Genomic DNA, 46,782 nt, shown 5'->3' with positions numbered 1-46,782 from the left:
TCCGCCGCGCCAGCGCATGGGTTCTGATCTACAGCGTAAAGGCGGGAGTCTGGCCGCCACCGGGGCATGCCGGCCGGCCCGCTCATCTCGCCCACCGCGCAGCATCTCAACGACCTGCCGAACGACGATCACGGCGCAGGCAGAGGGCAAGCCGAAGTGTGGCTCTCGGTTGCCTCCGAGGGTCAGTGCGTTGCGGGCAGGTAGGCGAGGACGATCTGGCCGTTGGAGGCGTAGGCGGCGATTCTGGGGGAGAGGGCGGCGTCGACGATCACGTTCACGAGGCGGGACGCGCCGCGTGTGCCTGGTTCGCTGACGGAATCGACCAGTGCGCTTCTGGCCAGCACGGTGCTGTTGTGGTCGCCGGTGTCCTGGCCGGGGAGGGAGATGACCTGCACGCGCTGGCCGCGTTGCAGTTCGGCAGGGGACTGGCCGGGTTTGAGGGCCAGGCCGACGCGGGCCTTGCCCGGGATGAGTTCTTCGCTTGCCATGGCGGTCATCTGCGTGGTGAGCAGGGTGCCGGGGAGCAGGGTGACGCGGGCCAGGCGCTGCGCGTAGGAGACGTGCTGTGCCCAGGGCAGGTAGTCGATGCCGGTGTCGGCTATCCGGACTTCTTCCATGCCGGCGCGGCTGAGCTGTTGTCCAGCGGTGACGTGCTGGGTGATGCGGATCGCTGAGACGCGCGCGCTGCCGTTCAGTATGAGTGTGATGGTGGCCGCTGTGCCTCCGAGGATGAGTAGCGCCGCCAATGCGGCCAGGTCGGGTCGGCGTCGGCGGGGTGATGCCGGCAGTCGGCGTGCGTCCAGTCCGGACAGAGTGGCCGGCGATTCTGCGGAGGTGGCTGCCGGAGACTGACCGCCGCGGGTGGAGGTCGGACGGATCCGCATGATCGAAGCTCCCGGGGAATCAGACGTGCCCTGCGGTGCTCGGCGGCGTTGAGCGCGAGCGTGGACGGCGGAATTCACGCCATTGTCGCCAGTTTGGCGAAGAACTGTCACTCGAACGCCGAAAGTGTTGCCGATTCAAAGCGTACTTGCGTTGCTGGGTGATGCATATTTTCTGGCAAGGGTGAGAATGTGTGGGTATTCTCTTTGGATCCAGCTAGATTTCGGAAACTTGGGTATGGAGTTGTCGGCCTCATGTGGCTGCAAACTTCCGAGCATTCTGTTAATATCCAACGGTTTGGCTTCGGTGGGCTCGCCGTGTCCATCGGCGTTTATCAGTGATGTCGTGTGGGATCAGTGCAATCCATCCGTCTGGCTTAGTCGTTCGTCATGACATGGTGACGTTTATCGACGGAATTCGCCCTTCCCTCTTGGGGTAAGCTGCCCCTCGCGGTGGTCTGTCATCTCCAGCCCGGCTGTGAGGGACACGAGGGGCGTGCATGTGATTCCCGTGCCGTTGACGGTGGAGCGCCTCGTCGCCGAAGAACGTGTGGGCCGTGACCGACGGTGTCGCTGAACTCGCAGTCATGTTCTGGACCGCAGTCCGCACGGGATGGGCACCGCCTCCGCCCAGTGCCGGCCGTCCTTTCGCGCACTTCGACAGTCGACCAGCCGGAGCCGGTAAGTGTTCTCGTCGAACACCCAGATATCCGTCTCGCTCAGAACAGCTCTGGTCGTCTCAAGTGCCGCCGCACGGTGGGCCGCTGACATCTTGGCGATTGGCTGGAGGGGAAGTGGCACCAACCGGCCGTGCCTTCATGCGGACCGGCGGGGGACCTTCGTGCCCATCCCGGATGGGCACGTCGGGCGCCGGTCCCTGGCTCGGTCGACGTCGACGGTGACAACTCGGAGAGCTCTACGCAAGCAGGCATTCGGAGGTGAAGATCTGGCACTCAAGGTGTCCACACATCGGGGGAAGGCCCTCTCGCTGTTCAGAGTCGTGCCGCTACGTGCCGGGCCGTTCGAGGCTCGCCGGTACGGCTACCGCCTCGTTCCCGCCGCTGGGAGTCAGCGGAAATTTCACTGCGAGATCAGCTCAACCTCGGCACCCGGCTGACGCAGAGCTGTTCTTGCATGAACCAACTCGCCTCTAGCCGCACCCCGGTCATCGCCTCCACAGTGGCGAGGGCAGTGGGCCAGTCGGGGTAGCTCACGCCATAGTCGCCTGCTTCGTCGTCCTCGCATTTCTCCTCAGCCAAGGCCCGTAAACCGTCCAGATATGAGTCCAAGGCCTGTGGGTTCTCGCCGCCGCAGGGGAGATGCCCGTCAAAGTCCGGGATCTGTACCGTGGTGACCAGATGTCCGTCCGCCGCGTAAAACAGCTTGTGCGCGTTGTTGACCAGCCACCAAAAGCCCCACGCCTGCGCATCTTTCGTCAGCGCGGCTAGTACCTCCGGTCGGCTGAACCCGTACGTATTGGAAGCGACGATCAGCACATTGTCGCCGCGCTGCTCGAAAGCCGCAGCGGTTGGATCCGCTGAGGGCGGCAAAGGCAGACGCCGACTGATGGTGCCGGAGTCGCCGCCTAGTCGGCTCACCACATCGTCGACCGTCAATCGAACGTCGCGCCCCCGCACCACGACCCAAGCCATTGCTTCCGTGATGTAGGGATCCAGCTGACGGAGTTCGTCCAACAGTTCGTCGTAGTGGGCGACCATTACACCGGTGACCGAACTCATCCGACATCCCTTCGACGGAGGCGACAGCCTCGTTGAAATTGAATCAGGGCAGGAAAGACCGTACCTTCCTGCAGATCAAGCTGCGATCACCAGCAAGGTGAGGAGGAGCATGAGTAATCGCCGCCCCCAGTTGGGAGGCGGGGACGGCTCGGCAACTACTGGCGCGGGTGGGACCTCGAACGGCGTGTCAGCACGAAACAGGGCAAACCAAAGCTGCTACGGCACTAGCCCACGGCGACCTGCATCCGGCGAACCTGAAGGCCGCCGGGCATGCACGCCGTGCATGCCCGGCTTGCTCCCGTGGTACACGCACACGTGGAGTTCCTGCTCATGACGGCCGCCAACGGCGGGACGGGCACCGTATCGCTCCACGGCCTCACCGTCGCCGCGAGCTGAACCGGCGGCGCTCGGCAGGTCCAGGTCGGTGACCCCGGGAGGAACTGCCGGGCGTACGGCTGCTGTCCAGCGACGACCTGGGCGTACCGTCCCCTCCGAAGGAGGTCCTCGCCTTCGCGGTGCTCGGTTTCCTGACCGTGCACGACCCCCCTCCTGCGCCGGGGCGCGCCATGCCACGCCCCTGGGCTGCGTCACGCCGGGCCGCCGGCCGCTGCGCCTGCCGAAGTCGACGGCCGTCCCATCGCGGCTGCCACGCGTCGCCGGCCCTCCGGTATAGACCGGTTGCCGGGCTCCCGCTTCCCTCTCGTCGAAGATCCGCTACTCGGCGGTATAGACCATTGCCAAGCTCGCTCCTCCCCGTCGTTGCGAATCCGATGTCCGGCGGTATAGACCAAACCTTGCCTTCTGCCTAAACTGACCCAAGATCCTCCATAAAGGATCTAACCGCCGTCCTGACCATCAATCGGACAGACCGGTCATCGCTCCAAGAACAAGGAGGCGGGATTCGAGACGAGCGAGAGGATCGCCAGGACGGCCACCCCCCTCGCCGCGTGACACCCCCCAGCACCGATCGGACACCTGCACGGACGCTCCCCATGTCGAGCGGGTGTATCGGACATGTCAACCATGCCCGAACGCGAGCTGCGCTGGAGGTGTGCGGCACCCCGATGCAAGGAGTGACGTGAACTTCTCATTCCTATCCCCGAAACGCGAGCGGAGGCATGGCGGAGGCCATCGGTCTCGGCCCCGCGCAGTCTCCACTTTGACAGTCGGTGCGCTTCTGGCCACATCTCTCACCGGCCTCCTGGCGAACAGCACCGCCTACGCCGTCACGCCCACGACGTCCGCCGATCCCTCAGCTTCCGAGAGCGTCAATCTCGCGCTCCTGCCGGGTGCGGTCGCCTCCGCCAAGTCTCAACGGATGACCGCGCCCGAGGCGACGTACGCGCCCGCCAACGCCATCGATGTCTTCGTCCACAACGGTTGGACCTCGAACTATGCGACGGTCGGGAATGGCTATGACTCGACTCAGGACTGGTTCCAGGTCAAGCTGGCCAAGCCCGCCCCGGTCTACGAGGTGTTCAGCCTCTGGACGTCGCCGTCCAAGCCGACGGAGTACGACCTGCAGGTCGCCACGGACCCCGGCTGTCAGACATGGTCGACGGTCGCCCATGTGGTGAATCCGAGCGACAAGGATTCCCAGGTGATCGACCGCAAGGACCCGATCTCCTGCATCCGGATCCAGGCCCTGGCCACGAATTCCAAGACCGGATACACGATCAACGAGTTCGAGGTATGGTCCGGCCCCAAGCCGGCGCCTGTCGTGGGTCAGATCATTCCCGTGCCGGTGCAGCAGACGCCCGGCACCGGTCAGCCGTGGGAGCTCACGGCTGAATCCCGGATCGTGGTCTCCGCCGGTGACCTCGCTGCCACGGCTGAAATTCTCGCGGGCTACCTGCGGCCGGCTACCGGGTACAAACTCCCCGTGGTGACAGGTTCTGCCACCGCCGCGGACATCGCCCTCACCCTCGCGCCAGTGCCCGGCCTTCCCCAGGGCAACGAGGTCGCCGCGGCCGAAGGCTACTCCCTCACGATGTCAAGTGCGGGCGTAAAGGTCGTGGCCCCGAAGACGCACGGCCTGTTCAACGGCTTCCAGACCCTTCGGCAGTTGTTGCCGGCGGCGATCTACTCGCCTACTGCCGGCGTGGGGCCATGGAAGGCGCAGCCCATAACGGTCGTGGACTACCCCCGATATGCGCATCGAGGTCTCCAACTCGACCCTGCCCGTAACTTCCTGACTGTGGCCGAAACAAAGTCCATGATCGACCAAATGGCGGCGTTGAAGGGTGACCGACTGCACTGGCACCTGAGCGACTCCCAGTCCTGGCGCCTTGAGATCAAGGGCTACCCGGCACTGGACGGCACCGGGTGCAACGGAGCGGACTGCATCGCGGGTTTCTACACGCAAGAAGACTTCAAGGACGTGGTCAAGTACGCGGCCGATCGGTTCATCGAGATCGTCCCCGAGCTGGAGTCCCCGGCCCATGCCACGGCGGCAGTCACAGCCCTGGGCGGCCGCGCGGTCATGGGCTGCCAAGGCCAGACCCAGAACGACCGGTTCTGCACCGATCCGAATGACCCGGCCAGCGCGCGGGCCCTCGCGTTCTGGAAGGACGCCATCGCGCAGCTTGCCGCGATCTCTCCCGGACCCATCGTCCACATCGGCGGGGACGAGGCCATCGGGATGCGCCACGACGACTACAAGTGGTGGATCCGGCAGATGGAGATCATCGTCAACGACAACGGCAAGCGGATGATGGGCTGGAACCCAGCGCTGGAAGGATACGCACCGGGTTCCACCTCCATCAACCATTACTGGTCCGACTACACCGGCGGTGGGCCCGCTCTCATCAAACCTGAGTGGTTCAACCAAGGCCGGGACGTCATCGTGACCCCGGAATACAACGCCTATCTCGACTTCGGGTATGACGGGTCCCCCGGCAGGACGCCGCGGACGGAACTCCTCCAGTCCTACGCATGGGACCCGGAATGGGTGTACGAAAAGTACCGGTCGGTCTGGGCTCAACCCGCCTACGGCGGGCCGAAGGCGGAGGACATCCTCGGTCTCGAGGCGCCCATCTGGGGCGAGCAGATGCGTGGGCTGGCCACGAACGAGTTCATGGTCTTCCCGCGGCTGGCCGGAATCCTCGAAATCGCCTGGTCCCCCAAAGCACTCACCCAGGACTACGACGCGTATCGGCAGCGGCTCAGCGTGGCCGGGCCCCGGTGGGCGTTCGCGAACGTGAACTTCGGCACCATAGCCCAGGTCGCCTGGAGCACGGCGGCGATGGGGACGGTCGCTCGGTTCGGCGCGGACAAGGCCCTGAGCAATGCGCCCCTGGCGCGTCTGACCGCCGGCTCGCTTCCGCCCGGTAACTTCACGGCCGTGATCGATTGGGGCGACGGATCCCCGAAGGAGCCGGCCGGCATCGCAGGACGCGACTACGTGACGAGCCAACGGCAGGGTAGAAGCCTGATGTCGGTCAGCGGGAGCCACTCCTATCCGGCGGACCAGGTGTACCACGGAACCGTCACCTACAGTCATCAGGACCAGACCTGGGTCGTGCCGTTCATCGCCGGACCGGATTCCATCTACGGTGCGGTCACCGGTCCAGATGGTGGGGCCCTGTCCGGGGTGCGCGTGACGGCGCACGATCCGGAAACAGGAGCGACCGTTGGCACACCGGTAACGACGAACGAGCACGGGCGCTACCTGCTCAGCGTTCCGGAGGGCACGTATGACGTGTGCTTCGACGCGGAGCAGGCCGATGGTGCCGGGGCTCAGTTCGGCTTCGTTTCGGTATGTGCGCGTGGAATCGCGGTCGGCGGCGTGAATGTCGGGGCTTTTGATCGACAGCTTGCCTCCGCCTGCACGACGAAGGTGACGGGCCGAGTGAGCGGGCCTCTGCCCGTTTCCTCCGGATTGACCTGCCTCGACGGCGCGGTGGTCTCCGGGCCGGTGACGGTCGCGGCCGGCGCTGGACTGGTCGCGGTGAAGGCCAAGGTGTCCGGGCCGCTGTCGGTGAACCACGCAGCTCAGATACGAGTGATCGATTCGGAGGTCGGCGGGCCCGTCTCGGTGTCCGGGGTTACGGATCGGATCGCGATAAGCGGCACGAAGGTGAGCGGTCCGCTCAGCGTGACGAGCAACTCGGTGAAGTCGGCGCCGGTGATCGCCGCAAACCGTGTTGATGGTCCGCTGTCCTGCTCTGGCAACACCCCGCCGCCCACGAACACCGGGAAGCCCAATTCGGTGTCCGGGCCGAAGAAGGGACAGTGCGCCGGGCTATAACGCCGATCCCTACGACGGGACGTGATGGTGGGACGAAGCCTCCGCGGACGCGGAGCACTTCGTCCCACCAATCAAGGAGGATCCGTCCAGCGCGAGTGTCTCTTCGCAGGCTCGTGAGCCAGGGCACCAGCTGACGCTGCCCTTGCCGAATACCTCATCCATGCCGGACAGGCCGCATGTGCGTACCCGTTTAGGGTGCCGCCGAGCCGCACGTGCCGTCGTATGTCGAGGCGCTCGATCCGCTCCGGATCCTCGATCGTATTTCGCAGACAGCTTTCGAAAAGTCTCTACATAGCCATGGCGTTCTCGCCTCCCCTCGGAGGCGGCCACCGAATGACCCCTTCCCGCGAACTGGAAAGACCCGCACCCCCATACCAGGGCTATGGCGACCACGCCTGTGGCGGTCGCCGTCCCTGCTGATGCTCGGCACCCCGTTCGTCTCCTGGACCAGGGCGGCGACCGGCACGCCAGGCAATCGGTCGCAGCCGGTTCGATGTCCGGCTGTTCGCACCACGAGGCACTCGGTGTACTTCACAGTCACCGGGTGCAGGAGCTCGACCAACAGGAAGGTATAGATGAAAATCAGGCGGATGTTTGTCGGTGCAAGCATCGTCGGAATGGCAGTGCTCGGGGCCGTCGGTCCTGCGGCAGCCGCGAACCAATCCACTCAAACCGGCGAGACCGTACCTCCGCTGTCGACCCCGATGGTGGGCGGCTACCTGCTCTCGGATCCGCCGAGGTTCTCGCGGGTCAACATGGACCTGGTCACGCACTTCTTCTGGGCGTTCTCCACGATTCGCAACGGCGCCTGCACGACCGCGAGCGCCAACGGCATCAACGAGGTGCTCCAGACGCGTCAGGCCCGGCCGAACCTGAAGGTCATCCGTTCGGTCGGCGGCTGGGGCGCCGCCAACTTCTCGGACGTCTCCTCAACCGACGCCAAGCGGAAGGCGTTCGTCGCCTCCTGCATCAACGCCTTCGTCGCGAACGGGGCCACCGACGGCTTCGACCTCGACTGGGAGTTCCCCGTCTCCGGTGGCCTGCCGAACATCGGCTACCTGCCCAACGACCGGGAGAACTTCAACCTGCTCGTCGACGAGTTCCGCGCCCAGCTGAACGCCTACGCGGACGCCCACGGCAGGAGCCGCCGTGACTTCCTGGTCACCGCCGCCCTGCCGGCGGGACGCTGGCAGGACTCCGGCAACGGTGTCACCGGCGCGCCGTACGACACGAACACCAGCTTCGACCTGGAGACCCTCGGCCGCACGCTGGACAACATCAACGTGATGACCTACGACATGGGTACCGGGTACTCTCCCGTGTCCATGTTCAACCAGCCGCTGTACCGGCACGCCGATGACAACACCGGCGACCAGTACAACAGCACGGACGACGCCATCCGCTACTACCTCGAGCACGGTGTCCCGCGCAACAAGATGACGCTGGGCACGGAGTTCACCCTGTCGCGCGGATTCGTGATGACCAACACCAACAACAACGGCCTGTTCCAGCCGTGGACGGGGACCGGCTGCGGCCAGACCTCGCCGACCAACGCGCTCAACCCGACCAACACCTCCGTCCTGATCAACTGGGACGCTCAGGTTCAGTCGCAGTACCTGTGGAACCCCACCACGCGGACCCTCTGCAGCTACGAGACCGCGCACTCGCTCGGCATCCGTTCCCAGTACGCCAAGGACCAGGGCCTCAACGGCGTCTTCACCTGGGAGCTCACCGGTGACGCGAGCGGCAGCCAGCTGCGCGCCATCTCGCTGCCCTGGCAGCCGGAGAAGGTGACCGGCGCGCCGGCTCCGACCGTGAACGGTACGACCTTCCTCCCGAAGGCCGGCCAGTCCTTCAGCGGAACCGTGGCAACGGTGTCCGGCAGCTCCGCGAGCTCGCTGACCGCGATCATCAACTGGGGCGACCTAACCCGCAGCCAGGGCACCGTGACGCCCGCCGGTAACGGCGAGTTCACCATCTCCGGGACGCACACCTACGCCACGGCCGGCGCGTACCCGCTGACGGTGACCATCATCGACCCGGACCCGCTGAACAGCCGGATGGTCAACGGCTACGCGTTCGTCGACTCCTCGCCGTACGCCTACCTCGAGGGGCTCGTCAGCAAGTTCGCCAAGGACAGTGGTGCCGCCAACGGCCTCATCGCGAAGGTCAAGTCGGCGAGCCAGGCGCCGAACGGCAACGCGCGCGCCGGCAAGCTCCACGCGTTCACCAACCAGGTCAGCGCGCAGACCGGCAAGGCGTTCACGCCCGGCCAGGCCGAGATCCTCACCCAGATCGCCGACTCGCTGCGCTAGTTCTCCGGCAGGACGCAGCAGCGGTGCCACGGCATCGATCAGCGTCCTGCCTCTCCAAGAACCAAAGAGTTCGTGATCGTCACCTAGCCGGGTGCGCGTCCGCGGCACGGGCCGCGCACCCGGCGATCGTTGACGACGGTGCGGGTGCGGCCATCGCTTGCCGGTGCCCTCGCTGCGGTCAGTGGAACAGTCGGTACTTGGTCGATGGGACGCCGGAGGTATCCGGGACGGGGTGGCCGGTGGCCCGGCGAGCTACGGGCCGCCGAGCGTTCCCGTGGCGGGTGCGGCCGGCGCGGTGGGCGAACCCGCGGGAGCCGCCTCCCCTGGGGCACGCACACGGCGGCGGAGCAGCGGCACCAGCGCCGCGCCGAACATCGCCGCGCCCGCGGCGATCAGGAAGGACGCCGTGTACCCCGACGGTGCGGGCGCCTCGGTGCCGGGAACGGTCATCGTGGCCAGCACCGCGGCGGCGACCTGGCTGCCGACCGCGCCGCCCACGGTACGGGCGACGGTGTTGACCCCGTTGGCGCCGGCGGTGTGCTCGGGCGGGGCCGTGCCGCCCACCAGCCGGGGCAGGGACGACATCACCAGTCCCCAACCGACGCTGAGCACCACGACGAACACGACGAACTGCCACACCCGTGCGTGCGCCAGCGCGAGCGCGACCGCGCCGGCGGCCGCGGTGAGCATGCCGAGGGCCGGGGCGGCGACGCGTCCCCAGCGCGCCTCCACCCTGGCGGCCAAGGCGTTCGCCGGGAGCATGACCACCGTTCCCGGCAGCATCACCAGTGCCGCGCCGGTGACCGACATGCCGAACCCGTAGTCCGCGAGCCCGCCGGATCCCGGCGGGGTCTGGGCGAACCTTGGCACCAGCACGTAGAACACGAACTGGTTGGCGCCGATCAGGAACGCGATCGCGTGCACCGCCGCGATCGGGCGGCGTACCAGCAGGAACGGGGGGAACAGCGGATGCGGTACGCGGGACTCGATCCACAGGAAGAGGGCGAGGACGGCGGGACCGCCGACCAGCAGGACGATGACCGTCGGTGAGCCCCATCCCCAGCTCGCGCCCTGGGTCAGGCCGAGCAGCGCCATCAGCAGCCCGGCCGAGAGCGACAACATGCCCGGCCAGTCCAGGCGGATGGAGGTGCGTTCCGGGCTCTCCGGAACATTCCGCCAGACCAGGACCAGTGCTGCGACGATCATGGCCGCTCCGGCGACGAACAGCCAGCGCCATCCTGCGAGATCGGTGATCAGGCCGCCGCCGAGCAGCGCGATGCCCGCCGAGCCGCCGACCACGGCGGAGGTGAGCCCCAGCGCGCCCGGCACACGTACGGCGGGCATGGACTCGCGGACGATTCCGAACGCCAGCGGCAGCAGCGACAGGCTGACGCCCTGCACCGCTCGGAAGGCGATCAGCGCGCCGATGTCCCAGGAGAGTGCACCTCCCAGCGTCGCGACCAGGTACACCACCAGGACCGTGAGCATGACGCGGCGCTTGCCGTGGCCGTCGCCCAGGCGGCTGATCAGCGGGGTCAGTATCGCGCTGCTCAGCAGGGTGGCGCTGAGTACCGCCCAGGACACCGCGGCCGGGCCGGCGTTCAGGCTGTGCTGGAGCACGCCGACGGTGGGCACCAGCATGGTCTGCATCAGGCCGTAGGAGACCACGGCGACGATCACGGCCACCAGGATCGGCGTTCCGGAGGCCGCGCTCCGGCCCTTCACGCCTCCTGAGGGCTCCGGGGATGCTGCTGCGGGCATGGCGGCTCCATGATTCGGGTAGGGTACGAGACGATGCGAACGGCATTCGCGTTAGGTGAGCCTAACTACAAGCGAACGATGTTCGCAATCGGCGCCCGCACCCCGGAAGCCGACTGTTTCGGGAAATGTCAGGAAAACGTGGGAAAGGCTGCTGAGCAGAGATGCGTTCCGAACCCGGTGGACGCTCCCGGCTGACCAAGTCCGGCATCGTCGCGACCGCACGCGCGATCGCCGACGCCGAAGGGATCGACGCGCTCACCCTGCGCCGGCTCGCCCACGAACTGGGCACCGGGCAGTCGTCGCTCTACCGGCACATCGCCGACCGCCGCGAGCTGCTCCAGCTGCTCTGTGACGATCTCGCCGAGTCCTTCCCGATCGCGCCCCCCTGCAGCACGCCCGCGTCGTGGCTGCGTACGCACTGGGCGCTCACCTATGACTTCCTTGCGGAGCATCCGTGGGCGGCCCAGGTGATCGCTTCCGGTGAGATCCTGGCCGGAGGCGGCGAGGACGTCCCGCGCCGGGTCGCCGAGGTGCTCGTCGCCGCCGGCCTGGCGGTCGACGACGCGGACCGCGCCGTCCGCGCCCTGTGGAACCTCGTACTCGGCCACCTGCTCAACGCCCACCCGTTCGGCCACCTGGACGGCGGCCCTCCGCTGATCGACTGCCGCGCCGACTACCTCTGGGCGCTCGACGCCCTGCTCTCCGGAATCCTCCGTCCAGGCTGCGCCGCCGCGGCCGGCGGTGAAGGTCAGCACGGGTAGCGCCTCAGTCGACTTCACCACCGGCAAGCCAGAGGAGGACGACCCGGTTGCGCCGTCCGGTTCGCCGATACGCGCATCGGCACCTTTGCCGACTTCACCGGCGCGCACCTGCGCAACCCCGGCGGGCAGGCACTCGACGCCGCGGGGGCGACCATCGGCCGCGGACACTTCTGCTCGCCTGCTGGGGCGTCATCGGTCTCTTCTGGCTGATCTGGGCGGCGGCCTGGACCGGGAGTCACCTGTTCGGCGGCCCGGTACGCCGCCCCTTGCAGCAGTAGGCGCCCGTGTTCGGCGTCGTGACCGCGAGGCGGGCGACCGGTCCCGCCTCGGTTCCTCATTCGTGACCGGGACACCGAGTTCACCGTCCCCCGTGCCACGCCCGACCGGGCCGCGACCGCGGTCAGCACCAACGGAGGCAGCCTGCTGTCGCCGATCCCGCCGGCACACACCTGCCGCACCCGAAGTCACCACTCAGTGACGAAAGGCAACACGAGTGGTGACCGCAAGCAAGCAGCTCACTGGCCCAGGTCGTCCCACTCCTGGAGTAGGTGGGCCGTGGCCGCCGCAGGGGCCGTGAACGACCAGCGGCCCGGCGGTAGGTTCAGGGCGCAGCCCCCGTCGGCCAGTCTGGTGGTCGGCAGCTGTTCGCTGAGGCCCATGAGGAAGGTGCCGTTGACGGTCATCCCGTCCCACGCGCCGCGCACGGGCAGCACCGCGCGGGCGGTCACGCCCTCCGGGACGGCGAACGTGAACTGGACCCCGTCGGGCCCGGCCCGCCAGCCCGACTCGACGGTCCCCGACGCGCTCTCGTAGCGGGCGTGCGCCTGGCGCAGCAGCGGGACGGGGCCAGGACGCAGCAGCAGCTCGCCGAAGCCGCCACCCGTCCCGCGCGGGTCGTCGCCCAGGCCCGCCACGTGCCGGAACAGCCAGTCGCCCACGCAGCCGTAGGCGTAGTGGTTGAAGGAGTTCATGGTCGGCGTCTGCAGGCCGTGCCGGTGGTGCCAGGCGTCCCAGCGCTCCCACATGGTCGTCGCCCCGGCGCGGAGCTGGTAGCGCCAGGACGGATAGCCCTCTTGGTTGAAGATCCGGCACGCCAGGTCGTGGTGGCCGGTCTCCGACAGCACGGGCAGCAGCAGGGGGGTGCCGACGAAGCCCGTCATGAGCCGGTGCCCGTCGGCGCGGACCAGCTCGGCCAGCGCCTGCGCCGACGCGGCCCGGTCCTCGGGCGGGACCAGGTCCCAGGCGAGGGCGACGGCGTAGCCGGTCTGCGTTTCGGTGTGCAGCCTCGGCCCGTTGAGGAAGGCCCGCTGGAAGGCGCCCGACACGCGGGTGAACGCCTCGCCGTACTCCGGCGCGTGCGGCTCGCCGAGCACGTCGGCCACGTGTGCGACCAGGCGGAGGCTGCGGGCGAGGGCGGCGGTGGCGATGAGGCTCTTGGGCGTCTCGACCGTGCCGGGGGCCAGCCAGTCGCCCAGGGCCCGGCCCGGTCTGATGCCGCCCTCGGCCTGGGCCAGGCAGTAGTCGGCCCACCGCCGCATCGGGTCGTACGCGCGGCGCAGCGTGTGGTCGTCGCCGTAGCGCCGCCACAGCAGCCACGGCACCTCGACCAGCGCGTCGGACCACACGGGGGAGTCGTATCCGTACTCGGGCAGGACCGGCGCGACATGCGGGACCGCGCCGTCGGCCCGCTGCCCGTCGATCAGCGTCGTCACCCAGCCGGACAGGAACGCCTGCGTGTGCCGCAGGAAGCTGAGCGTCGAGCCGAACACCGAGATGTCGGCCGTCCAGCCGGTCCGCTCGTCGCGCTGCGGGCAGTCGGTCGGCACGCTCACCAGGTTGCCGTCCGCCGACGCGCCGATGTTGGCGACGAGTTGCCGTACGGCGGGATCGCTCACGGTCAGCGAGCCGGTGACGGCGAGCGCGGAGGACAGCAGCACCGCCTCCAGGTCGTCCGGCGTCAGCGCGCCCGGCCAGCCGGTGACCTCCGCGTAGCGGAACCCGTGCAGGGTGAACGCGGGCTCCACGACGTGCGAGCCGGGGCCGAGGACGAATTCGTCACGTTGGTCCGCGGTGCGCAGGTTGTCGGTGTAGAGCCGCCCGGTCGCGGTCAGCTCCTCCCCGTGCCGCACCACGATCCGTACGGGGCCCGGCGCGTCGACGCGCAGCCGTACACGCCCGACGACGTTCCGCCCGAAGTCGGCCACCTGGACGCCCGGCGCGGGTTCGGTCACGGACACGGCGGGCACCGTGCCGATCACCCGCACCGGGGGGGCGGGGTCGGCCTCCACCAGGATCTCCGAAGGGGTCGTCGTCTCGGCGGGTCCGACCTGCCCGGAAGGGGCCTGGACGGTCTCGCCCATCACCAGGTCGGCGCGCGGGCGGCCGAGATCCCGCCGGGTCCAGGCCGCGTCCGTGGCGAACACGCGGCGGACCCCGTCGTCGTCCCGCACGAGCACCTGGGCGCTGGCGGCGGGCCGGTCGCCGTAGCGGCGCGGGCCTCCGCCGGCGACGTGACCCGCGTACCAGCCGGGAGCGAGCCACAGCTCCAGCTCGTTCTCGCCGGATACGAGCAGCTCCGTGAGCTCCAGCAGCCGATAGCGCGTCCGGTGGCGGTAGTCGGTCCAGCCGGGGGCCAGCTCCTCCTCGCCCAGCCGTACCCCGTTGAGCAGCGCCCGGTAGACGCCCAGCGCGGTGGCGGCCAGCCAGGCGCGCCCGGGAGCGGGACGCCACGTGAACGACCCGCGCAGGCTCACCGCCGCCCGAGGGTCGCCCGCCAGCCAGGGGGCGTCCCACCCACCGCGCGCCCGCAGGCCCGTGGTGAACGCGCCGGTCGCGTGTCCTTCCACACTCCACGTGTACGGCGTCAGCGGCGCCAGCCGCTCACCCGGCACGTCCACGCTGTGCGATCCGGCCGGCACGGACGACCGCCACAGCTCGCGCCCGTCCGAGGACACCACCACGGTCGCCTCCCTGAGCAGCCGGGCGTCCCACGACAGCCGGGGCGACGGCTCGTCCACGCCCACCGGATCCGCCAGACCACACGTCAGGCCCGCCCGCGAACCGGGCGGGGCCGAACGGATGAACGGCGCCTGCGCGCCTGAGACCTGCACTCCGAGCACCCCCGAATCCCGGTTCACGCATCGAGCCCGGTGGTGAAGGCGTTGTGCAGACCGTCGACGTCGACGCCGTACAGGCTCGGCGCCATCACGTTGATCAGCAGCACGAAGCACGCGTCCTGCTCCGGGTACATCCACCACTGGCACCCCGAGGCGCCGCCGTGCCCGTACAGCCGCCGGTCGAGCAGCCCGGGAGCCGAGTGGCGCAGGTTCCAGGTGAGGCCCCAGTCCTGCCCGGCGTTGACCGGGTCGGGCTGCAGCTTGACCAGGCCCGTCGTCTGCGGGGTCGTCATGGCGGCCAGGGTGGTCGGGTGGATCAGCCGGCGGTCGCCGCGCAGCAGCGCCCCGCCCAGCGCCAGGAGGTCCTCGGCGCGGGAGAACAGCGCCCCTGCCGGGTGGCGGAGCCGTACGAACTTGTCGAAGTCGAAGCCGGGCCCGAGCAGTTCGAGGCCGTGGACCTCGGCCGCGTCGCACGCCGGGTCGAACGTGATCCGCCCGCCGCCCGGCACCAGCGTGTTCAGGTCGGAGTCGATCACGTCGGCCACGTCGCGGCCCGTGACGTCGCGGACCATCTCCGCGATCCCGGCGAAAGCCAGGTTGGAGTACTGGCTGAGCGTGCCTGCCTCGAACATCGATGGCGCGGTGACGAGGTGCTCCAGCAGGTCGTCGGGCGTGAGCGTCTGCTCGGCGATGCCGCTGGTGTGGGTGAGCAGGTGCCAGAGCGTCACGTCGGGCCGCGCGAAGTTCGGCAGTACGTCCCGCAGCGGGCGGCGCAGCGACAGCAGCCCGCGCTCGACCTGGCGCAGGGCGACCAGCCCCGTCAACGGCTTGGTCACCGAGAACAGCGCGAAGTGGTCATCGGTCCTGGTCTCTCGGCCGTCGTGCTCGCCGAACGCCTCCAGCACCTGGATCCCGTCGGAGGTGGCGGCGCCGAACACCGCGCACGGCAGCCGCCCCTCCTTGATCTCGCGCCTGACCCAGTCGAGCGCGATGTCGTGAGTGGTCATCCCTTGAGTGCACCTTCCGTAAGGCCGGCCAGGACGCGCTTCTGCGCGACGACGTACACCGCCACGAGGGGCAGCGTGGTGAGCAGGACGTGGGCGAAGACGAGGTTCCAGTTCAGGCTCTGCAAGGTGCCGGAGGCGAACTGGAACAGGCTCAGCGGCAGCGTGGCGTTCGCGCTGCCCTGGAGCAGGAAGAGGGCGAAGAAGAAGTCGTTCCAGACGTTGATGATCAGGATCACGCTGCCGACGAACAGCACCGGCCGCAGCAGGGGCAGCAGGATGCGGACGAAGACCTGCGGGCGGGAGGCGCCGTCGATGGCGGCGGCGTCCTCCAGGTCGCGGGGGAACGCCCGGACGAATCCGGTCGCCAGGAAGATTACGGCGCCCAGGCGGCAGCCGGTCATCGTCAGCACGTAGCCGAGCGAGCCGCCGTCCAGCGACAGGGCGCGCAGCAGGTAGACGGTCGGGATGATCGACGGCGGCAGCAGGATCGACAGCCCCATCACGAAGTAGGCCGCCTGCAGCCACCGCGACCGGCTGCGCCCGAACGCCCAGGCCGCCGCCGCGCCGAGGAACACCACGGCCACCACGATCGGCACGGTCACCTTGAGGCTGTTGACCAGCCCCATCAGGTAGCCACCCCGGTCGAGCACGATGCCGTAGTTCTCGGCGATCGCCCACGTCCTGGGCAGGCCGAGGCCCAGCTCGGCGGCCTCGCCCGCGGGTTTGAACGAGTTGACGACCACGAGCCAGATAGGCACGAGCACCCACGGGATCGCGAAGAGCGTCAGCGCCGTGTACTTGAGGACCGCTCTCATGCCGTCACCTCTCTGCGCCGCAGCCACCACACGAGGGGCACGGCGGTGGCGATCACCAGCAGCGTCACGGTGAACCCCAGCGCGCTGGCGGAGCCGAAGAAGCCCTGCCCCCACTGCTGGCGCATCACCACGTTCAGGGCCCGCGTGTGGTCGCCGGGCCCGCCGCCGGTGGTGGCGGCGATCACGTCGTACGCGCTGAGCGCGCCCACCAGTGTGACCGCCACGTTGAAGGTCAGCGCCGGGGCGAGCAGCGGGAACACCACCCGCCGGAACCGGGTCCACGGCCCGGCCCCGTCGACGGTCGCCGACTCCAGCAGCGACTTCGGGATGGAGTTGAGGCCCGCGATGTAGACGAGGGTGATCAGTCCGCTCCACTTCCACGCGTCGATGAACGCGACCACCACCAGCGCGGTGGACGGTTCGCCCAGCCACGCCCACTCGACGCCGAGGAAGGAGTTGACCGCCCCGTCGGGGGCGAGCAGCCCGCGCCAGATGTATCCGGCGGCCAGCGGCGAGATGAGCGTCGGCAGGAAGAACGCCGAGCGGAAGACGGTGTTGATCCCGCTGGTCCGCTGGAGGGCCAGGGCCAGCGAGAGGCTGACCGTGTTCTGGATCGCCATGCACAGGATCGCGTACAGCACGGTCACGGTGACCGCGTTGGCCAGCAGGTCCTGGTCGATCAGCGTGCGGAAGTTCTCCAGCCCGTTCCAGGTGATCTCGGCTCGGAAGCTCGTCCAGGAGGAGAACGCGAACCGGACGTTGAGCAGGAACGGGGCGACGAAGAAGACCGTGACCAGCACGATCGCGGGAAGTGCCCACGGCAGCCAGGCCGCCCTGTTCCGCATCACCATCCGGGCAGCCCTGCCGCCTTGGCGGCCTGCTCGACCTGGCCCTGGAGCTGGGTCGCCACCTTCTGCGGATCCTTCTGCCCGGCGATCAGCTCGGACATGAGCTGGGCCAGCCCACCCATGCCGGGGATGTCGGAGTTGAAGGCGATGACCGCGCCGGTGTCGTACGCCTTCTTGACGTCCTGCAGCACGGACGGGACGCCCTGCGGGTCGGGCACGTCCTTGAGCACGGGGAAGGTCTTGGACGCGGTGATGTACTCGGCGTAGGCCGGGCCGGTCATGAAGCGCACGAAGTCGAGCGACGCCTTCTCTCGCGCCGCGTCACCGGTCTTTGGCAGGTAGAACGTGCCGATCGGGCCGGGCGCGTAGGTCACGAGCGGCTTGTCGCTCGACAGGCCGACGAAGCCGACGGACTCGTCGACGGTCTTCTGGTCGCCGCCCGCGGCGGCGAGGAGGGCCGGCAGCATGTCGGAGTGCTGGGCGACCATGGCGGCCTTGCCGGTCACGAGGGCCTTCATGGAGTCCTCGAACTTGGCGGTGACGATGTCCTTGTTGAAGCAGCCGTCGGCCTTCAGCTTGGCGTAGGCGGTCAGGCCGGAGACGAAGGGCGAGCCCGCGTCGGCCAGCGTGCTGCTGTGGCCCGCGATGGCCTTGCCGTACGCGTTGGACTGGTTGGCACCCGCCAGGTAGAGGATGGGCAGGATCTGCACCGGCCAGATCGACCCGCCCGACTCGAAGACCGGCGTGACGCCGGCGGCCTTGAGCTTGGGGCAGGCGGCGGCGAGCTCGGCGAAGTTCGTGGGCGGGGTCAGCCCGGCCGCGGTGAAGACCTTCTTGTTGTAGTAGAGGCCGAAGACCTGGGGGAAGCCGGTGATGGCGGCGTAGACCTTGCCGTTGACGGAGCCGGCGGACTGGTAGAGGTCGCCGGACCTGGCGATGTACCCCTCGCCTGTCAGGTCGCGCAGGTTCTCGGCCGGGTTGAGGGCGAGCAGGCCGCTCACCGTCGCGTGGTACTCCAGGATGTCCGGGCGGTCGCCGGTGGCCCACTTGGTCTGGGTGGTGTCCTCGAAGCCGTCGGACGGGATCGACACGAGCTCGATCTTGTGGCCGGACTGCTTCTCGAACTTCTTGTACATCTCCAGCAGCGGCGCAGGGTCCGCGCTGTTGTGCCAGAGGGTCAGCTTCACCTGACCGGTCCCCTCCGGGGCGGACGACCCGCAGCCGGAGAGGGACAGGGCGAGGACGGCGCCGATCGCCGCGCTGAGCAGGCGAGATGGTGCTCTCACGCCCGTGCTCCTGTTCATTTTAGGGGGTATTATGTAGAACGTTCTCCATTGTTAGGGCACGAGAGAATCGCCCGTCAAGAGGTAGACCCGGGGATCGGTGACGGGCTAGCCTCACGTTTCGGAAAAGTGTGTAGTTCGTTCTACGAAGACTCTATGAAGGACGGCGTGTGACGAGCGGACGGGTGACGATCGCCGATGTGGCCAGGCGAGCCGGGGTTTCCACGGCCGCCGTGTCCAAGGTGGTGCGCGGGGCCTACGGCGTGAGCGCGGAGATGCAGACCAAGGTGACGCAGGCCATCGAAGAGCTGGGCTACCGCCCGCACGCCGCGGCCCGTGCCCTGCGCGGACGCACCTACACCCTCGGCGTCATGCTCTCGGACACCCGCAACCCGTTCTTCCCCGACATCATCGAGGGCATCACCGGCCGGCTGGGCGACACCGAGTACCAGGTGCTGCTCGGGCCTGGCGGGATCGAACCCAAGACGCAGGCCAGGATGACCGACGCCATGATCGACCGGAGCATGGACGGGCTCATCCTGATCTCGCCGGTCATGACGGACGCCGAACTCGCGGCCATCGCGACGGCCACCCCGGTCGTCGTGGTGGGCAGGCACGGCGGCGCCGCGGCCTACGACGCGGTCGTCGACGACGACGTGATGGGGGCGGGGCTCGTGGTCGACCACCTGGTCGGGCTCGGGCACACCCGGATCGCGCACATCACCCACCTGGAGCGGGCCCGCGCCCAGGGACTGCCGCACACGGTGCGCGCCGAAGGCTACCGCCAGGCGATGCGCGCCCACGGACTCGCCGACGACGTGCTGGCCACCTCCTTCACCGAGGAGGGCGGCTTCGAGGGCGCGCGGGAACTGCTCGCGCGCGACGACCGGCCCACCGCGATCTTCGCCGGGGCCGACATCGCGGCGCTCGGCGTGCTGCGCGCCGCCGACGAGGCGGGCCTGTCGGTGCCGGAGGACCTCTCCGTCGCCGGATACGACAACATCGGCATCGCCTCGCTCAAGCGCATCTCGCTCACCAGCGTCGACCAGGACGGGCACGTGATCGGGGCGACCGCCGCGCAACTGCTCGTCGAACGCATCGAGGGACGCTCACGATCGGTGACGTCGTCGGTGTCGCCCACGCTGATCGTCCGCGGAACCACAGGACCGCCTCGCCCCTGAGAACCAACCGCATGTCGGGGGACTGTCGCGGACCACGTACTAGAACGATTTGATGGAAGGCCCCCCACGTGAGACGACTCGCTCTCCTCGCCCTTCTCCTCCCGCTGGTCGCGCCCGCGCAACCGGCCTTCGCCCAGGCGGCCGCTCTGGCCTGCCCGGTCAGGGTCGACCCAGCCGCGTTCGCCTCCGAGGCCCGCCTGAGCACCCTGGCCAAGCAACAGGAGGCGTTCGGCCCCAGGCCGACCGGCTCCACCGCGCACGCCGACTACGTCGACTGGCTGGAGGACGAGATGGCGGCCATTCCCGGCCTCCAGTTCTCCTCCCTGCCCTACGCCATCGACCGCTGGGACAGCCTCGGCACCGGCCTGACCGTCGGTGGTACGGCCGTGCAGGTCGCGGCCCCTGTGCCGTTCTCCTCCTCCACCGGCGCGGGCGGCGTCTCGGCGCCGCTCGTCCACCTGGCCGCAGGGACGAACATCACCGCGGCCAACGCCGCCGGGAAGATCGTGGTCAGGGACCTGCCGTGGACCAGCGTGCCCAACCTGCTGTTCTATCCGCTCGGTGGGCTCGGCTACTCCATGTACGACCCGGGCCTCACGATCAACCTGCTCGGCTCGGAGTCGATGGAGGCCCCGGCCGCGGCCGACGCCGACCTCAAGGCGGCCGCCGCCGCGGGCGCGGTGGGCGTGATCGAGGTCAGCCAGCTTCCGCATGCCCAGATCCAGGGCATGTACGCGCCCTACGAGGGCCTGCCGTACGGCGTGCCGGGCGCGTACGTCGGCGCCGACCAGGGCAAGCAGATCAAGGACGCGCTGGCCGCCGGGAAGCCGGTCCAGGCCGCGCTGACCGTGAACGCCGCCTGGACGCCGACGACGACCCGCACCCTGCTCGCGACGCTTCCCGGCGGGAGCGCCCAGAAGATCGTCGTGGAAAGCCACACCGACGGCATGAGCCCGGTGTGGGACAACGGCCCGCTCACCATGATCGAGATGGCCCGCTACCTGTCGTCGCTACCGGTGGAGTGCCGTCCGCGCACCGTGCAGTTCGCGTTCGTGACCGGCCACCTCTACCAGCATCTGACCGGCCCCAACGTCCGCGAGGGCGGCGCGGGTCAGCTCGCCGCCCAGCTCGACGCCGAGTACGACCAGGGCGGGGTCTCCTCCGTCGTCGTGCTCGAGCACCTCGGTGCCAAGCGCTACGACGCGGTCGCCAGGCCGAACGGCCTGCCGGGCAAGCAGCTCGTCGCCAACCCCACCCTCACCGAACTGCTGATGGTCCCCGTCAGCGAGAGCACGCCGCTGCGCGAACTGGTCAAGGGCCACATCCAGTACTGGGACGTGAAGCGCACCGCGATCCTCAAGGGCCTGTCGGCGGCCGATCTCACCACGGTGCCGCACCACTGCGGCTTCGGTGGCGAGGGCACGCCGTACAACCAGCACCTGCTGCCCGTCATCTCGCCCATCGCCGCGCCCAAGACGCTGTTCTCGCCGCAGTTCGGCACCGAGGCGATCGACCTGCCGGCGATGCGCAAGGCGTCGCTCGCCTTCACCGACGTCGTGCTCGACCTCGGCCCGATGGCCCAGTCGGCCGTCGCGGGCGACGTGACCACCATGCGCCAGCAGCGCGCCTCCGGCACGCCGGGGTGTGCGTGAGCATCGACAGGAGGGCGCTCGTGCGTCGGCACACCATCGCCGACGCCGGGTGTCCGCTCACCGTCGGCAACGGGGAGTTCGCCTTCACCGCCGACGCCACCGGGCTGCAGACCTTCGCGCCGCTGGGCACGCAGGCGCAGTGGGGCTGGCACACGATGCCCAACCCCAAGGGCCACGTGCTGGAGGACGCGCTCACCGACTACGACGGCGTCGGCTATCCGGACCTGTATCCGGCCACCGAGGCGGGCGGCTGGCTGCACGTGAACCCGCACCGCCTGCATCTCGGCCGGATCGGCCTCGACGTCGACGAGGCCGCCCCGCTCGGCCGGTCGGCGCAGACCCTCGACCTGTGGACCGGCACGCTGTCCAGCTCCTTCGAGCTGGGCGGCCTGCCGTACGAGGTGGAGACGGTCTGTCACCCCGAGCGTGACCTGCTGGCCATCCGCGTCGTGGGCGGCGCGGGGGTCAGGATCGCCTTCCCCTACGCCAGCGACGGCTGGCACACCACCGCCGACTGGGACAAACCCGACAGGCACACCACCACGCACGCGCTCACGCGCACGCCGTACGGCTCGCGCTGCGACTTCACCCGCGTCCTGGACGCGGACCGCTACCACGTGGCCGCCGAGTGGGCGGGGCCGGCGCGGCTCACGTCGCCCCGCGGTCACGTGTACCTGATCCAGGGCGACGAGCTGGAGCTCGTCGTCGAGTTCGCACGCCACCCCGTCGGCGCCGCGCTCCCGTCCTTCTCCCAGGTCCGTACGGCTGCCGCCGCCCACTGGGAGAGGTTCTGGACCAGCGGGGGAGCGGTGAGCTTCGACGGCAGCGCCGACCCGCGAGCGCCCGAGCTCGAACGCCGGGTCGTGCTCTCGCAGTACCTCACTGCGGTCAACTGCGCGGGCTCCACCCCGCCGCAGGAGACCGGGCTGGCCGTGAACTCCTGGAGCGGCAAGTTCCACCTGGAGATGCACTGGTGGCACGCCGCCCACTTCGCCCTGTGGGGCAGGCCCGAGCTGCTGGAGCGGAGCCTGCCGTGGTACCGCTCGATCCTGCCGCGGGCCAGGGCCACGGCCGGGCGGCAGGGTTTCCGCGGCGCCCGCTGGCCCAAGCAGGTGGGGCCGGAGGGCAGGGAGAGCCCGAGCGAGATCGGCGCCTTCATCGTCTGGCAGCAGCCGCACCTGATCTACTTCGCCGAGCTGCTCCGCCGGGTCCGCCCGGGGGCGCTGGAGGACTACCGGGACCTGGTGTTCGAGACGGCCGAGTTCATGGCCTCCTTCGCGGGCGGCGGGCATCTGGGGCCGCCGCTGGTCCCGGCGCAGGAGTCCTACTACGAGTCCAGGCGGCTGGTGCGCGATCCCACGTTCGAGCTGGCCTACTGGTGGTGGGGGCTGGAGACGGCCCAGCGGTGGCGGGGCCTGCTCGGCCTGGACCCCGACCCGGAGTGGGCGCGGGTCCTGCACGGCCTGGCCCGGCCGCTGGTGCGCGACGGCGTCTACGCGGCCATCGGCGTGGAGCCGTACACGATCAGGACCGACCACCCCTCGATGGTCGGTGCGCTCGGGTTCGTGCCGCCCACCCCGCTGATCGACGCCGAGACCATGCGGGCCACCCTGCACGACGTGCTCGCCGACTGGGACCTGGAGAGCACCTGGGGCTGGGACTATCCGATGCTCGCCATGTGCGCGGCCAGGCTCGGCGAGCCTGACACCGCCGTGGACGCGCTGCTGATGGACGCCCCGAAGAACACCTACCTGGCCAGCGGCCACAACCACCAGTGGCCCGGCCTGCTGCCCCTCTACCTGCCGGGCAACGGCGGCCTGCTGGCCGCCGTCGCCCACATGGCGGCGGAGGAGTGCTTCCCCGAAGGCTGGCTGGTTCAGGCGGAAGGGGTGGTCGCGATGCCGTGATCGGGGCCGGCGAGCAGGGCGACCGTGTAGTGGTAGAGGTCGCCGGCCGACGACGTCAGAGTGGCGACGCGGCCCTCACGCACCTCCGAGGCGATGAACTCGGTGGTCCCGTAGACGATCAGGCGGGGCACCGCGGCGCGCAGCGGCGGCAGCGAGGGATCCTCCAGCCTGGCCCGCGCGGCCAGCGCCCCGAGCATGTCGAGGAAGGGCCGGTAGGCGGCGTCACGCTGCTCGACGGCCCGCTCACCCGCCCTCGGCAACTCCACGAAGTACGCCTGCGCGTACTCCGGGCGCTCCTGCCACCACCGCAGGTAGGCGGCCATCCCCAGCCAGAGCGCCTCGCGCCAGCGGTCGCCCGCCCCCGACGCGGCCGTGTGGATCGAGCCGATCATCTCGGGCAGGTCGCGCTCGCATCCGGCGAGGAAGCACGCCTCCTTGTCGGCGAACTGGACGTAGAAGGCGTTGCGCGAGACCCGCGCGGCGGCGATCACGTCCGGCACGCTCGTGGCGGCGTATCCGCGCCTCGCGACGAGCCTCAGCATGGCCTCCACGAGGCGGTCTCGCTGGGAGTTGCGCACCGTGTCGGGGGAGAGTCCGTGCCGCCCCCTGGGGAGTGGCCGGGCCGCCGGAACTTCCTTCTGTTCATGTCTTGACATCGCTCACCGATCGTACTTCCCTCTCTTAGGAGACGTTCACGTCTCCAAATAACCCGCGAGGTGACCATGGAGCACTTCACCCGTCGGCAGGCGTTGCGGGCAGGGGCGCTCGGCCTCATGTCGGCCGGATTCCTGTCGTGGACCACCGAGGCCAACGCCGCCTCCACCATCGAGACGATCTACAAGGCAACGGGTCCGTGGCCGGTCGCCACCGGCACCTCGGGCGGCCACCGGCTCTATTACCCGCAGACCCTGGGCTCGGGCGGCGTCACCCACCCGATCGTCACATGGGGCAACGGCTCGTGGGCCACTCCCGACAACTATCCGGGACTGCTCAACCACCTCGCCTCGTGGGGCTTCGCGGTGGTCGCCTCCACCAGCACGACCACGGGCACCGGCGCCGAGATCCTCGCCGCCGCCCAGCACCTCATCGGCCTCAACACCGATCCCGCCAGCGTCTTCCACGGCAAGCTGAACACCGCCCAGGTCGCCGCCGTCGGCCACTCCCAGGGCGCGGGCGGATCCATCAACGCGGCCAACCGCTCCGCCGGGCTGATCAAGACCGTCGTGCCGATCGCCGTGCCCGCGCAGTGGATGGCCAGCCCAGGAGACGAGTTCTCCGTCGCCGCCCTGACCTGCCCGGTGCTCTTGCTCAGCGGTGCGAACGACTGGCTGATCTCCTCGGCCGCGACCGTGCAGGGCTACTACGACCAGGCCACCGCCGGAGCGGGCAGGGCGCTGCTCAAGGGTGCAGGGCACAACGACATCCAGAACACCGGCGGGGCCTTCCTCGGCTACGTGACCGCCTGGCTGAGGTACCGCCTCCAGGCCGACACCCAGGCCCGCGGGGCGTTCGCCGGCAGCACCCCCGAGCTCCCCACCAACACCGCCTGGCAGAACCAGGCCCTCAAGAACCTCACCTAGGAGAACCACCATGGCGGATCTGACGCGGCGTGGGCTACTCGCCGCCGGCGCCGCCGGCGCGCTCACTCTGCTCGCCGGATGCGGCAAGGACCAGCCTCGGCAGCAGGCCGTGGACGGCAGGCCGCACGGCGAGGTCACCGTTTGGCTGCACGGCTCGCAGGACACCGGCCAACAGTTCCAGGAGCTCGTGCACCGCTACATCGCCGAGTTCAGGGTCGACGTGAAGCTGCTCTACCTGCCCGTGGGCCAGCTCGACGCCAAACTGCTGACCGCCTTCAGCGGCGGCGCCCCGCCCGACGTCTTCAAGATCGGCCACTGGAGCTTCCCCGCGCACGCCAAGAAGAAGCGGCTCGCGCCCGTCGACACCAAGGCGCTCTCGCTACAGAACTACGAGCCGGGCACGACCACCCCGCTCACGTACCAGGACGTGCCCTACGGCGTGCCCATCGACTTCAACCCCTGCATGCTCTACTACCGCAAGGACCGGTTCGAGGAGGCCGGGCTCGACCCCGACAAGCCCCCGGTGACCTGGGAGGAGGTCGCCGAGTACAGCGTCAAGCTCACCTCCAGGGACCGCAGCCGGGTCGGCCTGCAGTGGCTCTACGGCGACCCGCAGTGGGCCCTCATGATGCTGACCGCCCTCGTCCAGGGCAAGGGCGGCGAGCTCGTCGCTGCGGGCGGCGCGAAGGCGTCGCTCGCCACCGACCAGGGCCGGGCCGCCCTGACGTACATGTCGGGGATCGGCAACCCCAAGCTCTCCAACCCGCTGGGCGCACTCGGCCTGTTCTACTCCGGCGAGGCCGCCATGGTCGTCAGCGGCGCCTTCCTCGGCCCCGCGCTGGAGAAGCTGGGCAAGGACACGCTCACCTTCGGCAAGCAGTACGGCGTCGCGCCCATGCCCACCTGGGCCGGCGGCCCGCCCGTTGTCCCCGCCTACACCTGGGGCTGGGGCGTGGCCAAGGACTCGCCCAACCAGTTCACCGCCTGGCACCTCGTCAACTACCTGCAGGGCGCCCCGTCGGTGGCCGCCAACCTCGACAACGGCATCATCATCCCGACCAAGGGCTGGCGCGACGCCGGGCCGCGCGGCAAGTCCGAGATCATGAAGATCGTCGCCGACAGCCTTCCGCATGTCGACTTCGGCCCGATCATCCCCGGCACCCTCGAACTGGCGAAGGCCGCGGCCGGCGCCGTCGACTCCGTCGCCTACGGCAAGTCGACCCCCGCCCAGGCCGCGGCAACCTTCGACTCCACCGTGCGAATGGTCCTGTGAGCGTGCTCGACGGGGTCAGAGCCCGGCCCCAGGCCACCGCGGGCATGCTCGGCAGGGGCAGAACCCGGCCCCAGGCCACGGCGGGCGTGGCGCTGACCCTCCCGGTGGCCGTCTTCTTCGTCGTGTTCTGGCTCGTCCCGTTCCTGGCCGCCATCTATCTCAGCTTCACCGACTACGAGATGGCAGGGACGCCCAACTGGATCGGCCTCGCCAACTACGAGCGCATGTTCGCCGACCCCGGCTTCCTCAACTCGGCGTGGATCACCGTCGTCTACACGGTCTGCACGGTCGTCCCGACGATCGTGCTGGCCCTGCTGGTGGCCGTGCCGCTGAGCAAGCCGGGACGGCTCAACCGCCGGCTCAGAGCGCTCGTCATGATTCCGGCCGTGATGCCGCTCGCCGCCACGTCCATGGTCTGGGTGATCATCTACTCCGACCGCGGCATGGCCAACACCCTCCTCGGTCTGGTCGGGATCGAGCCGCAGTCCTGGCTGACCAGCTCCGACCTGGCCATCTGGGCCCTGGTCGTGATGGTCGTCTGGAAGAGCATGGGGCTGTTCGTGATCATCCTGACCGCCGGGCTGCAGGCGTTGCCCGGCGAGGTGTACGAGGCCGCCGCCATCGACGGGTCAGGGGCGGTGACCACGTTCACCCGGATCACGCTCCCGCTGCTGCGCAGGACCCTGCTGTTCGTCCTGGTCATCTCGGTGGCCGGATCGATGCAGGCGTTCGTGCCCGCCTTCCTGCTCACCGGCGGCGGGCCCGCCGACGCCACCCAGGTGCTGCCGTACTACATCTGGGCCAACGCCTTCCCTTACGAGCACATGGGCTACGCCGCCGCGATGGGCATGGTGCTGCTCGCCGCCATGGTGATCGTCTCGGCGCTGCAGTTCGGGTTCCTGAAGGGAGGCGACGAATGAGAGCGGGAACGATCCTGCGCGCCGTCTGGCTGATCGTCGCGGTCGGGTTCATGCTGCTGCCGGTCTACGCCATGCTCGTCGTCGCCTCGGCGCCCGACGACACCGACCTGCGCGGGCTGGTCTTCAACGGCTTCCACCTGCCCGAGAACATCAGGTTGCTGTTCGGCGAGGCCAACCTGCCCACCTACCTGCGCAACAGCCTCATCCTGTGCGTCGGCACCGGCGTCCTGGACGTGATGTTCTCGGCCGCCGCCGGATACGCGATGGCCCAGCTGTCCTTTCCCGGCCGCCGCGTCCTGTTCGCGCTGGTGATCGGCACGCTCGCGCTCACCCCGATGGTCCTGGTCATCCCCGTCTTCCTCATCGTGAAGGAGCTCGGCTGGGTCAACACCTTCCAGGGCATGATGGTGCCCGGGATGATCAGCGCGTTCGGCGTCTTCCTGGTGCGGCAGTTCGCCCTCGGCATCCCGAAGGAGCTGCTGCTGGCCGCGCGGGTCGACGGCGCGGGGGAGTTCCGCATCTTCGCGCGCATCGCCGTGCCGCTGCTCAAGCCCGCGCTCATCACCCTGTTCCTCGTACATTTCCTGGCACAGTGGGACAACCTGCTGTGGCCGCTGATCGTGGCCAACGAGCAGGAGCTGTGGCCGTTGCCGGTGGGGCTGGCCAACTTCCAGAGCGAGGTCGGCTTCAACTATCACCTGACCACCACCGCGGCACTGGTCACCGCCGTGCCACCGTTCATCCTGATGGTGGCGCTGCAGCGCTACTACGTGGCGGGGCTCACCTTCGGAGGGCTGAAGCGATGATCCCGGACATGATCCCCGACGCTGTGCGGATGATGGAGTGGATCGAGACGGTCACCTCGCGGGGCATCAGGCGTCCCGGCTACCCGGCCGACGACTGGACCGCCGCGTGGGCCGCCGAGCGCTTCACCGAGTTCGGGCTCCACGACGTACGGCTGGCGCCGGTCGAGCTGCCCGTCTGGCGGCCGGTGACGGCGGCCCTGGTGGTGCGCCTGGACGCCGACCCGTCGAGAGTCGTGCGGGTGGCGGCGTCCGCACTGCCGTACACCACGCCGAAGGCGATCGTGAGCGCGCCGGTCAGCCGCGAGGTCGTGCCGGGCGCGATCGTCGTGCCCGAGTACACCTTCACCGAGCTGCCGCAGTCCTACCTCAGGGACCTGGCGACGGCCGTGCACGACCCCGAGGGCGTCTTCGACGAGCTGGTCCAGACGCTGCCGTTCCAGCTCGACTACCTCGCCGTCATCCAGGGCGTCATGGACGGCGGCGCCGCCGCCTTCGCGGGGGCGCTGACCGGGGTGCCGTGGGAGACACGCGACTACTACGTGCCCTACGACGCCGTGCACCGCGACCTCCCGGCCGTCTGGCTGTCGGGCGGCGACTCGCGGCGGGTGCTCGACCTGGTCGACGAGGGCCCCTGCACGGGCACGCTCACCGTCGAGTCGGAGACGGGCCCGGCCGTCTCGCACAATGTGATCGGCACGCTCCCCGGCCGCTCCGACCAGTGGGTGATCATCGGCTCGCACCACGACGCGCCCTGGGCCTCGGCCGTCGAGGACGCCTCGGGGATCGCGCTGGTGCTGGCCGCCGCCCAGTACTGGGCAGGCGTGCCCGAGCGGGACCGGCCGCACAACCTGATCTTCCTGCTGACCGCAGGTCACATGGCGCACGCCGCGGGCACCCGGGCCTTCATCGAGGAGAACCGCGGCCTGCTGGGCGACGTCGTACTCCAGCTCCACCTGGAGCACGCCGCCCGGCGGTGCGTGGTCGTGGACGACGAGCTGGTGCCCACCGGCGACCCCGAACCCGGCTGGTGGTTCACCACCAGGAAGCCGGAGCTGGAGAGCCTGGTGGCGGCGGCCCTCGTCGCGGAGGACCTGAGACGCTCGTTCGTGCTGCCGCCGGACGTGTTCTCCCCGATGCCGCCCACCGACGGGGCCTTCTTCCACCCCGAAGGGGTGCCGCTCGTGCACTTCCTGTCGGCTCCCATGTACCTGTTCGACTCGGCCGACACCCTCGACAAGGTGCACGAGGCCAGCCTTGAGCCGCTCACCCGGGCGGCGATCAGAATCGTCGAAGGGACGGCCGGATGGCGCCGGGCATGATCGTGCGAACCACTGCCGGGCTGGTCGAGGGCAGGGCCGAGGAGGGCGTGCTCGCCTTCCTCGGCGTGCCGTACGCCGCCCCGCCCTTCGGCGAGCACCGCTTCGGCGCGCCCGTCCCGCCACGCGCGTGGGACGGCGTACGGCCCGCCGTCACGCGGGGCCCCGCCGCCCCGCAGGCGGCCGGTGAGGACATCGGCCTGTACGCGCCCGACGTCTTCGAGGTCGGCGAGGACTGCCTCAACCTCGACGTGCGCACCCCTGAGACCGGCCCGGCCGGGCTGCCCGTCCTGGTCTGGATCCACGGCGGCGCGTTCTCCATCGGCGGCAACGGGGCGGCCTGGCACCAGGGCTCCCGCTTCGCCCGCGACGGCGTGGTCTGCGTGGCCATCAACTACCGGCTCGGCTTCGAGGGCTTCCTGGCGCTGGAGGACGCCCCGCTCAACCGGGGTGTCCTCGACTGGCTGGCCGCGCTGGAATGGGTACGCGACAACATCGCGGCCTTCGGCGGCGACCCAGGCAACGTGACGATCGCCGGGCAGTCGGCGGGCGCCGCCGCCGTCGCCACGCTGCTGACGATGCCCCGCGCCGAAGGGCTGTTCCGGCGCGCGATCGTGATGAGCGGCTCGGCCAACCTGGTCGCCACCGAGCAGGAGGCGCGCGACTACGCCAAGACGCTCGCCGCCCGGCTCGGGATCGACCCGACCAGGTCCTCCTTCGCCGGGCTGTCCCCCGAGGCACTCGTCGCCGAACAGCCGCCGCCGCTGGCCGCCGACTCCGGCGGGCTGAACGAGTCGGTGCCGGTCAAGCCGGTCGTCGACGGCGACCTGATCCCGGCCGTCCCGCTGGCCGCCCTGCGCGCGGGCGCGAGCGGGCACCTTCCACTGCTGGTCGGCTGCACCTCCCAGGAGGCCGACGTGTTCGTCCGCCGCCTGGTCGCCGACCTCGACGAGGCCGCCGCGCAGGCCGTGCTCGACCACCTCGGCGTCCAGGTCGACGAACCCGGCCTCGCACCCGCCGAGCGCGTCGGGCGCGCCTTCACCCAGCACCTGTTCACCCGCGAGACGCGCTGGATCCGCGAGGCCAGGCCCGCCTACGCCTACGAGTTCCGGTGGGAGTCGCCCGTCGAGAGCCCGGTCGGCGGCGGACGCGTGGGCGCGGTGCACAACCTCGACCTGCCCTTCGTCTTCGACGTGCTCGACGCGCCCGGCGTAGAACGCACCGCAGGGCCAGGCGCGCCCCAGGCCGTGGCCGACGCGATGCACGCCGCCTGGGTGCGCTTCGCCCGCACCGGCGATCCCGGCTGGCCACTTGGGCACACCGTGGTCTTCGGTGAGCCCACCGACCGGAGGTTGTGACATGCAGTCCTGCTCGAGCGCGGTGGCACCGACCCCGCTGCCGGGCGAGACCATCGGCGACGACTTCGAGCGGACCGTGCGGCGCTTCGGCGACCGCGAGGCACTCCGTCCCCGCCGATAGCGTCAATCCGTGCAGGTCAAACGGCTTGCCTGGCCCTTGAGCCGAGGCTCTCGAGCATGGGTGCGCTCGACGACGATCGGCCCGACCGGGGCGCCCGGCGCCTGACCGAGATCTTCCACCTCGAAGCCCAGTTCGCCGCGCTCGACGACGAACCCGACCGCGGCATCCGACCGACAGAAAGAAGCGATCGTGACCACGCTCTCCCCCGACATCCTGGCCGAGCTCGAGCGGCAGGCCATCGAGTTGCCGAGCTGGGCGTTCGGCAACTCGGGCACCCGCTTCAAGGTCTTCTCGACGCCGGGCACGCCGCGCGACCCGTACGAGAAGATCGCGGATGCCGCGCAGGTGCACGCGTACACGGCCCTCGCGCCGACCGTGGCCCTGCACATCCCATGGGACAGGGTCGACTCCTACGACGACCTGCGCAAGCACGCCGAGAACCACGGCGTCGCCCTCGGCACGATCAACTCGAACACTTTCCAGGACGACGACTACAAGTTCGGCGCCCTCACCCACGAGGATCCGAGGGTTCGGCGGAAGGCGATCGACCACCACTTCGAGTGCATCGACGTCATGCACGCCACCGGAAGCCGCGACCTGAAGATCTGGCTCGCCGAGGGCTCGAACTACCCGGGCCAGGCCGACCTGCGCGGCCGTCAAGATCGCCTGCACGAGTCGCTGAAGACGATCTACGACCGGCTCGGCGACGGGCAGCGCCTCGTGCTCGAGTACAAGTTCTTCGAGCCGGCCTTCTACCACACCGACGTGCCCGACTGGGGCACGAGCTACGCCCAGGTCGCCGCGCTCGGCGACAGGGCCATGGTCTGCCTCGACACCGGCCACCACGCGCCCGGCACCAACATCGAGTTCATCGTCATGCAGCTGCTGCGCCTTGGCAAGCTCGGCTCCTTCGACTTCAACTCGCGCTTCTACGCCGACGACGACCTCATCGTCGGCGCGGCCGACCCGTTCCAGCTGTTCCGCATCCTCTTCGAAGTCATCCGCGGCGGCGGCCTCAACCACCCAGACGTCGCGTTCATGCTCGACCAGTGCCACAACGTCGAGGACAAGATCCGCGGCCAGATCCGCTCGGTGCTCAACGTGCAGGAGATGACCGCGCGCGCCCTGCTCGTCGACCGCGAGGCCCTCGGCGCCGCCCAGCGCAGCGGCGACGTGCTCGAGGCGAACCGCGTCTTCATGGACGCGTTCCACACCGACGTGCGCCCAGCCCTCGCGGAGTGGCGCGAGTCGCGGGGCCTGCCCGCCGACCCGATGACGGCCTTCGCCGAGTCGGGCTACCTCGCCCGGACCGCCGAAGAGCGCGTCGGCGGCACACAGGCCGGCTGGGGCGCGTGAGCCCATCGAGTCGCCGAGAATCGACCGCTCCCGCCCGGAGAGCGTCGATCTCCGGTGACTCGTGGGAGATCGAGCGACTCTCAGACCGTCAGTGCCACGACGGTCTCGACGCGGCCTGTCCGATCGACAGGGGACAGACCACCATCCGCCACACCGAAGGATCCCGCTCATGACGAACCAGGCAGCCGCCGACCTCATCGCGCGGTCGAACCGCCTCGGCGCCGACCCGAAGAACACGAACTACGCCGGCGGCAACACGTCGGCGAAGGGCGCCGAGACCGACCCGGTTACGGGCGAGCCCGTCGAACTGCTCTGGGTGAAGGGCTCGGGCGGCGACCTCGGCACGCTCACCGAGACCGGGCTCGCGGTGCTGCGCCTCGACCGGCTCCGCGACCTCGTGAAGGTGTACCCGGGCGTCGAGCGCGAGGACGAGATGGTCGCCGCGTTCGACCATTGCCTGTTCGGGCTGGGTGGGCCGCACGGCAGAGGCGGCGCCGCGCCGTCGATCGACACGGCCATGCACGGCCTCGTCGACGCCGCGCACGTCGACCACCTGCACCCGGATTCGGGCATCGCCATCGCGACCGCCGCCGCCGGCGAGGAGCTCACGAAGAGGATCTTCGGGGACCGGGTCGTGTGGGTGCCATGGCGCCGCCCGGGCTTCCAGCTCGGCCTCGACATCGCGGAGATCAAGGCGAAGAACCCGCAGGCGGTCGGCTGCATCCTCGGCGGTCACGGCATCACCGCGTGGGGTGACACCTCCGAGGAGAGCGAGAGGAACTCGCTCTGGATCATCGATACCGCCGCGGCGTACCTCGCCGAGCACGGCAAGCCGGAGCCGTTCGGCGCGGTCGTGCCGGGTTACGAGCCGCTGCCCGAGGCCGAGCGGCGCGCTAGGGCCGCCGCGCTCGCGCCGACGATCCGCGGGCTCGCTTCGTACGACAGGCCGCAGCTCGGCCACTTCACGGACAGCGAGGTGGTGCTCGAGTTCCTCTCCCGCGAGAAGCTGCAGCCGCTCGCGGCGCTCGGCACGAGCTGCCCCGACCACTTCCTGCGCACGAAGGTGAAGCCGCTCGTGCTCGACCTGCCGGCGTCGGCGAGCGTCGAGGAGAGCATCGCGCGCCTCAAGGAGCTGCACGAGCAGTACCGCGCCGACTATCGGGCGTACTACGACGCCTACGCGACCGAGGACTCTCCCGCGATCCGCGGCGCCGACCCGGCGATCGTGCTCGTGCCCGGCGTCGGCATGTTCTCATTCGGCAAGGACAAGCAGACCGCGCGCGTGGCCGGCGAGTTCTACGTGAACGCGATCAACGTGATGCGCGGCGCCGAGGCGCTGTCGACCTATGCCCCCATCTCCGACGAGGAGAAGTTCCGCATCGAGTACTGGGCGCTCGAGGAGGCCAAGCTCCAGCGTATGCCGACGCCCAAGACGCACGCGACGCGCATCGCGCTCGTTACCGGCGCGGCCTCCGGCATCGGCAAGGCCGTCGCCACCCGGCTCGCGGCCGAGGGCGCCTGCGTCGTCGTCACCGACCTCGACCTCGAGAAGGCGCAGGCGGTGGCGTCCGAGCTCGGCGGCACGGATGTCGCGATCGGCGTGCAGGCGAACGTGACGGACGCCGCGCAGGTGCAGGCCGCGATCGACGAGGCGGTGCTTGCCTTCGGCGGCCTCGACCTCGTGGTGAACAACGCCGGCCTCTCGCTCTCGAAGCCGCTCCTCGAGACCACCGAGGCCGACTGGGACCTGCAGCACGATGTCATGGCCAAGGGCTCGTTCCTCGTGTCGAAGGCTGCCGCGCGGGTGCTCATCGAGCAGGGCCTCGGCGGCGACATCGTCTACATCTCCTCGAAGAACTCGGTGTTCGCCGGCCCGAACAACATCGCCTACTCGGCGACGAAGGCCGACCAGGCCCACCAGGTGCGCCTGCTCGCGGTCGAACTCGGCGAGCACGGCGTCAGGGTCAACGGCGTCAACCCCGACGGCGTCGTGCGCGGCTCGGGCATCTTCGCCTCGGGCTGGGGCGCCAACCGGGCGAAGACCTACGGCATCCCCGAGGAGGACCTCGGCAGGTTCTACGCCCAGCGCACGATCCTGAAGCGCGAGGTGCTGCCCGAGCACGTCGCGAACGCGGTGTTCGTGCTCACCGGCCCCGAGCTCAGCCACACCACCGGCCTGCACGTCCCGGTCGACGCGGGGGTAGCCGCCGCGTTCCTGCGATGACCGCCGGGGCGGTCGCCGCGGTCGACCTCGGGGCCACGAGCGGGCGGGTCGTCGTCGGGCACGTCGACCAGGCGGCCGGCACGCTCGGGCTCGACCACGTCGCGCGGTTCCCGAACAGGCCCGTGCGCCTGGCGTCGGGCCTGCACTGGGATCTCACGGGCCTGTACCGCGACCTCACGCGCGGGCTCGCCGACGCGTTCCGCCGCGAGCCCGGCGTCGCGTCGATCGGCGTGGACTCCTGGGCCGTCGACTACGCGCTGCTGCGCGGCGACCGCGTCCTCGGCGAGCCGTTCCACTACCGCGACGAACGCAACCAGGCCGCGGTCGAGGCAGTGCACGCGCGAGTGCCGTTCGAGGAGCTCTACCGCCGCAACGGCCTGCAGTTCCTGCCGTTCAACACCGTGTACCAACTCGCGGCCGAAAGGGCGGCCGGATGCCTCGGGCTCGCCGATTCGCTCCTGCTCATCCCCGACCTCGTCGGCTTCCAGCTCACGGGCGCGAAGGTCGCCGAGCGCACCAACGCCTCGACGACCGGGCTGCTGGACGTCGAGACGGGCGGATGGGACCACGAGCTCGTCGAACGGCTCGGGCTCAAGGCGTCCGTGCTGCCCCGCCTCGTCTCGCCGGGCGCCTCGCTCGGCGGCCTGCGGCCCGGAGTCGCCGCCGAACTCGGCGCTCCCGCCGGGGTGCAGGTCGTGGCCGTCGGCTCGCACGACACGGCCTCGGCGGTCGTCGCCGTGCCGATGCGCCCCGAGTCCGCGTCCTACATCTCTTGCGGCACCTGGGGCCTCGTCGGCGTCGAGCTCGAGCGGCCGGTGACCACGGACGCCGCGCGCGAGGCGAACTTCACGAACGAGGGCGGCGTCGACGGCCGGGTGCGCTTCCTGCACAACGTCATGGGGCTCTGGCTGCTGTCGGAGTCGGTGCGCTGGTGGGAGCGCGACGGGTCGTCGATCGACCTGCCCGAGCTTCTCGCACAGGCGGCCGCGGTCACGACCGCGGTGCCCGTGTTCGACGCGAACGACCCGCGGTTCCTCGCCCCGGGCGACCTGCCGGGGCGCATCGCGGAGTGGTGCGCCGAGCGCGGGGTCGCCGCGCCGCGGAGCCGCGCGGAGTTCGCCCGCTCGATCGTCGAGAGCCTGGCCGAGGCGTTCGCGAGCGCCGTGCACACGGTGTCCGCCCTCTCGGGCGTCGGCGTCGAGACGATCCACATCGTGGGCGGTGGCGCGCTCAACGCACTGCTCTGCCAGCGCACGGCCGACCGCTCGGGCCTCCCGGTGCTCGCGGGACCCGTGGAGGCGACGGCCATCGGCAACGTGCTCGTGCAGGCCCGCTCCGCGGGCTTCGCCGAGGGCGGCCTCGAGGCACTTCGCTCGCTCGTCGCCAGGGCCTTCAGCCCGATGCGCCATGATCCGGCCGGCTGAGCGCCGGCCGCAAGAAGAAGGACGAAACATGGTGCGGGGGGATCCGGCTCGAACTACGCCGTCCTCTCCCTGGCCGTCGTCGTCGTGGCCCTGGCCGGCGCGTTGACCGTGCTCCCGATCAAGGCCGTCCGCTGACCGTCATGAGAACTTTGGAGGCAGAGAGATGAGAAGACTCCCCGAGGGATTCCTCTGGGGCGCCTCGACGTCCGGGCACCAGGTCGAGGGCGGCAACGTCTCCAGCGACTGGTGGCGCTTCGAGGGATCGGGGATGCTCCCGGAGCGTGGCGGAGACGCCGTGGACCACTACCACCGGTATCCCGAGGACATGCGCCTGCTCGCCAATGCCGGGCTGAACGCCTACCGGTTCGGCATCGAGTGGGCCAGGATCGAACCCGAGCCGGGACAGGTGGTCCCTCACCCCTTCGGCCCGCCGCGAGCAGAAAGGCAGACACCATGACCGACAACGCCACCGCGGTGAACGAGACACCGGCCGGCCTCACCCTGGAGGAGAAGGCGTCGCTGACCAGCGGCGCGGACTTCTGGACGACCAAGGCGATCGAGCGGGTCGGCGTCCCGTCGATCATGATGACCGACGGCCCGCACGGCCTGCGCAAGCAGCGCGGCGGAAACGACCATCTCGGCATCGCCGACAGCGTGCCCGCGACGTGTTTCCCGCCCGCGGCCGGCCTCGGCTCGTCCTTCGACCCGGAGCTGGCGCGGCGCGTCGGGGAGGCGCTGGGCGTGGAGTCGGCCATCGGGGACGTCGCCGTGCTCCTCGGACCGGGCGTCAACATCAAGCGGTCGCCGCTGTGCGGCCGCAACTTCGAGTACTTCTCGGAGGATCCGATCGTGTCCGGTGTCATGGGTGCGGCGCTCGTACGCGGGATCCAGTCCACGGGCGCGGGCGCGTCGCTGAAGCACTTCGCCGCGAACAACCAGGAAACCGACCGCATGCGCGTCTCCAGCGACGTCGATCCGCGACCGCTGCGCGAGATCTACCTGCGCGGCTTCCAGCGGGTGGTCGAGGACGCGCGGCCCTGGACGGTCATGTGCGCCTACAACCGGATCAACGGCGTGTACGCCTCGGAGAACCCGTGGTTGCTGACGCGGGTGCTGCGCGAGGAGTGGGGCTTCACCGGCCTCGTCGTCTCCGACTGGGGAGCGGTCGCCGACCGCGTGGCGAGCCTGAAGGCCGGGCTCGACCTGGAGATGCCCTCAAGCGGAGGCCGCACCGACGCCCAGGTGGTCGCCGCGGTGCGGGACGGCTCGCTCGACGAGGACGCACTCGACACCGCCGTCGCCCGGGTGCTCGACCTCGTACGAAAGGCGCAGGCCCGCCCCGCGGTCGCCGGGCCGCTCGACGTGGAGGCGCACCACGCGCTTGCCCGCGAGGCCGCCGGCCGATCGATCGTGCTGCTGAAGAACGACGGCGTGCTGCCCCTCGCCCGGGACACCCGCGTGGCCGTGATCGGCGCGTTCGCGGCGCGACCGCGCTACCAGGGCGCCGGATCGAGCCTGATCAACCCGACGCGGCTCGACACCGCGATCGACGAGATCCGCGCGCTGTCGGCGGGCGAGGTGACGTACACGGCGGGCTTCACACTCGACGGCACGGGCGACGCCGCCGCGCTGCGGGACGAGGCCGTCGCCGCGGCCTCCTCGGCCGAGGTCGCCGTCGTCTTCCTCGGTCTGCCGGCCGCGGAGGAGTCCGAGGGGTACGACCGCGACCACATCGATCTGCCCGCCGCGCAGCTCCGCCTGCTCGACGCCGTCGTCGCGGCCAACCCGCGCACCGTCGTCGTGCTGTCCAACGGCGGTGTGGTGGCGCTGCCGTTCCGTGACCGGGTGCCCGCGATCGTTGAGGGCTGGCTCCTCGGCCAGGCCGGCGGCGGGGCCACCGCCGACGTGCTGTTCGGCGTCGTCAACCCCTCCGGCAAGCTGACCGAGACCATCCCGCTGCGTCTGGCGGACACCCCGTCGTACGGCAACTTCCCCGGCGAGTCCGGCCACGTGCGCTACGGAGAGGGACTGCTCGTGGGCTATCGCTGGTACGACGCGAGGTCGATCGAGGTCGCCTACCCGTTCGGCCACGGCCTGTCGTACACGACGTTCCGCTACGGCGACGCCTCGGTCTCCGTCCGGGCCGGCGGCGACGTCGCCGTCACCGTGCCCGTCACGAACACGGGCCAGGTCACGGGCCGGGAGGTCGTGCAGGTGTACACCTCCCTGCCCGGCTCGGCGGTCCAGCGGGCTCCTCGGGAGCTCAAGGCATTCGCCTCGGTCGCGCTGGAGCCGGGCGAGACGGCGGTCGCCGAGCTGGTGGTGCGCCGCGCCGACCTCGCGTACTGGGACGTCAGCGCGGACCGCTGGGTCGTCGAGGGCGGCGAGTACGTCGTCGAGGTCGCCGCGTCCAGCCGCGACGTGCGCTCGGCCGTCACGGTGGCCGTCACCGGCGACGACGTGCGCCTGCCGCTCACCATGGACTCCTCGATCGGCGAGCTGCTCGCCCACCCGGTCGCCGGCCCGATCGTACGGCAGGCGATGTCCGGCATGGCCGACGACATGATGGGCGGCACGGACGCGGCCGGCGCGTCGATGATGGCCCATGACGAGGGCCTGCGGAGGATGCTCGACTCGTTCCCGATCGGCCGGCTCACGGCCTTCCCTGGCGTGCCGGTGTCGCGTGAGCAGATCGAGGGGCTCATCGCGATGGCGAACGCGCAGGGCTGACCGCCGCCCGCCGCCTGGCTGCGGGTGACCTGGCCGACCGCGCAGGCATGGCCGGTGGTCCGTGCCGGTGAGCGGGCGTGTCCGATACTGACGGGATGGATCAGCTTGAGCAGACCGTCGACCTCGTCCACGACGTCGTGGGGCAGGAGCTCCTGGGGACGTATCTCCACGGCTCCGCCGTGCTCGGGGGTCTCGCCCCGGCCAGCGACCTGGACGTCCTGGCCGTCACGCGGCGGAGTCTTGACGAGCGGAAGCGGCGGGCGCTTGTTGAGGGCTTGTTGGAGATCTCCGGCCTGACGCCCACCGTCCGGCCGGTTGAACTCACTGTCGTCGTCCAGTCCGAGGTCCGCCCCTGGCGGTTCCCGCCGATCGGAGACTTCCTCTACGGCGAGTGGCTGCGCGACGAATTCCAGACGGGTGAGCCTCCGCGACCCGGCCCGATGCCGGACCTGGCCCTGGTTCTCACGGTGGTCCTGGCAGGCGACCACCCCCTGGCCGGGCCGCCTCCCGCCGAGCTCCTGGACCCGGTGCCGCACGCCGACCTCGTCCGGGCGAGCGTTGAGGGAATCCCCGAACTCCTGGCCGACCTGGACGACGACACCCGCAACGTCCTGCTGACCCTCGCCCGCGTCTGGACCACCCTCGCCACGGGCGAGATCAGAACCAAGGACGCCGCCGCCGACTGGGCCATGGCCCACCTACCCCCGGAACACCGCCCCGTCCTGGAGCACGCCAGGAACTTGTACCTCACCTGCCACTATCAGGACGAGGTCTGGAGCGAGGGGTTGAAGGCCCAGGTGCGCCCGCACGTGGACGACGTGCTCACCCGCATCGACCACCTGCGTCAACAGGCGTGAACCGCTCCCCGGATGCGTGCTCACGATGTTCTTCATCATGTTGCCGAGCGCTCAGTGCGGGGACCCGCCGGAATCAGCCCGCGTTGCCGGGGTCTCCTGTTCACGCCGCGTGAGTACCAAGGGGGCGTCCTCGGTGATGGCGATCGTGTGCTCGGAGTGGGCCGTGCGTGAGCCGTCGGCCGACCGGATGGTCCAGCCGTCGGCGTCGTAAAGGATCCGGTCGGTCGTACGCGCGAACCAGGGTTCGAGCGCGAGGGTCAGCCCCGGCCGGAGCTTCAGGCCGCGGCCTGCCCGGCCCTTGTTGGAAACGTGGAGCTCCTCGTGCATGGTGCGGCCAATGCCGTGGCCACCGAACTCGGTGTTGACCGGATAGCCGTAGTCGCGGGCCACCGCCCAGATGGCCGCCGAGATGTCACCCAGGCGGTTGCCCGGACGTGCCACCTCGATCGCCGCCTCCAGCGCTTCCTCGGTGGCGCGGATGATCCGCAGGTCCTCCTCGGCAGCAGTGCCGACGACGACCGTGCGCGCCGAATCGGCCACCCAGCCGTCGATACCGACTGCGAGGTCCGCGCTGAGCACGTCCCCGTCGCGCAGTGTGTAGTTGTGGGGCAGGCCGTGCAGGACGGCGTCGTTGACGGACAGGCAGATGACGTTGCGGAACGGGCCGCGTCCGAAGGACGGCGCGTAGTCCCAGTAGCACGACTCCGCCCCGCGCCGTTTGATCATGCCGCGCACGTGGTGCTCCAGGTCCAGCAGGTTGACGCCCACGTCAGCGAGCCGGCCGACCTCGGAGAGCACCTCGGCGACGAAACGCCCGGCCACATGCATGCGTTGGATCTCCGCAGGCGTCTTCAGTTCAATCACGAAATACCTCGCGTCACAGGGTGTCGGTATAGTTATACCGGCACTCTAACACTTGCCGGTATAGTAATACCAGCCCTATCCTCGGAGCATGGTCCGCCAACCGCTCACACCTGAGCAGATCGAAGCCGGCAGGCGTCTCGGCACCCTGCTGCGTCAGGCGCGAGCGGGACGCGACCTGGCGGAAGTCGCGCACGCGGCCGGTATCTCGCCGGAAACCCTGCGCAAGATTGAGACCGGACGACTGCCGTCCCCCGGATTCGGCACGATCGTCTGCCTCGGCGAGGCACTCAACGTGCCGGTTCAGGAGTTGGCAGCTACCTGGCGCGGCAACGACCTACCGCTGGAAGCCGTCTCGTAGCCGCTGTTGCAGGCCGGCCCGCCACCCGTACACCGAGTCGGTCGTCGCCCGCCGCCGGGGGACCGGTACGTCCTGGGCGAACCACCCGGACCCCTCCATCTGATGCATCCATTCGTGATGGCGCGGCCAGCCGACCAGCGCCTGGAAAACCCGCTCGGGCCGCGCCGAGGTTTCACGGCCGCGCCCATGTGCACCAAAAGCCCGCAGGTAACGGAGGACGAGCTCCTCGAGGGACGGCAAGGCGTGCAGCTCCCGTTTTAGCCACTCCTCGGCCGTGGCGTAGGTGGTCTGGCCCGCCTTGCCCCACACCGCCCGCGGCGGCACCTGGACCGGCGCGACCAGGCTGCGCAGGATCTGCGACGTTGTCGGGCCCGACCAGCAGCGTGGCCCGCTCCTCTGGGGCCCTTGAGCAACTCGTCGTGCAGCCGTTCCTTCACCATCTGCAGGTCGGCGCCGCCGGCGAGCAGCCAGGAGGCGTGGGCGTGGTGGAAATCGTGCATTTTGACCTTGAAGTCCAGGACGGCTGACTCGCACCGTAAACTGGCCCTTTTGCTGCGCCCTGGCAATGCTATGCCTTATGTTTACGTTTGCTAGATCTGCCCGAACTCACGGGGCACCCCGTATGCGCCTGCGGAGGCGTCTGGCTCCGCTGGTCGCGATGGCCACGATGGCGGGGGGCCTGGTCGGCGCGCCGCCGGCGCTCGCCGATGACTCTGTCAAGATCGACATCCTCGGGATCAACGACTTCCATGGCCGGCTGGAGGCGAACGGTCAGGAAGCGGGAGCCGCAGCGCTGGCGACCGCGGTCAAGGGGATGAGGGCAGAAAACCCCAATACCGTCTTCGCCGCGGCGGGGGACCTGATCGGTGCCTCGACGTTCACCTCGTTCATCCAGCAGGACAACCCGACCATCGACGCGCTCAACGCGGCCGGTCTCGAGGTCAGTGCGGTCGGCAACCACGAGTTCGACCGGGGCTACGACGATCTGATGAACCGGGTCATCCCGCGGGCCACGTGGGAATACATCGGCGCCAATGTCAAGGTCAAGAAGGAGCTCCAGGACAGGTACAAGGAGCTCACCGAGTCCTGGGTCAAGGAGGTCGACGGGGTCAAGGTCGGCTTCGTCGGCGCGGTGACCGAGCACCTCGACGAACTCGTCACCCCCGCGGGCATCTCCATGCTCGACATCCTGGACATCCCAAGCGCGGTCAACCAGGTCGCCGACGAGCTGAAGGCCAAGGAGGGGGCCGACATCGTCGTGCTGCTCGTCCACGAGGGTGCCGCCACCACGCAATACGGGTCGGCAACCGACCCGACGAGCGACTTCGGCAAGATCGTGAACGGGGTCGACAAGAACTTCGACGCGATCATCTCCGGCCACACCCATCTGGCATACGACCACAAGGTCCCGGTCAAGGAGTGGCAGGACGAGAAGCGTCCGGTGACCGTGCGCCCGGTCGTGTCGGCGGGTCAGTACGGCTACAACCTCAACAAGATCACGTTCACGTACGACAAGACCAAGAAGCAAGCGGTCAACGTCGACTCGAAGATCGTCCCGCTGACCGAGAAACAGGCGGACGGCTCGTGGAAGCCCCTCTACGGCGTGGATCCGACGGTCAAGGGAATCGTGGATGACGCCGTCGAGGTGGCCAAGAGGGAGGGCGCGCGCAAGCTCGGTGAGATCACCGCGGACTTCAACCGGGCCCGCCAGGCCAACGGCACGACCGAGAACCGCGGTGGCGAATCGACCCTGGGCAACCTCGTCGCCGACGCGCAACTCGCGGGTGCTCGCACCACCGACCCATCCACTGAGATCGCTTTCATGAACCCGGGCGGGCTCCGTACGGACATGAAGTACCGGGCCGGAGGCAAGGAAGACGGCACCGTCACCTACAAGGAGGCGGCCGAGGTCCAGCCGTTCGCCAACACCCTGGTCACGATGACCCTGACCGGTGAGCAGATCGCCAAGGTGCTCGAGGAGCAGTGGCAGCCCGAGGGTGCCAGCCGGCCGTTCCTCAAGCTCGGCGTGTCCAAGGGACTCTTCTACACCTACGACCCGACCGCGCCCAAGGGCCGGCACGTCACCTCGGTCACCCTCGGCGGAAAGCCGCTGGACCCGGCCAAGTCCTACCGCGTGGTAGTGAACTCGTTCCTCGCCTCGGGAGGGGACAACTTCAGCACCCTGAACGAAGGGGCGGACAAGCGGGACACCGGCCAGGTCGACCTTCAGTCCATGGTCGCCTACCTGGGCGAGAACACCCCCGTCGCTCCGGATTACGCGCAGCGCGCGGTCGGTGTGCGGTTCGACGCGCCGCAGGGTGGCTTCAAGGCGGGTGACACGGTGACGGTCAACCTGTCGTCGCTGGCGTTCACCAGCAACGAGCCGAAGGATGAGAAGGTCACGGCTACGTTCGCCGGCCAAAAGATCGGCACGTTCGCGGTCGACGCCACGGCCGGCGCGAACACCGACAACACCGACGAGGTCGGCCGTGCGACCGTCGGGTTCGCGGTGCCCGCTGACCCAGCGCAGGAGGGCGCGACGAGCGCGGACCTCGTCATCGCCGGCGAGACGACCGGCACGACGGTCACCGTAGCGATCCCGCTGGCGGACACCAGGCCCGCGTGCACGGTCACGATCACCGGCCGCCACGCTGGACCCCTCACGGCGAGTTCCGGCGTCACCTGCCTGGACGGAGCAGTGGTCTCCGGGCCGGTCACGGTGCAGAAGGGCGCGAGCCTCTACGCGACCGGCGCCAATGTCAGCGGGCCGATCAGCGCCTCGAAGGCCGCCGGTGTCTCGCTGAACCGGACGACTGTCAGTGGTCCGGTGACGGTCAACGGTGCCACCGACAAGCTCACCATCGTGGACTCCACGGTGATCGGTCCGGTCAGCTTGACCGACAACCGGGTGACCGACGCGCCGGTCGTGTCCGGTAACCGGATCAGCGGGCCGTTGAGCTGCAGCGGAAACTCCCCGGCACCGGCGAATGACGGCAAGATCAACACCGTGTCCGGTCCCAGGACGGGACAGTGCAAGGGGCTTTGACCCGCTGATGCGGTAGTCCAAGTCGGATCAGGGGCGGTGGCGTGGAAAACGTTCTGCGCCGCCGCCCCTCGCGCGCTCATGGCACCACGCACTCGGGATCTTCAGCACCGCCCATGTTGATGTCCCGGTGGGCCCGCCGGCCGCGGCCGGGGACCTGCCCACCGCCATCACCGCCTTGGCCAGTGGTCCGGAGCTCGCGAACAGCACCCACGAGGTCAACCCAACCCGGTCGCGCGCGACCACGTCGGTGAAGGTCCTGCCAACGTCCACGCCGATCCGGCGACCGCCGTTGACCGGGCGCCGGGGGCGACGTCGTCCATGGGCGGCCCCCTAGGACTCTCGACAGGCCTGCCCGAGGCCGCGGATCAGCTCGCCGAGCAGGTGCTCGTCCGAGCCGAACGTGAGGCGGACATGCGTGTCGGGGGCGTGCATGTCGGCGCCGCGTACCGTCGCGATGCCATTCCGCAGGAGTACGCGGTCGATGTCGGCCGGTGTGTCGCCGAGGCGGGAGCAGTCGACGAGCAGGAAAGCGCCGGCCCCGGGCCGCACGGGCTCGGGGAGGCCGCTCGCGGCGATGCCGTCGCATACGAGGTCGCGCTTCGCCTGGTAGGTGGAAAGCGCCCGGTCGAGCCAGTCGCGAGGCCCGGTGAGGGCGGCGACCGCGGCCCGCTGCGGAACCGCTCCGCAGCACACCGCCTCCCACTGGAAACGGCGTTCGAGCGCGTCGAGGATCGGCGGCGGCGCCAGGACGTAGCCGAGCCGCCAGCTCGCGAGCGCGTAGTACTTGCTGAGACTGGTGACGGTGACCAGGTGCGGCCAGCGATCGGCAAGGGCCTCCACCGGGTGGTACTGACGGCCGTCGAACGTGAAGTGCTGCCATGAGTCGTCGGAGATGACGAGTAGGCCGTGACGCGCGGCGATGTCCACCACGGCCGCGACGGTCGCGGCGTCGGGCAGGTAGCCCGTCGGGTTGTTCGGGTTGCACAGGAGTATGGCGCGGCTGCGGGATGTGACAGCGGCCTCCATGCCGGCGAGGTCGAGTGCCCAGCCATCGCACTCGCGGGACGGGACGTAGGCGGGCGTCGCGCCGGCCTCGCGGATGGCACCGTCGAAGAAGTAGGTGGGCGTCGGCACGATCACCTCGTCGCCGGGAGCGAGCACCGTGCGCAGCACGAGGGAGAGGCCGTGCATCGCTCCGTGGGTGATCAGGAGACGACGCTCGGGATCGATGCGCAGGCCGTGCTCGCGCTCCAGTTCGGCCGCGATCGCGGCTCGGAGTTCAGGGAGGCCGCGGGTGTCACGCGGGTCGGGCTGGTCCATCGCCTGTGCGACCGCCCGCCTCACGTGCTCGGGCATGGGAAGGATCGGGGCGCCCACGAGCGGAAGGACGCGTACGCCGTCGCGGGCGCTCCGCGCCGCGCGGTCGCGCGTGTTCATCGCGCCCAGAGCCGGGAGGTCGCTCGCGGCGGGGAGGGCCCAAGAGTTCGAGGTGCATCGCTGCATAGAGAAAGCATGGCATGTTGAGATATCAACGGCAATGATAAAATATCTCTAGCTGCTCTCGATCAGCCGTTCCTGCTGTATCAACGATTCGCGTTGGTATCCTGACGAGGTGTCAGATATCCATAGCGTGGTCACCGGAACGCCGCATATCCCCGCGCTGCTGTTGGTCGGCAGGGACGAGACCGGCCTCGACCGCACGAGCCAGGCCTACCGGGCGATCAGGCGCCAGATCATCGACCTGACGCTACCGCCCGGCAGCAGCTTCACTGAGACGTCGCTCGCGCAGCAATGGCGCACCAGCAAGACGCCGGTGCGCGAGGCGCTCGCGCGGTTGAGGCGCGACGGGCTCGTGACCGCGCTTCCGCGCGCGGGCTACGTCGTCAGCCCGATCACGCTCCAGGACACCGACGATCTCTGTGCCTTGCGGTCGCTGCTGTCCGGTGAGGCCGCCGGCGCCGCGGCGCGCCTGGGCGTCGCGGCGCCGGCGCTCGAGCGGCTCGAAGTGCTGTCCAAGGTGCCCTTCGCACTCGCGGCGGGCGAAGTGGAACAAGAGGAGTCGCTTCAGGCCGGGATCGAGTTCGAGGGCATCATCGCCAACTTCAGCGGCAACAGCCGTCTCGGCAAGGCGATCGTCGACGTGCTCGACGAGCTGGAGCGTGTCCTGCGGATGGCCGCGTTGATCGATCCCGGCATCGCGAGCCCGCCCGGAGAACTGGAGGCCATCTTCGAGCAACTGCGCGCGGGGGATGCTGACGGTGCCCAGGACGCGATGCGCGCGCGGTGCGAGCGCGTGCGTCGCGACGTGCTTCAGGTTCTGGCGAAGAGTACGTCCGTGAGCAGGGCGCACATTGAGCTGCCGGCGCCGTCGCTCCCGCCGGCCTAGTGCCGCGGGCATCAGATCGGCGACGTCCGCTGTGGGGCCGCCGGACGACCAGGCCCCCGGGGCCCGGCGCGATGCCGATCCGGGGGCCTGGTCGTCCGGTCAGACCGCCGTTGGGAAGTGGAGGTGGCTGCGGTGGTGCGGGCCGTCCTTCGTCTCCTCGGGCCAGCGGCTGGTGACGGCCTTCGCGCGCGTGTAGAACGCGACGCCCTCGGGGCCGTGGATGTGATGGGCGCCGAACAGTGACTGCTTCCAGCCGCCGAACGAGTAGAAGGCCATGGGCACCGGGATCGGGACGTTGACGCCGATCATCCCGACCTGCACGGAGCGCTGGAAGAGGCGGGCCGCCTGGCCGCTGGCGGTGAAGATCGCTGTGCCGTTGGCCCAGTTGTTGTCGTTGATGAGGTCGATCGCCTCCTCGAGCGAATTGACGCGCACGACGACGAGCAGGGGGCCGAAGATCTCGTCGCGGTAGATGTCCATCTCGGGCGTGACGTGGTCGAACAACGTCGGGCCGACGAAGAATCCGTCGCCCTGGACGTCGAGTCCGCGCCCGTCGACCACGAGTTCGGCGCCCGCGTCGATGCCGGAGCCGATGTAACCCCTGATCCGCTCGAGCGCCTCCGGCGACACGACCGGGCCCATCTCGGA

Annotated in this window: 35 protein-coding genes (1 of these 35 cut by a window edge); 21 read left to right on the top strand and 14 right to left on the bottom strand. The window is 69.8% G+C overall.

Translation table 11 applies throughout. From position 1 onward, the window contains the following. Positions 1-182: 182 nt before the first annotated feature. A complete protein-coding gene (locus AWQ68_RS33095) occupies positions 183-884 on the bottom strand; it encodes a hypothetical protein (RefSeq protein ID WP_066948264.1) in 702 nt (233 codons plus the stop codon). Positions 885-1,972: 1,088 nt separating this feature from the next. Then, entirely contained in the window at positions 1,973-2,620 is a 648-nt protein-coding gene (locus tag AWQ68_RS33090) for a DUF6461 domain-containing protein (RefSeq protein ID WP_157546077.1), read from the bottom strand. A 1,318-nt stretch (positions 2,621-3,938) separates the two neighbouring features. On the opposite strand from AWQ68_RS33090, the gene AWQ68_RS33085 reads away from it, so the two are divergent. Beyond that, positions 3,939-6,869 carry a family 20 glycosylhydrolase gene (locus AWQ68_RS33085; protein WP_157546074.1) on the top strand — a complete coding sequence of 977 codons (2,931 nt, stop codon included), beginning with the start codon at positions 3,939-3,941 and terminating at the stop codon, positions 6,867-6,869. A gap of 617 nt (positions 6,870-7,486) precedes the next feature. Continuing rightward, on the top strand, positions 7,487-9,184 hold the full coding sequence (locus AWQ68_RS33080; protein WP_169809033.1) for a glycoside hydrolase family 18 protein: 1,698 nt from the start codon (positions 7,487-7,489) through the stop codon (positions 9,182-9,184). A gap of 252 nt (positions 9,185-9,436) precedes the next feature. On the opposite strand, the gene AWQ68_RS33075 is transcribed toward AWQ68_RS33080, so the two are convergent. Further along, on the bottom strand, positions 9,437-10,945 hold the full coding sequence (locus AWQ68_RS33075; RefSeq protein WP_066948253.1) for an MFS transporter: 1,509 nt from the start codon (positions 10,943-10,945) through the stop codon (positions 9,437-9,439). Positions 10,946-11,106: 161 nt separating this feature from the next. Here AWQ68_RS33075 and AWQ68_RS33070 point away from each other — a divergent pair, with 161 nt between their 5' ends. After that, the gene (locus AWQ68_RS33070; protein ID WP_066948250.1) at positions 11,107-11,706 is read left to right on the top strand and encodes a TetR/AcrR family transcriptional regulator; all 600 of its coding nucleotides are present in this window, start codon (positions 11,107-11,109) and stop codon (positions 11,704-11,706) included. A gap of 515 nt (positions 11,707-12,221) precedes the next feature. Here the strand turns inward: AWQ68_RS33070 and AWQ68_RS33065 are convergent. From AWQ68_RS33065 to AWQ68_RS33045, 5 genes are read right to left on the bottom strand one after another with little or no spacing between them, the layout of a single operon-like run. Then, positions 12,222-14,825 (bottom strand): family 78 glycoside hydrolase catalytic domain, encoded by a 2,604-nt coding sequence (locus AWQ68_RS33065; protein WP_066948247.1) that lies wholly within the window; start codon positions 14,823-14,825, stop codon positions 12,222-12,224. A 14-nt stretch (positions 14,826-14,839) separates the two neighbouring features. Next, the gene (locus AWQ68_RS33060) at positions 14,840-15,829 is read right to left on the bottom strand and encodes a serine hydrolase domain-containing protein (protein WP_066948245.1); all 990 of its coding nucleotides are present in this window, start codon (positions 15,827-15,829) and stop codon (positions 14,840-14,842) included. Continuing rightward, positions 15,826-16,644 carry a carbohydrate ABC transporter permease gene (locus tag AWQ68_RS33055; protein ID WP_066948242.1) on the bottom strand — a complete coding sequence of 273 codons (819 nt, stop codon included), beginning with the start codon at positions 16,642-16,644 and terminating at the stop codon, positions 15,826-15,828. Before AWQ68_RS33055 ends, AWQ68_RS33060 begins: the two co-directional genes overlap by 4 nt. After that, entirely contained in the window at positions 16,641-17,489 is an 849-nt protein-coding gene (locus tag AWQ68_RS33050; RefSeq protein ID WP_245656343.1) for a carbohydrate ABC transporter permease, read from the bottom strand. Before AWQ68_RS33050 ends, AWQ68_RS33055 begins: the two co-directional genes overlap by 4 nt. Then, positions 17,489-18,778, bottom strand: a complete 1,290-nt coding sequence (locus AWQ68_RS33045) for an ABC transporter substrate-binding protein (RefSeq protein WP_066948236.1) — start codon at positions 18,776-18,778, stop codon at positions 17,489-17,491. The genes AWQ68_RS33050 and AWQ68_RS33045 overlap by 1 nt, the downstream gene beginning before the upstream one ends. Positions 18,779-18,945: 167 nt before the next feature. On the opposite strand from AWQ68_RS33045, the gene AWQ68_RS33040 reads away from it, so the two are divergent. The 3 genes from AWQ68_RS33040 (at position 18,946) to AWQ68_RS33030 (ending at position 23,515) form a co-directional block, all read left to right on the top strand. Continuing rightward, positions 18,946-19,956: a LacI family DNA-binding transcriptional regulator gene (locus AWQ68_RS33040; protein ID WP_157546068.1), complete on the top strand. Its 1,011-nt coding sequence runs from the start codon at positions 18,946-18,948 to the stop codon at positions 19,954-19,956. A gap of 68 nt (positions 19,957-20,024) precedes the next feature. Continuing rightward, a complete protein-coding gene (locus AWQ68_RS33035) occupies positions 20,025-21,608 on the top strand; it encodes a zinc-binding metallopeptidase family protein (RefSeq protein ID WP_066948233.1) in 1,584 nt (527 codons plus the stop codon). A 20-nt stretch (positions 21,609-21,628) separates the two neighbouring features. Further along, entirely contained in the window at positions 21,629-23,515 is a 1,887-nt protein-coding gene (locus AWQ68_RS33030; protein ID WP_066948230.1) for a hypothetical protein, read from the top strand. Here the strand turns inward: AWQ68_RS33030 and AWQ68_RS33025 are convergent. Next, complete coding sequence (locus AWQ68_RS33025) at positions 23,485-24,171, bottom strand: TetR/AcrR family transcriptional regulator (RefSeq protein ID WP_084464669.1); 687 nt, start codon at positions 24,169-24,171, stop codon at positions 23,485-23,487. The two genes, AWQ68_RS33030 and AWQ68_RS33025, sit on opposite strands and share 31 nt — an antisense overlap. A 66-nt stretch (positions 24,172-24,237) precedes the next feature. Between AWQ68_RS33025 and AWQ68_RS33020 the strand changes: the two genes are divergently transcribed. Genes AWQ68_RS33020 through AWQ68_RS32995 form a run of 6 tightly spaced genes read left to right on the top strand, consistent with a single transcriptional unit; the run spans position 24,238 to position 30,768 of the window. Next, positions 24,238-25,095 carry a poly(ethylene terephthalate) hydrolase family protein gene (locus AWQ68_RS33020; protein WP_066948224.1) on the top strand — a complete coding sequence of 286 codons (858 nt, stop codon included), beginning with the start codon at positions 24,238-24,240 and terminating at the stop codon, positions 25,093-25,095. A 10-nt stretch (positions 25,096-25,105) separates the two neighbouring features. Further along, positions 25,106-26,368: an ABC transporter substrate-binding protein gene (locus tag AWQ68_RS33015; RefSeq protein WP_066948221.1), complete on the top strand. Its 1,263-nt coding sequence runs from the start codon at positions 25,106-25,108 to the stop codon at positions 26,366-26,368. Then, the gene (locus tag AWQ68_RS33010) at positions 26,365-27,288 is read left to right on the top strand and encodes a carbohydrate ABC transporter permease (protein ID WP_084464668.1); all 924 of its coding nucleotides are present in this window, start codon (positions 26,365-26,367) and stop codon (positions 27,286-27,288) included. Before AWQ68_RS33015 ends, AWQ68_RS33010 begins: the two co-directional genes overlap by 4 nt. Then, positions 27,285-28,094, top strand: a complete 810-nt coding sequence (locus AWQ68_RS33005) for a carbohydrate ABC transporter permease (protein WP_066948218.1) — start codon at positions 27,285-27,287, stop codon at positions 28,092-28,094. Before AWQ68_RS33010 ends, AWQ68_RS33005 begins: the two co-directional genes overlap by 4 nt. 8 nt (positions 28,095-28,102) lie before the next feature. Continuing rightward, the gene (locus AWQ68_RS33000) at positions 28,103-29,413 is read left to right on the top strand and encodes a M28 family metallopeptidase (RefSeq protein WP_066948302.1); all 1,311 of its coding nucleotides are present in this window, start codon (positions 28,103-28,105) and stop codon (positions 29,411-29,413) included. Further along, entirely contained in the window at positions 29,410-30,768 is a 1,359-nt protein-coding gene (locus tag AWQ68_RS32995) for a carboxylesterase/lipase family protein (protein ID WP_066948300.1), read from the top strand. Before AWQ68_RS33000 ends, AWQ68_RS32995 begins: the two co-directional genes overlap by 4 nt. Before the next feature lie 123 nt (positions 30,769-30,891). Here the strand turns inward: AWQ68_RS32995 and AWQ68_RS32990 are convergent, their stop codons facing one another. Continuing rightward, positions 30,892-31,086 (bottom strand): hypothetical protein, encoded by a 195-nt coding sequence (locus AWQ68_RS32990; RefSeq protein ID WP_066948216.1) that lies wholly within the window; start codon positions 31,084-31,086, stop codon positions 30,892-30,894. Here AWQ68_RS32990 and rhaI point away from each other — a divergent pair. The 6 genes from rhaI (at position 31,079) to AWQ68_RS32960 (ending at position 39,480) form a co-directional block, all read left to right on the top strand. Then, positions 31,079-32,245, top strand: coding sequence for an L-rhamnose isomerase (gene rhaI / locus AWQ68_RS32985; RefSeq protein ID WP_066948213.1), 1,167 nt, complete (start codon positions 31,079-31,081; stop codon positions 32,243-32,245). The genes AWQ68_RS32990 and rhaI overlap by 8 nt on opposite strands. Positions 32,246-32,414: 169 nt before the next feature. Then, a complete protein-coding gene (locus AWQ68_RS32980) occupies positions 32,415-34,469 on the top strand; it encodes a bifunctional rhamnulose-1-phosphate aldolase/short-chain dehydrogenase (protein WP_066948210.1) in 2,055 nt (684 codons plus the stop codon). Beyond that, positions 34,466-35,893, top strand: coding sequence for a rhamnulokinase (locus AWQ68_RS32975; RefSeq protein ID WP_066948207.1), 1,428 nt, complete (start codon positions 34,466-34,468; stop codon positions 35,891-35,893). Before AWQ68_RS32980 ends, AWQ68_RS32975 begins: the two co-directional genes overlap by 4 nt. A gap of 163 nt (positions 35,894-36,056) precedes the next feature. Beyond that, a complete protein-coding gene (locus tag AWQ68_RS32970; protein WP_066948204.1) occupies positions 36,057-36,350 on the top strand; it encodes a family 1 glycosylhydrolase in 294 nt (97 codons plus the stop codon). Next, positions 36,347-38,623, top strand: a complete 2,277-nt coding sequence (locus tag AWQ68_RS32965) for a glycoside hydrolase family 3 C-terminal domain-containing protein (protein WP_066948202.1) — start codon at positions 36,347-36,349, stop codon at positions 38,621-38,623. Before AWQ68_RS32970 ends, AWQ68_RS32965 begins: the two co-directional genes overlap by 4 nt. A gap of 95 nt (positions 38,624-38,718) precedes the next feature. Continuing rightward, a complete protein-coding gene (locus AWQ68_RS32960) occupies positions 38,719-39,480 on the top strand; it encodes an aminoglycoside adenylyltransferase family protein (RefSeq protein ID WP_066948298.1) in 762 nt (253 codons plus the stop codon). Positions 39,481-39,531: 51 nt separating this feature from the next. Here the strand turns inward: AWQ68_RS32960 and map are convergent, their stop codons facing one another. Then, positions 39,532-40,344: a type I methionyl aminopeptidase gene (map, locus tag AWQ68_RS32955; protein ID WP_066948199.1), complete on the bottom strand. Its 813-nt coding sequence runs from the start codon at positions 40,342-40,344 to the stop codon at positions 39,532-39,534. Between the two features lie 88 nt (positions 40,345-40,432). Here map and AWQ68_RS32950 point away from each other — a divergent pair, with 88 nt between their 5' ends. Next, on the top strand, positions 40,433-40,702 hold the full coding sequence (locus AWQ68_RS32950; RefSeq protein WP_061258407.1) for a helix-turn-helix domain-containing protein: 270 nt from the start codon (positions 40,433-40,435) through the stop codon (positions 40,700-40,702). Here the strand turns inward: AWQ68_RS32950 and AWQ68_RS46295 are convergent. Beyond that, positions 40,679-41,236: a DNA glycosylase AlkZ-like family protein gene (locus tag AWQ68_RS46295; RefSeq protein WP_373281568.1), complete on the bottom strand. Its 558-nt coding sequence runs from the start codon at positions 41,234-41,236 to the stop codon at positions 40,679-40,681. The genes AWQ68_RS32950 and AWQ68_RS46295 overlap by 24 nt on opposite strands. Before the next feature lie 31 nt (positions 41,237-41,267). Here AWQ68_RS46295 and AWQ68_RS32940 point away from each other — a divergent pair, with 31 nt between their 5' ends. Next, complete coding sequence (locus AWQ68_RS32940) at positions 41,268-43,748, top strand: bifunctional metallophosphatase/5'-nucleotidase (RefSeq protein ID WP_084464664.1); 2,481 nt, start codon at positions 41,268-41,270, stop codon at positions 43,746-43,748. Between the two features lie 330 nt (positions 43,749-44,078). On the opposite strand, the gene AWQ68_RS32935 is transcribed toward AWQ68_RS32940, so the two are convergent. Next, positions 44,079-45,251, bottom strand: a complete 1,173-nt coding sequence (locus tag AWQ68_RS32935) for a pyridoxal phosphate-dependent aminotransferase (RefSeq protein ID WP_084464663.1) — start codon at positions 45,249-45,251, stop codon at positions 44,079-44,081. A 109-nt stretch (positions 45,252-45,360) separates the two neighbouring features. Here AWQ68_RS32935 and AWQ68_RS32930 point away from each other — a divergent pair, with 109 nt between their 5' ends. Next, complete coding sequence (locus AWQ68_RS32930; RefSeq protein ID WP_066948190.1) at positions 45,361-46,134, top strand: GntR family transcriptional regulator; 774 nt, start codon at positions 45,361-45,363, stop codon at positions 46,132-46,134. 99 nt (positions 46,135-46,233) lie between these two features. On the opposite strand, the gene AWQ68_RS32925 is transcribed toward AWQ68_RS32930, so the two are convergent. Further along, on the bottom strand, positions 46,234-46,782 hold the 3' end of the coding sequence (locus AWQ68_RS32925) for a CoA-acylating methylmalonate-semialdehyde dehydrogenase (protein WP_066948294.1). 954 nt of this gene lie beyond the right edge of the window; 549 of the gene's 1,503 nt are visible here — the last part of the coding sequence; the start codon falls outside the window, past its right edge — the gene reads right to left on this strand; the stop codon is at positions 46,234-46,236.

It is taken from the genome of Microtetraspora fusca (genome assembly GCF_001570365.1).
Classification (GTDB): domain Bacteria; phylum Actinomycetota; class Actinomycetes; order Streptosporangiales; family Streptosporangiaceae; genus Microtetraspora; species Microtetraspora fusca.
This window is presented reverse-complemented; position numbering and strand designations above follow the sequence as displayed.

Bases quoted from the DNA above. Each gene is read 5' to 3' on its own strand.
- AWQ68_RS33095 (WP_066948264.1), bottom strand. From the start codon at position 884: ATGCGGATCCGTCCGACCTCCACCCGCGGCGGTCAGTCTCCGGCAGCC.
- AWQ68_RS33090 (WP_157546077.1), bottom strand. From the start codon at position 2,620: ATGAGTTCGGTCACCGGTGTAATGGTCGCCCACTACGACGAACTGTTG.
- AWQ68_RS33085 (WP_157546074.1), top strand. From the start codon at position 3,939: ATGACCGCGCCCGAGGCGACGTACGCGCCCGCCAACGCCATCGATGTC.
- AWQ68_RS33080 (WP_169809033.1), top strand. From the start codon at position 7,487: ATGGCAGTGCTCGGGGCCGTCGGTCCTGCGGCAGCCGCGAACCAATCC.
- AWQ68_RS33075 (WP_066948253.1), bottom strand. From the start codon at position 10,945: ATGCCCGCAGCAGCATCCCCGGAGCCCTCAGGAGGCGTGAAGGGCCGG.
- AWQ68_RS33070 (WP_066948250.1), top strand. From the start codon at position 11,107: ATGCGTTCCGAACCCGGTGGACGCTCCCGGCTGACCAAGTCCGGCATC.
- AWQ68_RS33060 (WP_066948245.1), bottom strand. From the start codon at position 15,829: ATGACCACTCACGACATCGCGCTCGACTGGGTCAGGCGCGAGATCAAG.
- AWQ68_RS33055 (WP_066948242.1), bottom strand. From the start codon at position 16,644: ATGAGAGCGGTCCTCAAGTACACGGCGCTGACGCTCTTCGCGATCCCG.
- AWQ68_RS33050 (WP_245656343.1), bottom strand. From the start codon at position 17,489: ATGCGGAACAGGGCGGCCTGGCTGCCGTGGGCACTTCCCGCGATCGTG.
- AWQ68_RS33025 (WP_084464669.1), bottom strand. From the start codon at position 24,171: ATGTCAAGACATGAACAGAAGGAAGTTCCGGCGGCCCGGCCACTCCCC.
- AWQ68_RS33020 (WP_066948224.1), top strand. From the start codon at position 24,238: ATGGAGCACTTCACCCGTCGGCAGGCGTTGCGGGCAGGGGCGCTCGGC.
- AWQ68_RS33015 (WP_066948221.1), top strand. From the start codon at position 25,106: ATGGCGGATCTGACGCGGCGTGGGCTACTCGCCGCCGGCGCCGCCGGC.
- AWQ68_RS33005 (WP_066948218.1), top strand. From the start codon at position 27,285: ATGAGAGCGGGAACGATCCTGCGCGCCGTCTGGCTGATCGTCGCGGTC.
- AWQ68_RS33000 (WP_066948302.1), top strand. From the start codon at position 28,103: ATGATCCCCGACGCTGTGCGGATGATGGAGTGGATCGAGACGGTCACC.
- AWQ68_RS32995 (WP_066948300.1), top strand. From the start codon at position 29,410: ATGATCGTGCGAACCACTGCCGGGCTGGTCGAGGGCAGGGCCGAGGAG.
- AWQ68_RS32980 (WP_066948210.1), top strand. From the start codon at position 32,415: ATGACGAACCAGGCAGCCGCCGACCTCATCGCGCGGTCGAACCGCCTC.
- AWQ68_RS32975 (WP_066948207.1), top strand. From the start codon at position 34,466: ATGACCGCCGGGGCGGTCGCCGCGGTCGACCTCGGGGCCACGAGCGGG.
- AWQ68_RS32970 (WP_066948204.1), top strand. From the start codon at position 36,057: ATGAGAAGACTCCCCGAGGGATTCCTCTGGGGCGCCTCGACGTCCGGG.
- AWQ68_RS32965 (WP_066948202.1), top strand. From the start codon at position 36,347: ATGACCGACAACGCCACCGCGGTGAACGAGACACCGGCCGGCCTCACC.
- AWQ68_RS32960 (WP_066948298.1), top strand. From the start codon at position 38,719: ATGGATCAGCTTGAGCAGACCGTCGACCTCGTCCACGACGTCGTGGGG.
- AWQ68_RS32950 (WP_061258407.1), top strand. From the start codon at position 40,433: ATGGTCCGCCAACCGCTCACACCTGAGCAGATCGAAGCCGGCAGGCGT.
- AWQ68_RS32940 (WP_084464664.1), top strand. From the start codon at position 41,268: ATGCTATGCCTTATGTTTACGTTTGCTAGATCTGCCCGAACTCACGGG.
- AWQ68_RS32935 (WP_084464663.1), bottom strand. From the start codon at position 45,251: ATGCAGCGATGCACCTCGAACTCTTGGGCCCTCCCCGCCGCGAGCGAC.